Below are 57,671 nucleotides of genomic sequence, written 5' to 3' on the forward strand. Positions count from 1 at the left end.
TGCGGGCCAACGGTGCGTGTGCGTTTGATTTCGTAGAATCCGGGGGTGCTTGCTACCAGGAGGGTGCCGTCATACAGCTTTCCTGCGTCTTCCCCCTTGGGGGCAGGTGTGACGACGGGCCCAAAGAACGCCACGTCACCCACTGCGATCACGGGCGTACCCACGTCTTCACCTACCAGCGAAATTCCTTCGTTATGCGAGGCACGCAGGGCATCGTCGTAGGTGTCCGTGTGCGCGGCCTCCGCCAGTGACTCCGGCAGGCCAACCTCGGCAAGCGACTCCTTGATCACCTGGTCAAAGTCTTTATTACCGCCGAGGTGGATGCGGGTTCCCATGGCCGTGTAGAGATCTGCGATGACCGCGTTTCCATGGTCCTTGGCTGCGGCGATGATGACGCGGACTGGGCCCCACGCCTTGTCCATGAACTCGAGGTACTCCGGATCGAGGTCACGTCCTTCGTTGAGGACGGACAGGCTCATCACGTGGAACTGGACTTCAACGTCGCGCACTTTTTCGACTTCCAACGCCCAGCGCGACGTCATCCATGCCCACGGGCATGTAGGGTCAAACCACATGTGGAGGGTTTCTTTCGCCATTCTGCATCACCTTTCGCGTGTGAGAAGTTCGCGTCAAAAACTGTGTCAGTCCCCCGTGATTGAATGGGAGAACATTGATCTTCTGACGTTAGGAGCCTACGTGTCTCAACTGAACCTCACCCGTGACGATGCTCGCACGCGTGCGCAACTGATCAACGTTGACTCCTATGACATCACTCTAGTTCTTGATGGTCACGGTGACACGTTTAGGACCATCACAACTGTGAGGTTTTCAGCTCAAGACGGCACTGATTCGTTCATTGACGCAATTACGGACACCGTGGCATCTGTGGTTCTCAACGGTGAAGAACTCGATACCTCGCAGGTTGTCTCTGAAGGGCGGATTGCACTCCCTGGCTTGGCAAAAGATAACGTTCTCACCATCGACGCCACGTTCTTTTACATGAACACCGGCGAAGGTCTTCACCGGTTTGTCGACCCTGTTGACAATGAAACGTATCTGTACTCGCAGTTCGAAGTACCGGACTCCCGTCGCGTCTTCCCTGTTTTTGAACAACCCGACATGAAGGCCACGTTTGCGTTCAACGTCATCGCACCCAAACATTGGGAAGTTTTCTCAAACTCACCCACGCCACGTCCGCACGACCTCGGCGAGTTCGCAGACCTTGCCGAGTCGCAAAAGTCAGCCGTGTGGCAGTTCGCTCCCACTCCCCCAATTTCAAGCTACATCACCGCGATTGTGGCCGGTCCCTACACTGGCGTTCGAGACTCGCTTGTGAGCAGTGACGGTGAAACTGTGCCTTTGGGAGTTTTCTGTCGTGCTTCGCTGGCGTCGCATTTGGACGCCGACAACATCATTGAAACGACCAAGGCCGGGTTCGCGTTCTTCGAAGAACAGTTCCAGACGCCGTATCCGTTTGAAAAATACGATCAGATCTTCGTTCCGGAGTTCAATGCCGGTGCCATGGAGAATGCCGGATGCGTGACCTTCGTCGAATCCTATGTCTTCCGTTCGCGTGCAACAGAAGCCACCGTTGAACGTCGCGACGTGACAATTCTCCACGAACTTGCACACATGTGGTTTGGCGACCTGGTGACCATGAAGTGGTGGAACGACCTGTGGCTGAACGAATCGTTTGCTGAGTTCATGTCCACGTTGGCAACGGCCGAAGCAACCCGTTTCGGCGATGCCTGGACCACCTTCGCCACTCTGGAAAAAGCGTGGGCGTACCGACAAGACCAGCTTCCCAGCACGCACCCCATCGAAGCTGATATCGCGGATCTTCACGATGTCGAAGTGAACTTTGACGGCATCACGTACGCGAAAGGCGCCTCTGTGCTCAAGCAGTTGGTTGCGTACGTGGGTCGCGAGAACTTCTTCACTGGTTTGAAAGCCTACTTCGACACCCATGCGTGGAAGAACACTGAACTGCGTGATCTTTTGGTTGAGCTTGAAAAATCGTCGGGACGCGATCTCGACGAATGGGTGCGTGTGTGGTTGCAAGAGTCAGGCGTCAACCTCCTCAAGCCTGAACTGAAGGTTTCAGACGGGGTTCTCACTGAGCTTCTGATTCACCAAGAACCGTGGGTGATTGAAGGGCAGCCAACACCGTCCTTGCGCCCCCACCGGTTGGCTGTAGGTTTGTACTCTTTAAAAGACGACAAGCTTGTGCGTACTGAGCTCATTCACCTTGACGTCAACCAGGCAGTGACAAATGTTCCACTGCCACCTGACACTCCTCAACCGGATCTTGTTTTGGTCAATGACACCGACCTCACGTACGCAAAGATTCGTTTCGACGACGCAAGCCTGGAAACTGCGCTTGCTCACTTGTCAGGCATTGATGACTCACTGGCCCAGCTCTTGGTTCTTTCGACCGTGTGGGACATGGTGCGCGATGCTGAGCTTCCGCTCGAGAGGTACATCGAACTGCTCGAGGCCAATATTGACGCAGTGACCCATTCGACCGGGTTGACCGTTCAAATCCGTCAGCTTACAACCGCAGTTGAGAGCTATACGTCACCGCAGAACCGCGCTGAGCTTTCTGCTCGCGTTGCCGACTTCTTGTGGGAAGCCACGCTCAGGTCCCCGGAAAACAGCGACCAGCAGTTCCAACTGTTTAAGGCTTTTGTCACGCATGCAACTACCCCAGAACAGCTTGATCGTCTCGAGGGTATCCACTCCGGTGATCTTGATGCTCCTGACGGAATCACGATCGACAAGGACCTGGCATGGGGCATCGTGTCGTACTTGGCCCTCCACGATCGAATCAGCGATAAAGACATTGACGCGCTCATGAACGAGGACAACACCGCCTCCGGTATTCGGTTCGCTCACGTAGCACGTAGCGCACGCTGTACCACCAACAGTAAGAAGCGCGCTTACGACCTGGCCACCGGTGACACGTCGCTCCCGAACGCCGTCATCGTTGCTGTGACAAGTGGTTTCTCCATGGGTATTGAGCAGGCTGACGGAACACTCATTGACAGCGGTGACGAAAACAGCTTCGCCGACCTCTTCTACGCACACGTCGAAGACTGGTGGAATACCCGCACACTTGAAATCGCCCAGACGCTCACGCTCCGCTTGCACCCGCCAGCGTCATGCGAGACTGCCTCACGCACTCGCGAATGGCTGGAAACCCACCCCAATGCGCACAAGGGTGCTCGGCGTATCATGCGTGAACTTCTTGATGCTACCGAGCGCTCTCTGAGAGTTCGTGAAACCTCTCAGTCGCACTCGAGGGACGCCTGATTGAAAATCCAGGTTCAGTATCTATGGTTGAACAACGTATGAGTTACTTACTTGCTGCTTCAACACCCCAGCCCACTCCCATTTCCGACACGGTGAATCGTGCTGCCGAAGGTGTCGACAAGTGGTGGACTTTCTTGATCGGAGCGCCCCTCCGCATCGCCATCCTGGTGGTACTTGCCATCGTTGTGACGTTCGTGGTGCGCCTAGTCATCCGGAAGTTTGCGCGCAAGATAGCAGAAGGAACCACGGCTGTTTCTTCGCGTCGCTTTGGTGGCGACGCTCGCGATCGGGTCATCAAGTCCGATGCCACGTCTGTGGCTCGTCGTGCACAGCGCGCGAAAACAGTCGGCTCGTTACTATCCTCGATCGCTGCCATCATCATCTTCGTGATTATGGCACTCATGATCATGCAGGAACTGGGCTACAACCCAGCCCCTATCCTGGCATCGGCAGGTGTCGCTGGTGTCGCAATCGGGTTTGGCGCACAGTCATTAGTCCGCGATTACCTTTCCGGTTTCTTTATCGTTGCCGAGGATCAATACGGAATTGGCGACACCGTGGACCTGGGTGAGGCCGTGGGAGTCGTCGAAGACGTAGGTCTACGCTCCACCAAAGTCCGTGGGATCGACGGGACACTCTGGCACGTTCCTAACGGAGAGATTCTGCGCGTTGGTAACCAATCGCAAGGATGGGCACGCGCAGTTATGGACCTGCCAGTCCCCTACGACGCCGATCAAAAGACTGTCGACAAAGCCATTCACGCAGCAGTCGAATCGATGCGCAACAAACCTGACCTAGCGCCTTCCATTCTGGAAGAACCAGAGATCTGGGGTGTTCAGGAAATCAGCGGAAACGCCGTCACAATCCGTACCGTCATTAAAACTAAGCCCAACGAACAGTGGGGTGTAGCACGCGCGTTTCGGGCAGAGATCCAGCGCGAACTGCGCAAACGTGGAATCACCATCGCGATTCCAGCACAGTCGCTCATAGGAACCATGCCAGGACCTCAGACCAGCACAGCTACAACCACTTCGGACAACGCCGAAAACAAGGACAGTGACTCATGACCACACCGCAACGCCCGGACAGCGTCTTCGCCGCTGTGGGCGGCCACGCCACGTTTACCACGCTTGTAGACGCGTTCTACGCGTCAGTTGCTCAGGACGAATTCCTCATCAGCATGTACCCCGAAGGACATGAACTCGATGGCGCGAAGCACCGGCTTCAGACGTTCCTCGAGCAGTACTTCGGTGGCCCCACCACGTATCAGGAAGAGCGCGGTCACCCACGTTTACGCATGCGCCACAACCCGTACCCGGTTGATTCAAAAGCCAAAGACCACTGGCTCCACCACATGCGCAAGGCACTGGACACGGTCAAACTTCCGCCTATGTACGACCAGCTCATGTGGGACTATTTTGAGCGCGCCGCCACGGCCATGATCAATACGCCAGACCCGCTAGACGGTCGCACCCGTTTGGACATCAGGGCTGGCTCGTCGACCCCACAGGACTACCCGTCCCCGCCTCTACAAGGCCAGCCGGACCCCACTACACACGAGTAAGCACGTGGCCGTGAGGCGCAGACAGACGCAACCACTGAGGTGCTGCGAAAACCTTCACCGGGCGTGAAACCCGCAAGAAACCGCACGCGTCCATCGCAAACGCCAACCCTGCCGGCACAGGCGACTTCACCGCGTCACTGATACCTTCGATCGGTCGCTTCCACACGGCGGTGCGCAGTGCGCTCACGGCGTGAGCGCCTGCACCTTCGGGAACACCCTCTGTAATTTCCTTAACCCCAGCGTCGGCGACGTCGCGCAGCGACTCAGCGTCGACCTCGGCGACGGGAGCCCAACCCGCACGAGGAGGCGCAATACCCGTCCACGACTTTTGCACCCGCTGCGGAGGCACTCGCAACTCCAAAGAGTCAGTCTTCGATGAACGCACCAACCTGTCGACAACAGCACTAGCTGGCACGACCTCGTCGATATTGCCATCTGCGCACGACACAATCGGAATCATACGCATGGCCAGGGCTAGTGGCATGTCATCGCCCAGGCCCACCGGAAACAGCGGCGCAGTGGAAATAACCGCGACCGTTCCGTGAACCGTAATGCGCACTGCCGCGTCTTCGTCGATACGCAAGACCCGCGACAAGTACTGGTTGAGGTCAGCAAGAACCTCGGAACTTGGCAACTCGATGCTCATTTATTTCCGCCTTCGCATAGGTGGTCCAGGATTCACGACCGAGCGCAGGGCCTGCGCGTGCTCCTCTTGCAAACGCTGAGCACGCCCGCTCTCACGGTCGACAAAAACAACATCCGTTTCGGCGACGGTGTACGCCTTCGACCCATCCGGTTCCGCAATCACATACCCAACAGTCATGACGACGGGGGCCACTTTGCTGATCACCGTGTCAATCGCCACCGGGCCTTCCCGATACGGGATAGGCGCACGGTACTCAATCGCGTGGGAAGCCACCAAAATGTCGTGGGTGTGCGCAACCTCAGCAAACACCGGGGGGATCTCGAGCCCCACACACGATGGCACCGTTCCGTGCGGGCCAGGAACAACAGCGGCATCCCTATCAGCTGTCGGGGAACCAAATGCGCGAACTCGAGCTTCTTCCAGAAGGCGCATTTGCGTGACGTTGTTGATGTGCCCATATGCATCCATGTCACCCCAGCGCAACTCAAGAAGAACACGGGTAAACTCGCCCGTCAGCAGTGGGTTTACTAGTTGGAATGCCATAGCACTATCTTGCCACTTGTGTTATGAGAACCACAGCATAAACATTGTTGGACTGCGCACAGTTAGTGTTCGATTCCGCACAGTAACACGAACAATCGCGGCGTCTGTTTCCTGTACAGACCGCTGTGACACTAGGATTCACAGCATGGAGGTTCAAATGGAAGAAAACGTGAGTGAACTTATGCAGGTGCTCAACCTCGAAACGGTCGACGGCCCGGCACCCGGCGGTGAAGCTCACTGTTTCAAAGCGTGGAATCAGAAGAAGCCAGGCGGTCGGCTGTTCGGTGGACAGGTTCTTGCGCAGTGCGTGGCAGCGACGTCTCAAACCATGAGTGAAGACCGGTTCATCCACTCGATTCACGGCTACTTTTTGCGCGCCGGACGCGATGACACGGACTTGTTCCTGGGCGTCGAGAACTTGCGCGACGGAGGATCATTTTCGACTCGTCGCGTGCAGGCCTATCAAAATGGGGTGCCCATTTTCTCGGCGATCGCGTCGTTCCAAACCGAACAGGACGGTCTTGAACACTCAAACGCGTTCCCTGATGACATTCCTGGTCCTCAAGAACTGCAGGATCTGAACGAAATTCTGGGCGAAACCAACAACGCGTTGATCAAGAACTGGATTGCGCGCCGGCCGTTCGACATCCGCCCGGTGGACCCGGAGCTTTACACTGGGTTCTCCGGAGCAAAAACCTCGCACACTCGCTATTGGTTACGGGCTATTGCTCCTCTGAGTACCGATCGCGTTATCAATGCCGCGACCGCAGCGTACGCCAGTGACTACAGCCTGCTGGAATCGATTCTGCGACGCCACGGACTCAGCTGGTCGGATCCGCGTTTGCGCATGGCCAGCCTCGACCACGCCATGTGGTGGCACCGCCCCATTAACCTCAACGAATGGCACCTCATTGACTACCGGTCCCCCGCAGCAGAAGGTGGCCGAGGTCTGGGTATGGGAAGCATCTTCACCCACAGTGGGGATCTGGTTGCCTCCGTTGCCCAGCAGGGCATGGTGCGTGTAAAAGAAAGTCAGTAAATACATGTGTGGCCCTGCTAAAAGCAGGGCCACACATTCTTGATTAGTCGCGAGTGAGGCGACGGTGCGTCACGCGGTGTGGGCGTGCGGCTTCTTCACCCAATCGGTCGACCTTGTTCTTTTCGTACGCTTCGAAGTTACCTTCGAACCAGTACCAGTTGGATGGGTTCTCTTCTGTGCCTTCCCACGCGAGAATGTGGGTGGCCACACGGTCGAGGAACCAGCGGTCGTGGGAAACGACCACAGCACAACCGGGGAACTGAAGAAGAGCGTTTTCCAGTGAGCTCAAAGTTTCCACGTCGAGGTCGTTCGTGGGCTCGTCAAGAAGCAACAAGTTTCCACCCTGTTTGAGGGTGAGCGCCAGGTTCAGGCGGTTGCGTTCACCACCGGACAGAACTCCGGCCTTCTTCTGCTGGTCTGGACCCTTGAAACCGAATGCTGACACGTATGCACGCGACGGCATTTCGACCGCACCCACCTGGATGTAGTCCAGACCATCCGAGACAACTTCCCACAGGGTCTTTTCTGGGTCGATTCCACCACGGGACTGGTCAACGTAGGAAATCTTTACAGTGTCGCCGACCTTGAGGTTTCCGCCATCGAGTGGCTCAAGTCCCACGATGGTCTTAAACAACGTGGTCTTACCGACACCGTTTGGACCAATCACACCGACGATTCCGTTGCGTGGCAGCGAGAAGGACAGTCCGTCGATAAGGGTACGGTCGTCGAATCCCTTGTGAAGGTCTTCAGCTTCGATAACGACGTTACCCAAGCGTGGACCTGGTGGGATCTGGATTTCTTCGAAGTCGAGCTTGCGCATCTTCTCGGCTTCGGCCGCCATCTCTTCATACCGAGCCAAACGCGCCTTTGACTTGGTTTGACGGGCCTTCGCATTCGAACGCACCCATTCGAGTTCTTCTGACAGTCGCTTCTGGAGCTTCGCGTCTTTCTTACCCTGCACTTGGAGGCGTTCTTTCTTCTTCTCCAAGTACGTCGAGTAGTTACCTTCATATGGGTACAGGTGACCGCGGTCAACTTCAGCGATCCATTCGGCCACGTGGTCGAGGAAGTACCTATCGTGGGTGATGGCGATAACGGCGCCTGGGTAGGTGCTCAAGTGCTGCTCGAGCCACAGGACCGATTCTGCGTCGAGGTGGTTAGTAGGCTCGTCGAGGAGCAACAAGTCGGGCTTTTCCAGGAGCAATTTACACAGAGCGACACGACGACGTTCACCACCGGAGAGCACACGAACATCGGCGTCTCCCGGAGGGCAACGCAAAGCGTCCATCGCCTGGTCGAGCTGCGAGTCCAGGTCCCACGCGTCAGCAGCGTCGATTTCTTCCTGCAGCTTGCCCATCTCTTCCATAAGAGCGTCGAAGTCGGCGTCCGGATTCGACATCTCTTCAGAGATTTCGTTGTAGCGGTCCAGCTTCTGCTTGATGCTTCCGACGCCCTCTTCGACGTTCTCACGAACCGTCTTTTCTTCATTGAGTGGCGGCTCCTGCAGGAGGATACCCACCGTGTACCCGGGGCTTAAGCGAGCTTCACCGTTCGAAGGCTGGTCCAGTCCAGCCATGATCTTCAGAATTGTCGATTTACCCGCACCGTTGGGGCCGACCATACCGATCTTTGCCCCTGGGTAGAACGACATTGATACGTCGTCGAGAATAACCTTGTCACCGTGCGCTTTACGCGCCTTATGCATGGTGTAAATGAACTCTGCCATAGTGCTTCAAGGCTACCGTGGGAACTTCGCGAAAAGCTAGTTACCCAATCGAGTTTGCCGATCCACTGTCAGAGCCTTCATCTGTCCCAGATTCGCTTCTATCGTTTGATCCTGAGTCAGACTGTTTTTTCTTCTTCTTTTTCTTTGGCTTAGGAGTCTCTTGCTCTTCCGATGTGTCCTGACCTGAGTCTTCGGACGCGTTGTCGTTTGAACCCTCTGACGATTCGCCGTCCTTGCGTTCGTGCATGTCGTCACCGGGCAGGTGGCCTACTCCGTTGTCTTTATCCGCGTCGGCCCGCTCTTCGCCCTTAGGTGGTTCTACCCCTTCGGGGCGGTCTACATTTCCGTAAAGACACGACTTGTTAGACTCGTTGGGCTCCACGAGGCTACCCGAGACCGAGCCTTGCCTCACTTCACCAATGACGCACCCTTCTTTGACCTTAATGCCGAACATTTTCGAAGGAACGTCGTGGTCCAAGGGCGACCGGTCAATAGTAGCTTCGAGGTCCTCAGCCTTATAACCCGTTTCGAGCATGTGCTCAAAGAACTGTTTACTGGTCGGAACCCCGTCGATCTCGGTCAGTGGCTGAACGTCCTTAAGGACCTTTGTGACAACCGCTTCTTTTTCCTTGGTTTGCTTTTTGGGTGGCCCCGGAGTGGACTCTTTCATGAACAAGCCACATCCGGACAGTGCGGTCACGGTCACCACGCCCACGCACGCGGCCACAAAGCGCTGTCGCACGCGGAAACCTGAAGAAGCTGATTCCTGTTTCACAACACATAAGAATAGCCGGTCGCCGATGCTTCTTCAGGTTTCCCCCGTGCGTGGCTTTTAGAAAGGAGGGTCGTTATTTTCTCCGCTGTTCGCAGGCGTTACATCCACAGATCCACCTTCATCGGCTCCGGCACCCACAAGTGCCGGCTCCTTTCGCGTGATTTCTTCCCACCCGGAAGTCTGGTCCTCAGTGTCACTTTGAACGACCTTCTTGGGGCGCAACGACCGCGCTCCGTGGAACTGAAGGTTGTGTCCAACAGCATCAGCAAGGATCTGCATGGTTGACCCTTGTTGTCCATCATCGGTGGTCCATGTTCGTTCTCGTAGCCGTCCAATCACAATGACCGAGTCGCCACAGTTCACACTGGCGCGCACGTTTGAGGCAAGCGCGCTGTAACACATCACTTCATACCAGTTGGTATCGACGTTCTTGTATTCTCGACTCTCACGGTCATATCTGTCATAGTTCACCGCCACGCGAAAACTTGTCCATGGATTGTTTTCCTGGGTTGTTCCGCTTCGGATTTCCGATCCGATTGTTCCCACAAAATAGTTGAGTTGCTTCATTGCTGTCCTTTCGTAGGTGAATGACCACCGTGACTGAGAAAGGAAGTGCAAAAAAGAGCTACTGCGACGTCTGTGGAAAACGGTTTGCCATCCACAGCGCTCAAGCAACGCTGTCGCCAACTGTTTCCACAGTGCGCTGGCATTAAGTCAGTGCGTCGTAAACCTCTTTGTGCTCACGCAAAACGGAGCTGATTGGTTCCAGGTACGAGCCTTCGGCAGCCTTACGAACTGCGGAAATAAGGTCGTTACGAACTTTATCCGCTTGGGCACGAGCTCCCTTGCGACGGGCCCCTGCGGCTGAACTCGAGGTAATAGCTGAGCCGATGATCCCCACAAGCAACAACCCACCAGGAATTATCCACATCAGAATGCCACCTGGATCAAGCGACATCGCAAGCAGAACCGCGTTCACAATCAGCCACGCGAGCCCCACAACGGTCAGAACAAAGAACAGCGTCTGGAAGAACTTAGCAACCTTCCACCAACCGGGGTTCACCACTTCGATACCTACGCTTGTCACAGCCTCGTCCAAGGTGTGGGTGAGTTCAGCGGTGCTCTGCTTTTCTGCTCGACCAATCGCCTGTCTCCACGCATGAGGCAAGCTGGACGTCGCCTCAGCAACCACCTCGTGAGCGGCAAGGTTCACGCGCGCGTTCTGCGTGCGCGTGGTCTCGGGCCGGGCTGCACGAATCAGGTCGTCGCGGTCCCCGCCGTGCTTAGCACCAAGCGGGTCGGCCTTGTCGCGCTGAGCCCAGGCAAGCAGCGGGTAGCCCGTGGCCCTGTATGCGCGACGCATGTAATCGTCATGAACCGTCTGCGCGACTGCCTCAACACCGGCAGCATCGGTCATTGCGTCCAACAGACGTTCCGTACCGGCCAGCTGATCGGGGCTTTCGACCGGCGTGCCCAATTGCTTTTGAATGCGGTCAGCCATGTGTCGCATGTCGGTGTAGAGACGCTGCACGCTCGCCTGGTTAGACTTGATGACTTTCACCAGTTCTTGGCGCAGTTCAGGAACGCCCTGACGTGTCACCGCCGACACGAGCTTGACTTCTGCGTTCTCTATTCCGTCTGCTTCGAGAAGGCTTTCCAAGTGCTCACCCGTTGCCTTCTGCTGTTCAGGATTCAAGCGGTCAACCTGATTGAGCACTACCAGCATATTGTTCGCGTACTTCGCGAGCTTCCGCAGATACCGTGAGTGGATCGAGAAGTCCGCGTACTTTTGCGGGTCTACGACCCACACAACCATGTCCACCATGCCCACCAGTCGGTCGGCTTCGTGGCGGTGGCTCGCCGCTGTCGAATCGTGGTCGGGAAGGTCAAGAAGAATGAGCCCTCGCAATGGTTCTTCGTCTTTCCCGTCGAGCGCGCTTTCGCGCCACGTGCGGTTGTCGATCGGAACACCGAGCCACGTGAGAAACTCTTCACCACCGTCACCCCACACGCATGCGGTGGGTTTTGACGTGGTGGGACGGCGCACGCCCACCTGCGCAATTTCTAGCCCTGACACCGCGTTGAACAGCGAGGACTTCCCGGATCCAGTTGAACCTGCAAACGCAACAACCGTACGGTCCAACCCGAGGTCTAAGCGGGCTTCCGTTTTCTTCAGCAGCTCTAGCGCATCGGTGATCGTCTGTGTATCGATTCGCCCGGATTCGAGTTCGAGTGCGCGTTTGATCCCATCACGGAGTCGGCTGATTTCTTCTGCGGCTTTCACAGCATTCCTTTCAGTCGCTCGTTGATGGTTCGGAGTTCGGCTGCCTGCTCTGGGTTGACGGCGACGTCTTCTAACGCGGAGTCGAATGGTTCCCTAAAGCTCGTGAGCAGTTCGCCCGTTGCTTCCAAGAGCATCTGGCGGGCTTGGGACGCAAGGTCGCGTGTCACTTGGTCACCGAAAATGGTGTCCAGAAGTTTGCCTGTGACGACTGCTGTTCCGCCTGCGATACCAGCTTCGGCTCCGGTGAGCCCTCCAGTTCCGGCAAATACGGCCAGCATGAGCACTGCACCTACTCCGTTGACACCAAAAGACAGGATGCGTGCGCGTGCTCGCTTCGACTGCCCTACTTCGCGCACCAAGTCGTTAACCTTGTCGGACCAGTCGGAGATCGTCCGCCTGATCGTGGTGTCCATATCGGCCGGCAGTTTCCCTAGTTGGGGATCACCCTCCAGGAGTGTTTTGCCCGAGGTCGTCTCGTGCCACGCGTCGGTCACGCCTCCCAGCGCGGCGACTGCCTGCTCTCGGACGAGCAATGCGGCTGAGGATTCGATGGCTTGTCCCAATGGTTCTGCAGTGTCGCGCTTTCCTGTAACGGCCGCGGTGATGCGGTCACGAATTCGCGCAACGGTCGGTTCTAGACCTCGGAAAAGTTGGCCGGTTCCCACAAAGTCTTGCCAGCGTGCCAGAACTTCACCGCGGAGCACATGCCCGGATACCAGGGCCTCTCCTAAGCGTTGGCGAGCGTGCGCAAACTCGGTATCAACGACCTCGGCGAGCCGTTCATGCGAGTCCACCTGCGCCTGGGCGTGTTCAGCGAGCGCATCCACTTTGCCGGGCACTGCAGCCAGGGCGCCGTGGAGTGTGCGCTGGACGACCGCGTTGCGTGCGCGAGGATTGGACGACAGGTTCGAGATCCACGAGCGCAACGGGAAGATCGCAGATTGCGGAAGGCGACCGTCTTCCAGGGTGAGTTCGGGAACAGTGAAGATCGGGGCAGTCCCCAGGCGCGCTTCTTTGAGAAGGGACGACAGGTGGTGCCGGACTTCCCGGTTGGCATTCGGTGGCACGCGGTCGAGCACCATGGCAACGGCGGTTCCGTTGTCGACGGACTGTTTGAGCAGTTCCCATGGAACGGCGTCAGCGTAGCGGGCAGCTGTGGTGACGAATACCCACAGGTCTGCGGCTGCCAGGAGCTGGCGAGCAAGCTGCCGGTTCGAGTCCATGACCGAGTCAATGTCCGGCGAGTCCAGTACGGCCACTCCTGGGGGAATCGACGGGTGGTCGACGATCCGCACTTGAGGCGCTTGCGTGTCCGTTGCTTCTTGGCTGACACGTTCCAAGCTGGGCAGGATTCGCTTGGATGTGAAGTGCTTACGGTCGGCCGGGTTGCACACCAGGACGGGCCACCGCGTGGTTGGGCGCAACACGCTCGCACTTGACACGTCCTCACCAATGATCGAGTTGATGAGCGTGGATTTTCCGGCCCCTGTGGAGCCTCCGAACACAATGAGCAACGGCGCTTCTGTGTCGGCCACTCGTGGCATGAGGTAGTCAGTGAGCTGGTTGTTCAGCTGGGTTTGCAGGGCTTTACCCGGCGTGGTGGTTTCGACAGTCAACGGGAACTGGACGTTGCCTACGCGCGTGACAAGTTCACCCAGCGTCTGGTGAATGGCTGGGTTAAGAGTGCGGTTACTGTCAGTCACGGTTCCACTTTGTCGATTTTCGGCAGGCTTAGCCACTCACCACGCCGGTGTTCCTGAGAAAACGCCGAGGTCGGCCCACCTATGTGGACCAACCTCGGGTGTGTGCGTGGCAGGTTCGGTTGTGACTGCAGTCGTTACGAGTTAAGTCGTTATGAGTTGATGCCTTCCAGGGCTTCGGGTGTTTCTGGCAAGATCTGGCCTCCGTCGACCACGATGTCTTGGCCGGTGATGTAACGTGCGCCGTCGGATCCCAGGAACGCTACAGCTTCGCCAATATCGGTTGGGTCGCCCAAGAATCCCAAAGGCACTGAGCGGGCCATCTGATCCAGGTAGGTCTGGCCCAGTTCTTTCAGCCCGGGCGTGAGGACGTTACCTGGGAGAACTGCGTTGACCGTGATCTTGTGTGGTGCCAGTTCGATCGCTGCGGAGCGCACGAATCCCATTTGCGCGGCTTTTGTGGCTCCGTAGTGCGACCATCCAGGGAATCCCGTGTAGTTACCGGTGATGGAGCTGGTGACAACGACACGCCCGCGACCAGATTCGGTGAGTGCTGGGATGGCAGCCTGCACGATGTGTACTGTTCCTTTGACGTTGATGTCGAAGATCGTGTCGATGTCTTCATCGGTCATGTCAGTAATGGGGGCCTGTGGGTAGACTCCCGCATTGGATGCCAGAAGTGAGAGTCCGCCGAACTTTTCTACGACCTCGGCGACCACGGAAGAACACGCTTCCCGGTCGCGTACGTCCAGCACGTATGTGTCAAAACCAGCTTCGCGAGCTTGCGCGCATTCTTCTTCTGTCACACCGGTAACGGCAACCTGAGCACCGTGCGCTTTCAAGGTTTGTGCGATACCAAAACCAATTCCTAGAGTTCCGCCTGTCACCAGTGCGGTCCGACCTTCGAGCAGTGCCATGATTCCTCCACATGCGGGCGTGTAACGGTTCCACTCACCACCATATGTTGAAAGGCTCACATCGAGACCCAAACCGGTTAGGATATTTCTGGCGAAAGGACAGGTGTGACACCCAAACAGTCTGCAATCGATGAAGCGCGAGAGATTCTCAAAGCCGCACGTAAAACCAGCGACCCGGAAGAGCACCGCAATCTGATTCGCGAGGCCAGGGTTTTGACCATGATGGAGCAAGCACACCAGTTAACCCGGATAGCAAATAAACTCGAAGAGCAGTAGACTCTGCTCCGAACAATTTGCCCCCATAGCTCAATGGATAGAGCAACGGCCTTCTAATCCGTAGGTTGCAGGTTCGAATCCTGCTGGGGGCGCTTGCGTTTTTTGGCGCCTTAAGGAGTCGAGACTTTAAGGTTCTCACCCGACGGCGAACGTTAAATATACTTTCCGAAAGCCCCTCTACTTTCGGAGCCAGGTTGTCATGGACAAGCCAGTGATCTCTCCATCGCGGTCGAAAGTGCGAAAAGCCGGTAGCACTCTCCGTGATTATGCTGCAGGAAACGCAACTGAAGAGGAACGGGAAGAAGCCCTTCGCGTAATTAAGCTTTATCGAGCGCTGCATAGTAGGCCGATGCTCCTTATTAACAACCAACTTCGCTACCACGCACAGGCAACGCACGTGGATGCGAAAGTGAGCCAGCGTCTCAAGCGAGAAAATACAATTATCGACAAGATTACGAACCGAGAAAGCAAAATTGACCTTTCTCGCATGGTCGACATTGGCGGATTGCGAGTGGTCGTACCGTCTATGGACGACTTGGTGAAGTACCACAAAGCAGTCGCTGTTGCTCTTAATGAACAGATCACTGCGACCAAGGACTATGTCGCGAACCCCCGCCCGTCCGGCTACAGAGCGATACACCTACACCTTAAGCGAGACGGTGTACAGATTGAGGTCCAGTTGCGAACTCAACTTATGCACGCGTGGGCAGAACTTGTTGAAAGTATGTCATCGATAACAAGCACTAACCTCAAACAGGATTCGAGTGCAACTCGCCTACACAGCATTGCCAAAGACCTAGCCGAGGTATACTCTCAGCTAGATCAAGGAGTGCTCCGGCCTGAAGAAGCAGATCAAAAACGGGAATCCGGATTTCAAGAAATGGCCGAAGAAATTCTGAACATGTCGGAAGGAACACACAATGAGTGACATTAAGCATTTCCTTCTCGTTTTCGACCACTCAAAGAACGAACTGATCCTTGAGAAAGACTTCGGCACAGATATCGACTCGGCCACCGACGAATATGCAAGACAAGAGCAGGCTCACCGCGATAGCAACGTCATAGATATCGTTCTCATTGGCTCGGACTCTATTGAAACAGTCAAGGTTACCCACTCCACTTACTTCGAAAAGGGGCACCGAGGCCAACGCCTCAATCGCCTCGATGAACTTAGCAACTACCTCCATACCTTCGCATAACCGATCAGGGCGCGTGCGGTCTTTACACCCTCTTTAAGAGGCTCATTGGCAACCAACAAAAGGACCCCCGAGCAAGCCGGGGGTCCTGACAGGAAGAATGAGAAATGATAGTGGATATCATTTGTCATCCGAATCAAATTTTATCAGTGGGTAAGCGACCGCGACGCTCGCGCTAACTTCCCTCACATCCGCAGGGTGGAAGTGTCAACTAAGTCCTGACGCGGGACACTGCTGGGGGCGCTTGCGTTTTTATATGCTGGAACCATGTTTCAGCGTCGCTTCCGTCTCCAACGCTCGGCCGCTCAACGCCTTCAATCCGCGTATGACGAACTCGCATCCGATCTCCCCCACGATCTCCCTGCACCGGTTCTCGAAGAAACACGGTCAGCAATCGAAGACTTAGCAGACCCCTTTGCGACCGGACGCGACGGCCTGGACACTCCCAAGCAGGACTACACGCACATCCCGTTCGTCACGATTGACCCACCCGGGGCTCGCGATCTTGACCAAGCGATGCACCTGTCCCAGGACTCCGCGGAGACCGGAACGTTCACAGTCATGTACGCAATCGCCGATGTTGGTCGGTTCATCGAACCTGGTGGCCAACTCGATCAGGAAACGCGCACACGTGGTCAAACCATTTACCTTCCAGACCGCAAAATCCCCCTGCACCCAAAGGAACTGAGCGAAGACGCGGCCTCGCTACTTCCGGAACAGACCCGGAGCGCCTATGTCTTCACGGCCCATGTCACCACCGACGGGAAGCTCACCGACTACACGCTGCAACGCGCGGTAGTGCGTTCACGGGCACAACTCGACTACGGCACCGTCCAACACCAATGGGAACAGGGACAGGACCTGCACCCGTCCATCGCACTCCTCCCCCAGATTGGCGAAGCGCTTCTCGCCGATGCTCGTGCCCGTGGCGCAATCGACTTGGCGATCCCAGATCAAGAGGTCACCGACACCTTCACTCTGCAATACCGACCTCGGGGAGGCATTGAAGACTTCAACGCACAAATCAGCCTGCTCGCCGGGCGCATTGCGGCGCAGCTCCAGATCAAAGCCGGGGCAGGCGTCCTCCGCACGCTTAACTTCCCAGACGAAGACACAGTCGAAAAGTTCCACGCAATCGTGCGCACCTTGGGCTTCGAGCCCCGCGACACGTACCAAGAGACCCTGCGGTCCATCGACCACCTCGGGGACGACCCACGCGCGCTCGCAGTCCACTACGCATCCCCCATGCTGTTCCGAGGTGCCGGATACACCCTGGTGGGCACGGACCCGGACCCGGTTCAGGCGGCAGTGGGCGCGCCGTATGCGCACGCCACCGCACCGCTGCGCCGGTTGGTTGACCGCTTTGTTCTGCCCATCGCCGAGGCGGCCGCCCGCAACGCTCCCACCCCCAGTGTCGATGGGTTAGAGGACATCATCTCGATCATGAAATCAACCGGAAGCGTTGCGTCCCGGATCGACAAAGAGGCGATTGAGACAACAGAAGCTGTTCTGTTGTCTGACCGCGTGGGAGACGAGTTCACCGGCGTTGTTGTGGGTCATAAGAAGCGCGACGACTCGCCTGTTCTCAACGTCCACGTCCCTGATCCTGCAGTGGTCGTCGACGTGAAAGGCGAGGCGCCCGTAAGCCAAGAGGTGCGTATCCGGTTGGAATCGGTTCAGGACAACACGCCTGTCTTCACGATTGCAGAACACGACGCATAAAGACGCATAAAACAGCCACGCAGATAAGACACGTGAAAGGTCTTAGCTGCGTGGCTGCTTGTAAACTCGGGATACTCTTACGACTCGTCGATCGCCTTCTCCAGGCGCTCCAACTTACCGTCGAGCTCCCCAGTACGGCCGTCTCGAATATCGGCTTTCAGCACCAACGAAACACGCGGACCGAACCGGGCCACCGCCTCGGTCGCCTCTTTTACTACCGCAAACACCTCGTCCCATTCACCCTCAATAGTGGTGAACATGGCGTCCGTGCGATGTGGGAGCCCAGAAGCCCGGACAACCTTTACGGCCTCGGCAACAGCGTCGTGTACTCCCCCATCGCCGTCCGGATCAGGACCCCCGGACGGCGCAACAGAAAACGCAACAAGCATTAGTCGCCGACCTTCACGATCAGCGCGTCACCCTGACCACCACCACCGCACAGAGCAGCGACACCCAGGCCACCACCTCGGCGCTGGAGCTCCAAAGCCAAGGTCAGGACAATGCGCGCACCGGAAGCCCCAATTGGGTGACCCAGGGACACCGCACCACCGTTGACGTTGACCTTTGAGTCATCAATTCCCAGGTCCTTCATGCTGGCCAAGGAAACGGCAGCGAATGCCTCGTTAATTTCGTACAGGTCGAAGGAGTCAGCCGCCACGCCTTCGCGCTCAGCTGCCGCCTTGATGGCCTGCGAAGGCTGATGCTGCAGAGTCGAGTCGGGGCCGGCCGTCCATGCGTGGGAACGGATTTCAGCCAGGATTGGTAGTCCAGCTTCAACGGCCTTGTCCTTGTTCATGACGACAACGGCTGCCGCGCCGTCAGAAATCTGCGAAGCGTTTCCAGCAGTGATAGCGCCATCCTTGCGGAATGCCGGACGCAGCTTCGACAGGGACTCAGCAGTTGAGTCGCCACGCACACCTTCATCCGCGTCAACGACCGTGTCGCCCTTGCGACTGCTGATGGTGATGGGCGCGATTTCCTCGGCGAGCTTGTCCTTTGCCGCAGCTGCACGCTGGTGCGACTGTGCTGCGAAAGCGTCCTGCTCCTCACGGCTAAATTCCGTGTCACCTTCGTTGGCCGATTCGGTCAGTCCACCCATCGCCTGGTCGGTAAACGCGTCCCACAAACCGTCGTAGTCCATGTGGTCGCGCACGGTCACATTGCCGTACTTGTAGCCGGCACGGGACTTCTCAAGCATGTGCGGAGCGTTAGTCATCGACTCCTGCCCACCGGCGACCACCACGTCGTACTCACCGGAACGCACCAGCATGGCCGCGTGCGTAATGGTGTTGATACCCGACAAGCACAGCTTGTTCAGCGTCACTGCAGGCACGGTCATGGGGATTCCAGCCTTCACCGCCGCCTGACGTGCGGCACCCTGGCCAACGCCTGCCTGAAGGACCTGACCCATCAGAACGTATTCGACTTTCTCAGGTGCAACACCGGCACGCTCAAGAGCGGCTTTGATCGCGTGACCTCCCAAGTCCACTGAGCTCAAGGATGCGAGCGATCCAGACATCTTGCCTAGTGGCGTACGGGCACCTGCAACGATTACGGCTTCAGCCATTTTTCCTCCTGTTACCAACGTGGTCTTCATCACAAGGTTAGACCAGGTGGCGGGCTCCCCGCACACCGGGCCCGAGGTGGTACTTCCCGAGGTGGTTGACGCACCGCGTTCGACTGTCAGCTGGCTTCCAGCAGAGAAGCATTAGAGTAGGAGGGAGCACCATTGACCAGATTCAAAGGAGATTGAGACGTGACGCCTCCTGAAGAGTTCCGCACAGCCATGCGTGGCTTTGAAAAGAGCGAAGTTGAAGCGCGCATTCGCCAGCTGAAGAGCGAAATTGACTCTCTGCGTAAGGCCCTGCAAGACGCCCGGAGCCAAGTCATTACAGCGGACCGAGCGAAACTGCAGATTGCGGGCGAACTCTCCGAGGTGAAGGAACAGCTCAAGAAAGCCACCGACGATCAGTCGCAGGCTCAGACTGCGCCTGGTAGCCGAATCGACCACCTCTTGAAAATCGCGGAATCACAGGCGCGCGAAACCTTGGCACAGGCAACCGCTGACGCTGAAACAATCCGGAACAAAGCACGCGCCGACGCGGCGAGCCAGCGCGCACGTATGCACACGGAATCCAATGACACGCTGTCTAACGCTCGATCTGAAGCCGACTCAATCATGCAGGCGGCGGAACTCCGCGCAAGCGAAACCGTCGAGGCGGCCGAGAAGCGCGCGCAGGAGCTCACGCAAACCGCACAGCGCGAAGCCGACACTATTCAGGGTGACGCACAGGCCGCTGCGAACGATCAGCGCGAGTCGCTCAAGCACGAAATTTCGACCGGACGCGCCGACGCACAAAAAGAAGCGGCCAGCACGCTGGACGCCGCAAAGAAGGAAGCCCACAAGCTGGTAGCCGACGCACGCCAGTCAGCTGAGAAGCTCCTCAGCGAAGCGCGCACAGAAGCGCAGGCGGTTCGCGCTGAAGCGCAGAAGCTCAAGGACGAGGCCAAGAAGTCGTCGGATGACTTGAAACTTGAGCTCGCTAACCAGCGTCAGAAGCACGAACAAGACCAGAAGGCCCTGTTTGAAAAGACCCAGGCCGACAGCAAGAAGACGCTCGAAGAAGCGCAAGCTCGCGCCAAGAAAGCCGACACGGAAGCCCGTGAGGCGGCAGAACGTGCTGAGGCCACTCGGAAAGAGGCAATTGAAAAGGCCGACAAGATCATCGCTGACGGCCGTCAGCGTGCCCAGTCGCTCATCTCTGAGGCTCGGCAGACCGCTGAAGCGACAATCGAGGAGTCGGCTGCAGAAGCCAAGCGCAACGTGTCAGCTGCACAGTCCCAGGTGGACCTGCTCACCAAGCAGCGTCGCACCATTACGGCACAACTCCAGCAGTTGCAGTCCATGTTCGCAGCACCTGGTCTTTTCGACGGACTTGACCTGAGCGACGACAAGTCGGACAAAGTGAAAGCCGCCGCCGCTCCTACCGAAAAGATCGGTTCGGAGGAAGAACTTGAGGAACTTCGCAAGAGCGTAGCTACCAAGAAACCTGAGGACACCTCGGCGAACACTGCGGAGGCTGGCAAGCAGGCAGACAAACCAGGCGACAAGCAGGACAGCAAGTCCGCCGACAAACCTGAAGGCGAACACGGCAACAAACCAAACCTCAAACTGGGTAGCAGTTCCGCTGACAAGCAGGGAACCAAGCCGGGGAACACCTCGGGCACGGAAAAACCAGGCGGAAATACCCCGTCGAACGCCCCGAACCCACCTGACACCAAGAATTAGGTTCACGGGAACAACTTCACAGGTTCAGCGAAGCATCGCCGTCGCAGCTAGCGGCGGCGATGTCGCGTATTGAAGCAGGACGTGTGCCAATGCCGGCGAGTTTCGACTCCCACACCAATGCCAAATTCGTCATCGGTTCGCCACGCAACCGTGTGAGCAAGAGACGCAGGCAGATCCTGCGAACACCCCGGGCACACATAGGTCTTCCCGGACGTATTTCCTTGCGTGTGCTGCACAATCCACGTGCCATCCGGACCTGTCTGGGTAGTGCGCACAGTGCTGGAAGCAGACAGCTCCCTAAAGGGCCGTTGCCACTTGTTACTGCGTCGAGAAGAGTTACTACGTGGCATGGTGCAATTGTGTCACGTAAAGTAATTGCGTGCGATTAGTAATAGCGACGTGCAGTGTGAACTATGCAGGACGCCTGACAGCCCACCTGCCCATGGCCCAACGGCTCCTCATGCTCAAGGCCGACGGTTCCGTTCTGGTCCACTCCGACGACGGTTCCTATAAGCCGCTCAACTGGATGACTCCCCCGGCCGCCTTCACGGTCGACGAGCCCAGCGACGAACAAGCTCAAGCTGGTATCACCGAAGTGTGGAACGTTAACCAGACCAAGACGGGAGACCGCTTAGAAATCGCGATTCAAACAATCCACCGCGACATCGAACACGACTTGGGCGAAGACCCGGGACTCCTCAAAGACGGTGTCGAAGCGCACTTGCAAGAGTTACTCGCCGAACACATCGACACCCTGGGCGACGGCTATACCACGGTGCGCCGCGAGTACCAAACGCCTATCGGCCCTGTCGACATTCTGGCCCGCGACGAAAACGGCGCCTCCGTGGCAGTGGAAATTAAGCGCCGAGGTGGTGTCGACGGCGTCGAACAACTCACGCGTTACCTAGAGCTCCTCAACCGGGACCCACTCATTGCACCCGTCAAAGGGGTGTTTGCGGCCCAAGAAATCCGGCCACAGGCACGTACCCTGGCAACCGACCGGGGAATCCGCTGTGTCACCCTCGACTACGACGCGCTTCGGGGCATGGACGACCCAGAAAGCCGACTCTTCTAGGCCCAGCTTAAGGCGCGCCACTACAGCTCAACGTCGTCGCGCTCGATGCGCTCAATCTGCGCACCCAAAGACCGCAACTTCTCCTCGAAGTGCTCATACCCACGGTCAATGTGGGACACGCCAGCCACCTCGGTAACACCCTCTGCTACCAAGCCGGCCAACACTGCCCCGGCGCCGGCGCGAATGTCACTTGCTTCCACCTCGGCACCGGAAAGGGACTCGACACCGTTGATAAGCGCGTGGTTACCGTCCAACTCGACCTGAGCACCCAAACGCGCCAACTCGCGCACAAATCGCCAGCGAGCTTCAAACAGGTTTTCGGTCAACAGCCCCTGGCCATCAGAGATCGCGTTTAGCGTGATGGCAAACGGCTGAAGGTCGGTGGGAAACCCGGGGAACGGAAGGGTTGAAATTCGTACCGGCCGAGGTCGTTCCGGCCCCACGACGCGCATGCCACCGTCGAATTCGGTCACCTGGGCGCCAGCGGAACGAAGCTTGTCGAGGACGACGGGCAGAAGATCCCCGTTCACGCCTTTAACCTCGATATCTCCCCCGGTAATGGCGGCTGCGAACGCCCATGTGCCAGCCACAATGCGGTCACCAACACACACATGGCGAACAGGCTGAAGGGACGAAACTCCCGTCACCGTCAAGGTCGAAGTTCCGATACCTTCAATGTTTGCGCCCATCTCGACAAGCATGGAGCAAATGTCGACGATTTCAGGTTCCCGGGCAGCATTATCGATCGTGGTCACGCCGTTAGCAAGGGTGGCAGCCATGACCAGGTTCTCCGTTGCGCCAACCGACGGGAACGCTAGGCGGATGTCTGCACCGTGGAGTCCTTGAGGAGCACGCGCAATGAAGTATCCGTGATCCAGACTGACCTGGGCTCCCATGGCGCGAAGACCGGCTTCGTGCAGGTCGAGGCCACGCGAACCAATGGCGTCTCCGCCCGGAAGTGCCACGTGTGCTTCGTTCACTCGTCCCATCAATGAGCCCAAAACTGAAATGGACGCACGCATGGCACGGACAAGCTTGTAATCTGCACGCACTGAGGGCTTTTCTGGAACGGTAATGGTCACAACGCCAGCGTCTGAGTCGTAATCGACTGAGCACCCCAGGGACATGAGGAGCTTCACCATGATCTTGACGTCCAGAATGGCAGGAACGTTCTCAATGACTGAGGTTCCGGGCGCTAAAAGAGTTGCGGCCATGAGTTTGAGGACGCTGTTCTTTGCGCCACGCACATCTACCGTTCCGCGTAATGTACACGGACCATGAACACGCAAAACTTCCATTACGTAAACCGTCCCACAGAATGATTAGCGCCGGGTGGTGGAGATTCCAACCACGATGAAAATGCGGCAAGAGCTTCGTCATCCATAGCCAACCGCGCCTCGCCCGGACGGTTGGTGTACTGACCGTACTGACACACAACAACCTTCGCATCGGGCAAAAGTGCGTACTGTTCATCCCCGCTGGGTGTCAGTCGTTCACCGATCGTCATGTCGGTCCGAGGGTACTGTTTGACTGGGCGCCATCCAACACCAAAGACCGGGTACCAGTCGAGACTTCGGACAGTCAGAACTGCGAGCCCTAAACGCCAACGTGGGCGACGTGCAGATACGTCGCCCACGAGGATAGAGCAATCAAACGCGCCGGTCAGTCGCGAAATCGCGCGACGGCGAGCAAGAATCAAGGTCACCGTGACAACAGCCAGCCCTACTAACGAGAGCAGAATAATCAGCAGGGTCGATGGGTTCACGGTGTCATTCTAAGTGATCGCTTAGACAAGCTTTGCCTGGTCGGCAACGACGTGTACAACGTCGTCAGCAACTGACAAGAAGCCTCCATCGGCCGAAACATTGATCGTCTCACCCGATGTCGGGATGATGCGGACATTCCCGCCGGCCACGATTGCCAAAACAGGTTCGTGACCGGTGAGAATTCCGATTTCACCTTCCACAGTCCGCGCAACCACACGTTCGGCATCGCCGGACCACACAGAGCGGTCGGCGGCCACAACGGTGACGTTGAGACTCATGGATTAGTTCTCCTTCTGGAGTTCGTCGTAGTTGCGCAGAACATCCTCGATGGGACCAACGTTGAAGAAGGCCTGCTCTGGGATGTGGTCGAACTCACCGTCGCAAATGCCCTTGAAGCCCTCGATGGTGTCCTTGATGGAAACGGTCGAACCTTCAACACCGGTGAACTGGAGCGCGGTGTAGGTGTTCTGCGACAGGAACTGCTCGATACGACGTGCACGGTGAACCGTAAGCTTGTCTTCTTCGGACAGTTCGTCGACACCCAGAATCGCGATGATGTCCTGGAGTTCCTTGTTCTTCTGCAGGATCTGCTTCACGCGTACTGCGGTGTCGTAGTGGTCCTGGCCCACGTACAGCGGGTCAAGAATACGTGACGACGAAGCCAGCGGGTCAACGGCTGGGTACAGACCACGTGACGCAATGTCACGCGAGAGTTCCGTCGTTGCGTCCAAGTGCGCGAAGGTCGTTGCAGGAGCAGGGTCGGTATAGTCGTCAGCTGGCACGTAAATTGCCTGCATCGACGTAATCGAGTGACCACGGGTCGAGGTAATACGTTCCTGCAGAACACCCATTTCGTCAGCCAGGGTTGGCTGGTAACCAACGGCCGAAGGCATACGCCCAAGAAGGGTTGAAACCTCGGAACCTGCCTGGGTGAAACGGAAGATGTTGTCGATGAACAGAAGCACGTCCTGGTTCTGAACGTCACGGAAGTATTCAGCCATGGTCAGTCCAGTCAGTGCAATACGCAGACGCGTGCCTGGAGGCTCGTCCATCTGACCGAACACAAGAGCGGTCTTGTCGAGAACTCCAGATTCATCCATTTCGTGGATCAGGTCGTTACCTTCACGGGTACGCTCACCCACACCCGCGAACACGGACACACCACCGTGGTCCTGTGCAACACGGGTAATCATTTCCTGGATCAGAACGGTCTTACCAACACCAGCACCACCGAACAGACCAATCTTTCCACCCAGAACGTATGGGGTGAGAAGGTCGATCACCTTGATACCGGTTTCGAACATCTGAGTCTTGGACTCGAGCTGGTCGAAGTTAGGAGCGGTGCGGTGAATTGGCCAGCGCTCGGTGATTTCGTATGGCTCGTCAATCATGGAGTCGTTGAGAACGTCACCGGTAACGTTGAAAACTTTACCCTTGGTGACGTCACCAACTGGCACGGAAATTGGTGCGCCAGTGTCAATGACTTCCTGTCCGCGAACCAGGCCGTCGGTAGGTTGCATCGAAACCGCACGAACGATTCCGTTACCCAGCTGCAGTTCAACCTCGAAAGTGATCTTACGGGTACCTTCGGACAGCTCAACCGTAGTGGTCAATGCGTTGTAAATAGCGGGAACAGCATCGAGTGGGAACTCAATGTCGACCACGGGGCCAATGACACGTGAGATCCGACCGACGGTCCCTTGGACCTGTGGTGTATCCGTAGCTGTGCTCATGTTTTCTTTCTCTTCTGCTCTCTATCCGTCAGTCGTTGCCGCCGGCACCGGCAAGTGCGTCTGCACCACCGACGATTTCTGAAATTTCCTGCGTAATTTCTGCCTGACGCGCCGAGTTGGCAAGGCGCGTGTAGGTTCGAATCAAATCGTCGGCATTGTCAGTAGCGGTCTTCATTGCCTGCTGACGTGCCGCCTGTTCGCTAGCGGATGCGTTTAACAACGCCGCAAGAATACGCGACTCAATGTACTTGGGAAGAAGCGCGTCAAGAACTGCTTCTTCACTCGGTTCGAATTCGTACAGCGGGTACACTGCGTCCTTAGCCGAGGCGACATTGGCTGGCGCGTCGACCGGAACCTCATCGGCTTCGATCACTTCCAGCGGAATGAGTCGTCGGTATTCAGGTGTTTGCGTCACGCTGTTGACGAACTTCGTGTAGACCAAGAAGATCTCGTCAATCCCACCAGCTTCGTAGTCAGTGTGGAACGAAGACACCAAAGCGTCTCCAATTTCCCGGGCTGCTTCAACTGTTGGGCTTTCGGAGATTCCAGTCCAGGCACGTTGGATCGCGCGTTCACGGAACGTGTAATAAGTTTCGGGCTTCCGGCCGACCACGTACAGGTCAACCTCTTTGCCGTCCTCCTTCAGCATCGTGATGAGCTCTTCTGCTTCACGAATGACGTTGGAGGAATATGCACCGGCAAAACCGCGGTCCGGACCCATCACCACGACAGCTGCGCGACGAATGTTGTCCGGCTCCGTTGTCAGTGTGTGTTCAACGTCTGCATACGTTGCCACTGCGGACACTGCCCGAGTGATGGCGTTAGCGTATGGGCTCGCCGCCTTCACTCGACCAATGGCCTTCTGAATCCGGGAAGCCGCAATAAGCTCCATGGCCTTGAAGATCTTCCTCAAGGACTTGGTGGAGTTGATCTTCGCTTTGAAGACCCTCTGCTGCGCTCCCATCAGTACTTCCTTTCGTTACCAGCGGTCAGTCTCAGCGCTTAGCCTTGACGATCTGTTCCTGCGAGACCTCTTCGGCCTCAGCGGAGTCGAAGGATTCAGTACCGACGTGAACGCCGTCTTCGGTGGTCTGGAAACCAGCCTTGAAGTCCGCAATTGCGGTTTCAAGCTGCTCCAGGATTTCACCCTTGAGCTTGTCCTTCATACCAGCGATCGTTTCCAGGATGTCGGTCTTACGCTCGAGGTATGCGTGGAACTCAGATTCGAAGCGCAGAACGTCGCTCACTGGAACCTCATCCAGGTAGCCTTCCGAACCTGCCCAGATCGAAACAGTCTGCTTTTCGGCGCTCATTGGCTCGAACTGACCTTGCTTGAGAAGCTCGGTCAATCGTGCACCACGGTCTAGCTGACGCTTGGTTGCAGCATCGAGGTCTGAAGCGAACATTGCGAATGCTTCGAGTGAACGGTACTGAGCCAAGGAAATCTTCAGCGTACCGGAGACACCGCGGAGTGGCTTCGTCTGTGCGGAACCACCCACACGCGAAACAGAAATACCTACGTCAACAGCTGGACGCTGGTTCGCGTTGAACAGGTCGGACTGCAAGAAGATCTGTCCGTCGGTAATCGAAATAACGTTCGTAGGAATGAACGCACCCACGTCGTTTGCCTTGGTCTCGATGATAGGAAGACCAGTCATCGAACCTCCGCCGAGCTCATCGGAAAGCTTGGCGCAACGTTCGAGCAGACGCGAGTGGAGGTAGAACACGTCACCTGGGTATGCTTCACGACCCGGTGGGCGACGCAGAAGCAACGAAATCGCACGGTAGGCTTCGGCCTGCTTCGACAGGTCATCAAACACAATAAGAACGTGCTTGCCCTGGTACATCCAGTGCTGTCCGATCGCCGATCCGGCATACGGAGCCAAGTACTTAAAGCCAGCAGGGTCAGAAGCAGGTGACGAAACGATTGTGGTGTATTCGAGGGCACCGTTTTCTTCGAGCGAACGACGCACCGAAGCAATCGTCGAACCCTTCTGACCACAAGCGACGTAGATGCAGCGGACCTGCTTCTTGGGGTCACCAGACTCCCAGTTAGCGCGCTGGTTAATGATGGTGTCCAGAGCCAAGGCCGTCTTACCGGTCTTACGGTCACCAATGATGAGCTGACGCTGACCACGACCGATTGGGATCATAGCGTCAATAGCCTTCAGACCAGTCTGGAGTGGTTCTTTCACTTCCTTACGGTCCATAACACCGGCGGCCTGGAGCTCGAGCTCACGGCGTCCGTCGGACTCGATCTCGCCCAGTCCGTCGACTGGGTTACCCAGAGGGTCGACGACACGTCCGAGGTATCCGTCACCGACGGGGATCGAAAGAACTTCGCCCGTGCGGTACACGCTCTGCTCTTCGGCAATTCCTGCAAACTCACCCAGGATAACGACACCGATCTCGCGTTCGTCGAGGTTCTGGGCCAATCCCAGGGTTCCGTCTTCGAAACGCAAGAGTTCGTTTGCCATGGTTCCAGGGAGGCCTGAAACCTGCGCAATGCCGTCACCGGCGGTGACAACCTTACCTACTTCTGTCTTGTCTGCACTGCCAGGAGTGTAGGACTCTACGAACTTCCCCAGTGCTTCCCGGATTTCGTCCGGGCGAATTGTCAGTTCCGCCATCGCGGTTTCCCTGCTTCCTTCACTTCCTATGCGACCCGTACGGACCGCGAGTCTTCAGTGCCCGTGTATGGGCGAATCAGCTTGCCAACCGACGACGAACGTCGGCAATACGATCAGCAATCGTTGAGCTCGTGACTTCGTCGCCCACCTGAACACGGACGCCACCTACCACGTTGGGATCGATGTGAACGTTGAGAACGAGTTCACGACCGTAGCTAGCGGACAGTGCACGCGCCAAACGCTCTTCCTGCTCCTGTGTCAGGGGGTGCGCTACCGTGACATCGGCAACTGCACGCTGCTGGCGGAATGCCAACACCTGAGAGAAGTTTTCAAGCGTTTCGCTCACCCTCTTGCCGCGAGGGTGGCTCACAGCGTAGTGAATGAGAGTGAGGGTGTATTCCGACACCCGCGAAGCCAGAAGCGTCGAAACAAGTTCGCGCTTCGCCGTTGTGGGTGCGGGGGATTCGAAGGCTCCATCAAGTTCGTGGTCTGAGACGAGCAGGCGAGTGAAACGGAAAATTTCCTCCTCTACCTGTCCCAAAGTGCCTTCGGCCTGGGCGGCAGCAGCGATAGCCGTGACACCAGCTGTTTCAACGGCAGTGACGAAGTCCTGAGCACGAGCAAAGCGACGGTTCGCTGCTCGAACTACAATCTGCAACGCCGCGTCGTCCACGCGGGTTCCAAAGACTGCGTTCAGCGTTGACTGTTTGGTTTCTGGGGCGACCGCCACGTCGACAAGCGTCTTCCGCAAGTTGACGTTTTCGGCGAGCACTCCCGAGACGCCCAACAGGCCGTCACCGATAACTTTTGGGCTAGCGGTGTTGAGAGTGTTATTCACATCCTCGAGAACGAGGGCCAGTGAGTTCCTGCTCGACTGCAGCATCACGATTCCTTGACGGTCTGTGCCGGTGTCTGGGATTCCAGATCGGCAATAAAGCGGTCAACAACAGACGCAGAACGAGCGTCGTCCTGAAGCGATTCGCCCACGATGCGCGAGGCGAGGTCGGTTGCAAGAGAACCAACTTCCGTGCGCAGCGAGTTCATCGCTTGCTGGCGTTCAGCTTCGATCTGTGCCTTAGCGGCGCTGATGATCCGATCGGCCTCTTCAGTGGCGCGCTGTTTGGTTTCAGCCAAAATCTGCGCACCTTCTTCTTGAGCTTCGGCACGCAGTCGTGCTGCTTCAGCGCGACCGTCTGCGAGCTGCTTCTGATATTCGGCCAATGCGGCGTCTGCTTCCGCCTGAACCTTTTCAGCCTTTTCAATTCCGCCCTGGATACGTTCTGCACGCTCGTCAAGAGTCTTCTTGAACTTGGGCAGAATCTTCGTCCAGAAAACGACCAGGATGATGATGAAGCAGACCGCCGACCAGACAATGTCATATACGGCAGGAATAAGAGGGTTGTTCCCTCCAGCTGCCAGAACGTTAATCGGGGTCAAGAGTATTCACTCGCTTCCGGATTAGGCACCGAAGATGAAGTATGCTGCAATTCCCAAGAATGCAAGGAGCTCGACGAATGCAATACCAAGGAACATGGTGGTTTGCAGACGGCCGGCTACTTCTGGCTGGCGCGCAGTACCTTCAACGGTCTTACCCACAAGAATACCGATACCAATACCTGGACCGATAGCGGACAGACCGTAACCGACGGTTGCGATGTTGCCGGAGACTTCAGCAAGAATGGAGGTGTCCACGTGCAATATTTCCTTCCGATGTATTGAGCCAGTCGTTTAACTGGCTTTTTCCTTGTCTTTTTATGACAGGTCTATTGGGTGCGAACTATCAGTGATCGTGGGAAACGCTCAGCTGAATGTACGCGGCGGTTAGCAGAGCAAAGACGTAAGCCTGAAGAACTGCTACCAAAATCTCAAAGAGGGTAAACACGAATCCTCCGACCAGCGTGAGGCCACCGATACCGAATAGGGCGACTGAACCACTGGTGAAGAAGAACTGGGTGGCTGCGAAGCACAGCACTAGGAGAAGGTGACCAACGATCATGTTGAAGGTCAGACGCAAGGTGAGTGAAACCGGGCGAGCGATAAAGGTCGAAACGATTTCGATAGGCGTCACGATGATATACATCAGCGGGGGAACGCCAGCAGGGAAGAGCTGGCTCTTGAGGTAGCGCGCTCCCCCTTGAGCTTTGATTCCGGCCCCGATCATGAACACGTAGGTCACGAGGGCCATAAACAGTGGCATTCCGATGTTGGAGTTAGGCGAAATGTTCAGGAACGGAATGATACCTGTAATGTTCATCGCGAAGACCGTCAGGAAGATGGTCGCAATGAGTGGGAAGAAACGTTCGCCGTCCTTTTTACCCAACATGTCGTGGGCGATACCGGTGCGGCAGAAATCGAGAACGATCTCAGCAATCGACTGCGCGCGAGTAGGAACCAGGCGACCACCACGGAGCATCAGCCAGAATGCGAGTACCAGGACAACCGTGACACCCAAGCGAATGAGCATGATGCGGTTGAGCTCAAACGGAGTACCTGCGAAAAGAATTGCTGGAGGCTTGAATTCTTCAAGACCCGGTGCGTGGAATTCCGCTCCCCCGCCTGCGGCAAGGAGCACTGTCGTCGACAAAGCGGAGGGAGTAAACAGGGCAAACTCCTGACAGCTCGGGGCTGGCACGCGCGCACGCGTGTAGCCGGTATGGATTGTCTATCTGTGTCCATGTGCTTATGCACGACACGTGAAATATTTGAGACCCTTGTCGCTCTCACGACTTTTGCACAGGGTTCTCGAATGATTCCTAAATTACTTTATCAACTGTAGAGACCCGAACAAAACTCCGGTACTACTGTTTGGTGTGCGTGTTGTCGTCAGAAGCGTGCGTATACGGGATTCGAGCACCCCTCACCGCAACAACATCGATGGCAAGTGAGACAACCGCTCCCACGACCAACGTGAGGAAGAGCGTCAGACGATCGTAAAACTCTTTATCGCCTAACAACGCGATGACGCCTAAGAACCCAGCGATCTTGATAAGAAATCCTCCAAGTACACCGGCGGCCATCACGGTCGGGTCAAGGTCGGCAGTAAAAAGAAGCACCAGTGCGGTGATCGAAAAGAACGTGAAGGACACGGCTGCACCAATCAGGGCGGCGTATAACCCCGGTGTCCCCACTGCGAAGTAACCAACCGCTCCCGCAACTACTGCAAGCACAACTGATGCGATCAACCCCCACACAATGATGCGAAGCATCAGGTTGCGAATGGGCGAGTTTTTCATGTCAGTTCCTTTCGAGCAGACAGACGCGAGTAGAGCGGGTAGAACGTTAAGATCAGTGTCACTGCTACAGCAACAGCAAGCACCGACAAAACCAACAACGTGTCGAATTTCAAGAGTGCAACTGTGCCAAACGCGAAAATTGCTGTCCACATGTACAGCAGCAGAACGGCGCGCGCGTGAGAGTGGCCGAGGGCAAGCATACGGTGATGTAAGTGCTTTGCATCGGCAGAAAATGGCGACTTTCCGGCGGCCATTCTACGAACAACCGCGAGCATGAGGTCCACAAGAGGCAACACCATCACCGCTATCGGCAAAAGAATCGGAAGGTACGTGGACAATACGCGTTCGGTAGACAAAAGAGCAGGATCGACCTGGCCGGTCACTCGAATTGTGCTCGCAGCCAGCAAAAGCCCTATCAACATTGACCCCGAGTCCCCCATGAAGATCCGGGCCGGGTTGAAGTTGTGAGGCAGGAACCCCAAGCACGCACCCACCAGAAGGGACGTAATGAGCGATGCAAGGTTTGCGTAGCTGGTAGGAGACGTGTCGATCGCCAGTTGATACGTGTATACAAAAAACGCCACACCACCAATCGTGACGACTCCTGCAGCCAGGCCATCAAGCCCGTCGACAAAGTTCACAGCGTTAATCGTCACCAAAACAACCAACACCGTCAGAATGAGCGACAGGCGTTGAGAACCAATGATCACGGTGTCAAAAGGAATCGACAAGAGCGCTACACCCTTAAGCGCCATAAAACCCGCCGCAAGTGTTTGACCTGCAAGTTTGGCCACCCAGTTGATATCCCACACATCGTCGATGACACCCAGCAGACACAGAATCGTCCCCGCTCCCAAGATCCCAATCACGGGATCAGGCTGTTGGAACAGATCTTTCAAGAACGGCGTGTTGTACGCGCACACTACACCGGCGAGCACTCCGCTAAACATCGCCACTCCCCCAAGCCTTGGAGTGGGCACTGAGTGAACGTCACGAGCACGCAGTGGTGAGAAGATTCGACCGCGTTCGGCTATTCGTCGGACCATGGGCGTGACCAAGTACGCGACGACCGCCGCTACGACCATGACAAACAGATAAGCGCGCACGCGTTATGCCTCCGGCGCTAGCGGTTCCAGGCCGTCAACCACCTGAGCGAGTTCATCAAAACTGATAGGGCCTTCCCTCAGGAGGCGCGGGACCGAACCGCTCATATCGATAATCGTGGACGACTGGCCGCCAGGCGCTTCGCCACCGTCGAGGAAAATATCAATGCGGTCGCCCAGCATGTTTGCAGCCTGCTCGACGGTCACCGCCGCAGGTTCGCCAGATAGGTTGGCACTCGACACCGCCAACGGCCCAACTTTGGACAACAGGGCCAAGGTATCTTCGTGGTCGGGCATGCGTAGACCCACGGTTCCATGCGTGTCCCCTAAGTCCCAATGCAGGCTCGGTTGGGCGTTACAGATGATCGTGAGCGGACCCGGCCAAAAGCGCGCGGTGAGTTCCATGACTGTGCTGTCGACCGCCTCGGCGAGCCCCATCACCGTTTCCGCACGTGGCACCAATACCGGCGGTGGCATGTTGCGCCCGCGTCCTTTCGCCTTGAGAAGTTTGGCAACTCCGTTGGGCGAAAAAGCGTCAGCCGCGATGCCGTACACGGTGTCCGTGGGAATGACCAGGAGACCGTCGTCGCGGACCACTCGAGTACATTCCTCCAAAATGAGGTCCCGCACCTGTTCATTGGCAAGATCAAATGTGCGAGACACAATCATCCTCTCCTGAATGTGCAGAACATCCACGTGTAAATCGGTCTCTGCCAGTGTAGTCGCCCACGGTCTCAACTGATGTGAAACCCGCCCGGTGGAATGCGTTCTCAATGGTGTACGCGTTGTATTCGGCGTGTTCGCAGATGAGCAGGCCGCCGGGTGCCAAGATTCTGGGCGCGTGGGCGATGATTTTTTGCGGAAGTTCCGAGCCGTCCGCTCCCCCGCCATAGAGCGCAAGGTCCGGGTCACTGGCAACTTCGGGCGCGTGTTCGACTGTGCGTGCCACGTAGGGCGGGTTGCAGGTGATGACCTGGGCCGAGGTCGTTCCCAGAAACTCTGTCGCGTCGCCTATGTGCAGGGTTACTGCACTTCCGTGGGCTTCGAAAGCGGGCCGGTACCGGTCGATGTTGTGTTCGGTATAGCTGGCAGCTTCGGGACTGAGTTCAACCGCATGGACGTGTGTTCTGGGTACTTCGGTTGCAAGTGCAATGGCTATCGCGCCTGAGCCTGTACACAGATCGACTGCCGTGTGGCTGTCCCCAGGAAGACCGGCCAAGTACTCAACCACGTGCGAGACCATGAGTTCGGTTTCAGGCCGTGGAATGAACACCCCGGGCCCCACATGCAGTTCCTGGTACCGAAACGGCGCAACACCGGTGATGTGTTGCAGGGGTTCACGCGCACTACGGCGCTCGCAGGCTTGGGCATACCGCGCGCTGACCTCGCAGGGCACGTCGGTTCCGCGCAAAACGTGGCTTCCCAGTTCGGACACGGAAATGTCCCACGCCCACGCGAAGAGTGTTTTCGCGTCGGCTGTGGGACTTTCGACTCCTGCGTGGGCCAGCTGTTGGATGGCCTGGCGCAACAGTTGGTCGGCGTTAGCCAATGTCGTCGAGGCGGGCTGCCCGGTCAGCGGCACGAGCAGACTCTACGACATCGTCGAGGCGTCCGTCCAGGACTTGGTCCAGGTTGTAGGCCTTGAAGCCAGTCCGGTGGTCCACGATGCGGTTTTCTGGGAAGTTGTACGTGCGGATACGTTCCGAACGGTCAACCGTTCGCACCTGCGACCGGCGCATGTCGTTGGCTTCTGCGGCAGCTTCTTCAGCTTGCTTGGCCAGAATTCGAGCGCGCAACATACGCAGCGCGGCTTCCTTGTTCTGAAGCTGCGACTTTTCGTTCTGACAGCTGGCAACGATTCCGGTAGGCAAGTGCGTAATGCGAACCGCCGAGTCGGTGGTGTTCACCGACTGACCACCGGGTCCAGACGACCGGTAGACGTCGATTTTGAGGTCGTTGTCGTCAAGGTGGATTTCTTCTGGCTCGTCGACTTCTGGGAAAACCAACACTCCCGCCGCCGAGGTGTGAATCCGCCCCTGCGATTCCGTCACCGGAACGCGTTGTACGCGGTGGACTCCACCTTCGAACTTGAGCCAACCGTAGACGCCACCTTCACGCGATTTAATTGCAATGGTGATGTCTTTGTAACCGCCCAGGTTCGCTTCGGTTGAGTCGAGGACTTCAGTGGTCCACCCGCGGTCGTCTGCCCAGCGCTGGTACATACGCACCAGGTCACCGGCGAACAGTGCGGACTCGTCTCCTCCTTCACCCGCTTTGACTTCCACGATCGCGTCGCGTGCGTCATCGGGGTCTTTAGGAATGAGGAGCTCACGGAGCTTGTCCTGCAACACTTCGATGCGGTTTTCCAGGTTCTTGGCCTCTTCAGCGAAAGCCGGATCTTCACTTGCCAACTCTTTTGCATCCTCAACATCGCTGAGGCACTGGTTGAGTTCGCGGTACGTTTTGGCGATCTGGTCCAGTTCTGAGTAGCGACGCGTGAGCTTGCGGGCCAACCCAGCGTTCGCGTGGACGTCCGGGTTAGCGAGTTCAGCCTCAATCCGTTCGTGTTCGTCTAAGAGAGAGCGAACGCTGGCTTCAACAGATGAAAGATCTGTGTCCATTAAGCGTCATCCGCAGCTGACTTGGGCAGAGGTGTGGTCTTTTGAACCTGAAGCAAGAACTCTGCGTTGGAACCGGTTTCCTTGAGCTTGGAAATGAGCAGCTCGATTGCCTGCTGTTGTTCAAGACCGGCGAGCACGCGACGCAGACGCCACATGACCTTAGTCTCTTCTGGGTTCATGAGGTTGTCCTCACGGCGGGTTCCAGAGGCGTTGACGTCAACAGCTGGGTAGATGCGCTTGTCGGCCAGTTGACGGCTCAAGCGCAGTTCCATGTTTCCGGTTCCCTTGAACTCTTCGAAGATCACTTCGTCCATCTTGGAGCCGGTTTCTACCAGTGCTGTAGCCAGGATGGTCAGCGAACCGCCGCCTTCGATGTTGCGAGCTGCACCGAAGAACTTCTTGGGTGGGTACAGTGCGTTTGCGTCGACACCACCGGACAGAATACGTCCAGAGGCTGGCTGTGCCAGGTTGTACGCGCGTCCCAGACGGGTGATGTTGTCAAGCAACACAACGACGTCCATACCCATTTCGACCAAGCGCTTTGCACGTTCGATCGCAAGTTCAGAAATGGTGGTGTGGTCGTCTGCAGGGCGGTCGAACGTCGACGCGATCACTTCACCCTTGACTGCCCGCTGCATGTCGGTGACTTCTTCAGGACGTTCGTCGACCAGCACAACCATGAGGTGAACGTCGGGGTTGTTGGTGTGGATCGCGTTGGCGATCTGCTGCATGATTGTGGTTTTACCGGCCTTGGGCGGTGCCACAATCAGACCACGCTGGCCCTTACCAATGGGCGAAACCAGGTCGATGATGCGCGTGGAGATCTGCTTCGCTTCGGTCTCGAGACGCAATCGTTCCTGCGGGTAGAGAGGCGTGAGCTTTGAGAACTCAACGCGACGCTTGGCATCTTCAACGGACAGGCCGTTGACCGTGTCCAACTTGACCAGAGCGTCAAACTTTTCGCGCTTGTTGGGGCGCTCACCTTCACGCTGCTGGCGGATAGCGCCGGTCACGGCGTCACCCTTGCGCAGGCCATTGCGCTTGACCATGTTTGCTGACACGTATACGTCGTTTGGCCCAGGCAAGTAGCCCGAGGTGCGCAAGAAGGCGTAGTTGTCGTGGACGTCCAAAATACCGCCCACGGGGATCAGCACGTCGTCGGGACGGAGGTCCTGCTCGTCGTCGCGACCGCGACGTTTCCGGTCCCGACCGCGCCCTCGGTTGCGGTTTCCGCGACGACCGTGGTTGTCGTCATCGCCGTCCCGGTTCTGACCGTTGTTATCCCGGCCGCCGTCGTTGTTTCCGTCGCGACCGTTCTTGTCGTCGTTCTTCTTGTCTCGGCCACCGTCACGACCGCCATCGTTGCGGTCGTCGTCTTTCTTGTCACGGTTGTTTTCGCGGTGGTTATCACGACCGTTCTTGTCACGGTTTCCGTCGCGACCGTTCTTGTCGCGACCACCATCACGGCGACCATTCCTGGACCGACCGTTGTTTTCATTGTCCTGGTTGTTGTCACCGGCGTTGTTGTCATTGCTCTGCGAGTCGGATGAAGCCGCGTTTGAGTCATCGCGACGGTGACGACGACGAGTACGTCCTTCACCCTGAGAGCTCTTCTCTTCTACATTTTCCGACGCCTGCTTAGCCGCGGGTTCTTGTGTGGTCTTAGGGGCGGAGTTGCCCGACTGCGCGGACTGAATAGCATCAATAAGCTCGCTTTTGCGCAAACGTCGGTACCCTTTTATTCCCAGTCCCGCCGCCATTTCCTGAAGTTGTGGAAGTCGCAGGGCGGTGAGGCTTCCCGAACGTACTGGTTCGGTTTGTGTGGTTTCTGACACGAAGGTTCCTTCTCCCTCGTTTGGCTGGCGCGAAGACATATGGTGATTCGCCCAGCAACGGACTGCGCACCAGGGGGTGCTACTGCAAGAGAGTATCGAAATGATACGAGAATGTTCCTTGACAACTCGGCGTAATAACCCGAGCGGAACGCTTTCACCCTACCTAACACTCAGCTGGAACACAAAACTGGCGCCCGCCGCGTCTCACACAGCACTCGTGGGCACGACGACTGCCACACCTTAAACAAGTACAAAAACCCACTCAGCGAGGTGTTGACGTGACAACAACTCCGGAGTCGGCAATCGATGCCGCGATCATCCGAGACTCGTCACCGGACAAAATGTCCTCACACCGCGCAAGCAAATCCACCTCGGTCCCCAACACCGCGACCGTGGGTCCGGCACCTGAGACCACCGCGGCTAGACCAGCGTCACGTAAGGCATCAACGCGGGCCAGTGACTCTGGCATCGCGCTACGCCTGTATTCCTGGTGCAACCGATCCACAGTTGCTTCAAACAACAGCGATGGGTCATTTCCGATCGCATGAACCAAAAGCCCCGCACACGCTGAGTTAGCGGCCGCATCTGCGTGAGGAACGACCTCGGGAAGCAAATCCCGTGCAACCTGCGTATCCAAACGCGTATCCGGCACGATCAACACGGCGGTGATCGACGGATGGACGGGTAAGGACGCCGAAACCGGTTGCCCATCGCCATCCACCCAACTCACGGACACGCCTCCGAAAAGGGCAGGCGCCGCATTGTCGGGGTGACCCTCAAAATGGATCGCCCACCGCAACTTGTCTTGTGCAGACGGCTTGGGCTGCTCGAAGTGTTCAGAGATCACGTCCGCAATCGAAATTCCCGCGACCACCGATGCCGCTGACGACCCCATCCCCCGCGACTGAGGAATCGCGTTGACACAGTCGAGCGTGAGCCGGTCCCCCACGTCAATTCCGCGGTCTCGCAGAATCGTCGTGGTGACGCGGTGAATGAGGTGGTCCGAGGTGGTAGGCAGTTGCCCTTCTCCCTCGCCTGAAACCTTCACGCAGTTATTCAGATCTACGGGCTCGTCGTGGAGGACAGCGGTAATGCTGTCCGACAGGTCGAGTGCCATCCCAAAGCTGTCGTATCCGGGCCCCAGGTTGGCCGAGGTCGCGGGCGCCGAAACTTCGATCGTGAGCACGTTATGCTTCCAAACCGAGCGCAGAAGCTGCCGAAACAACATCGGCAGACACCTTGACCGGCTCGATCGAGTCCCCACCGGCCGCTTTGAGTGCCCACTGCGGGTCTTTCAACCCGTGACCGGTCACAGTACACACGATCGTGGATTCTGCTTGGATGTGCCCGGCTTGAGCCATTTTGAGAAGGCCAGCAATCGAGGCAGCCGATCCTGGTTCTACGAACACACCTTCAGTCGAGCTGAGCACCCGGTGCGCTTCGAGGATCTGTTCGTCGGTAACGGAGTCGATGAGCCCGCCGGATTCGTCTCGCGCCGCTTCGGCCTGCTTCCACGACGCCGGGTTACCAATTCGGATCGCCGTCGCGATGGTTTCCGGGTTGTCGACCGGGTGGCCTGCGACCAGAGGAGCTGCCCCGGCTGCCTGGAATCCCCACATATGCGGCAGAGTCTGGGCTTTACCAGCTGCTTGGTATTCTTTGTAGCCCTTCCAGTACGCCGTGATGTTTCCAGCATTTCCAACCGGCAGGATGTGTACGTCCGGGGCCTTGCCTAACGCATCCACGATCTCGAACGACGCTGTTTTCTGTCCTTCGATGCGGTCCGGATTCACCGAATTCACCAAGTGAACCGGGTACGCTTCCGACAGCTTGCGACACAGGGTGAGGCAGTCGTCGAAGTTTCCGTCGACCTCGACCAGGGTTGCGCCATGTGCGATCGCCTGGCTCATTTTGCCCATGGCGATCTTCCCGGCTGGCACCAAAACAGCGCACGTGAGTCCTGCCTTGGTTGCGTATGCGGCAGCGGACGCCGAGGTGTTCCCGGTGGAGGCGCAAATGACCGCTTGCGCTCCTTGCGCTCGGGCTTTGGTGATTGCCATGGTCATTCCGCGGTCTTTGAACGACCCCGTAGGGTTCATTCCTTCGAACTTCACGTACACGTTTGCACCTGCACGGTCCGAAAGGTGTTCAGCGAAAATCAGAGGCGTTCCGCCTTCGCCCAGACTGACCACAGGAGTGTCTGCGTCAATGTCGAGGTATTCGCGGTATTCGTTGATAACTCCCTGCCACTGGTGTGCCATGAGTGCTTCTCCTTATTGGCCTTCGATGCGCAGAACTGACTGGATTTCGCGCACTACGTCGAGCTCGTTGAGGTGCTTCACCGTTTGGGCTAACGCACTGTCAGTTGCTGAGTGTGTTGCAATGACAAGTTTGGCGCGTGAGTCGCCGTCACCCTGGTCATCGTACTGAGTCTGCTGTACCAGTTCGATAGAGACGTCCTGGTTAGCGAATACTTCAGTCACAGCTTGCAACACACCCGACCGGTCAATCACGTCCAAGGTGATTTGATAACGCGTAGTGATTTCGCCCAGTGACGCAACCGGCAACGTGGTACGTGTACGACGTTCGTACTGTCCGCGTCCGCCCAGAACTTTGCGACGAGCAACGGAAACAATGTCCCCCAAAACAGCCGATGCTGTTGGGGCACCTCCTGCCCCCTGCCCGTAGAACATGAGTTCACCTGCCGCTTCAGCTTCAACGAACACCGCGTTGAATGCACCACCCACTGACGCCAGCGGGTGTGAGTTCGGTAGAAGCGCTGGGTAGACACGAGCTGAAACCTTGCCCACGTCATCAAGTTTTTCGCAGATGCCCAGAAGTTTGATCGTGAAACCTTGTGAACGCGCGGTCTCCACCATTTCGGCGGTCACGGATGTAATTCCTTCAACGTACACGTCATCAATGGTGACCGGAGTGTGGAAGGCAAGCGAAGCTAAAATGGCAACCTTGGCTGCTGCGTCAAGACCCTCAACGTCTGCGGTTGGGTCGGCTTCCGCGTATCCCAGTTCCTGGGCCGTCTTCAACGCTTCGTCAAAGCTCCACCCTTCAGTCTCCATCTTGTCCAAGATGTAGTTGGTGGTTCCGTTCATGATTCCCATGACACGGGTGATGCGGTCACCAGCAAGTGAATCACCTACAGGTCGAATGATCGGGATCGCACCTGCTACGGCAGCTTCGTGTTCCAGACGTACTTGAGCGCGGTCAGCGGCTTCGAACAATTCTGCAAAGTGCTTAGCCAAAAGTGCTTTGTTTGCCGTGACCACTGAGGCACCAGAGTTGAGGGCACTCAGGATCAGTTCGTGGGCTGGGTCGATCCCGCCCATGAGTTCAACGACGATGTCCGCGCCTTGAATCGCATCGTTCGCGTTCGTGGTAATCAGGTCTGCTGGGATACCTGGGCGTTCCTTTGATGTGTCGCGAACGACGACGCCGGTCAGCTCCAGGTCGTCACCAATCCGATCGCGGAGTTCATCTGGACGTTCCAGAATGCGACGAGCGACTTCCACACCAACGGTGCCCGCGCCCAACAGTGCGACCTTGAGGGTCATGAGTCTCCTTTGAGTAGAGCTGGATCGAATCCAGGATCGGTTGCAAATAAATCGGAGTAGGTTTCCGGCTCCACGATCCAGTACGGATCGCGACCTTTTTCTACGGCTAAAACACCGGGCCGTGGAACCAGGTTGTAGTTCGACGAGAGCGGTTTGCAGTACGCGCCCGTATCGGGAACAGCAATCAAGTCACCCGTCGTGACATCGGACGGGAGGTACTCGTCGCGCACCACGATGTCACCGGATTCGCAGTGTTTTCCAACCACACGCACCACGGTGGGTTCAGCCTCAGAGTGCCGGGAAGCCAAAGTACACGAATAGTCTGCGTCGTACAGTGCGGTCCGCGCGTTGTCGCTCATTCCACCGTCGACAGACACATACGTGCGCACGCCCTGATCCGTGTACACGGGCTTGGTGGTACCCACCTTGTACAACGTAAAGGCCGAGGGCCCCACGATTGCACGCCCAGGTTCAAAGGACACATGCGGAGGATCCGTATCCTTGTCTTCACACGCACGGACAACAGCGCGCGCAAGTTTGCGAGCCATGTCAGCAAAAGAACTCGGAGTGTCCTGCGACGTATACCGGATACCAAAACCGCCACCCAGATCCACCTCGGCGACAGGAGCCCCAAAATCCCGCTGCAAGGCGGCACGCAAGCGAAGCACGCGCGTTGCCGCCAAGATGAAGCCCTCAACATCAAAAATCTGCGAACCGATGTGTGAGTGCAAGCCAACAAGGTCCAGGTGGGGGCTCTTCAGTACTTTCTTGCACGCTTCTAACGCTTGGCCACTGGACAGGGACAGGCCAAATTTCTGGTCTTCGTGCGCCGTAGCGATGAAATCGTGCGTGTGAGCTTCGACGCCCACAGTCACTCGCACCATGACAGGCGCTGTCACGCCAAATCGTTCCGCGACACGTTCAATTCGGGGGATCTCGTCCAACGAGTCCACTACGATCCGTCCGATCCCCCACGACACTGCCATTTCCAGTTCAGCGTCCGATTTGTTGTTTCCGTGGAGACCAACTTTTTGTGGGTCGACACCCGCCGCGCGTGCAGTCAGCAGCTCCCCTAACGTGCATGTGTCTACGCCCAGTCCGGCCTCATCCGCCCAGCGGGCTACGGCGGTACACAGGAACGCTTTTCCTGCGTAGTATCCGCTTGCAGTCATCCCGTTCGCGGCGAATTCCTGGGCAAACGACTGGGCAAAATCACGTGCCCGAGTTTGGAAGTCGTCCACGTCAAACACGAACATGGGCGATCCCCACGTGCGCGCCAGGTCCATAACTGAATGGCCACACACTGTGAGAACACCGTCTTTCTTAACCGTGTTCTTCGACCACAGCGACGGCATGAGTTCATTGACGTCGTCTGGTTCGGGCAACCAGACAGGAGACGGACCGGCGTGTAGCACACCGGAGGGGTGAGCAGGCATTACATCCTTTCAGGTGCGGAAACACCCATGAGGTCAAGACCGTTGGACAGGACGGTTGCGGTCGCTCGATCCAACATGAGGCGAGATGCGTGAACGGGCTCAACCGGGTCATCGCCCAGAGGGGTTACGCGACATGCGTCGTACCACTTGTGGAACAGTCCCGCCAGCGACTCCAAGTACCGGGCCACGCGGTGAGGCTCCCGCAACTGCGCGGCCTGAGCCACGACGCGCGGGTAGTCTGCGAGCGCAGACAAAAGTGCTGCTTCGGTGGGGTCTTGCAGGGTCGCCGGGTCGAAGGAGTCTGTGGATACTCCCGCCGAGGTGGCTTTCCGCTCTACGCTCTTTGCTCGAGCGTGCGCGTACTGGACGTAGTAGACGGGGTTGTCGTTGCTGGCAGACTTGAGTACTTCAGGATCAAGTGCCAGTGGCGAGTCGGCTGGGGTGCGCGCCAGTGAGTAGCGGACTGCGTCCGATCCGAGCCATTCCACCAAGTCGCGGAGCTCAATAATGTTGCCGGCACGCTTTGAAAGGCGTGCGCCGTTCACGGAAATGAGCTGTCCGATGAGAATTTCGATGTTGTGGTTCGGGTCATCACCAGCGGTTGCGGCCAGAGCCTTGAGGCGACCCACATATCCATGGTGGTCGGCTCCTAAGAGATAAATCTTTTCGTCGAAGCCACGGTCGCGCTTGTTGAGGTAGTACGCGGCGTCAGCGGCGAAGTAGGTAGGCACCCCGTCGGACCGCACCAGAACACGGTCCTTGTCATCACCAAAGTCTGTAGTCCGCAACCAAATGGCACCCTCGTTTTCGAAAACGTGACCCTGTTCGCGCAGACGTTCTACCGCCTCGGTAATGGCGCCGGTGTCGTGCAATGTGCGTTCGGAGAACCACGTGTCGAAATGCACACCAAAGGACTCCAGAGTGTCCGAAATGTCTTTCAGTTGCACTTTGTACGCTTCGTCTTTGACCTGGTCAAAGATCTCGTCGTCTTTTGCGTCGTTCCACTCCGGGTGGCGGCTGAGTAGTTCACGGGCGATGTCGGCGATGTACTGGCCGGGATACCCGCCTTCGGGTACATCCTTTCCACGCATGCGGGCCAGCACTGAATTGGCGAACGTGTCCATCTGGGAACCGGCGTCGTTGATGTAGTACTCGGTGGTCACCGTGGCACCGGCGGCCTTGAGAACGCGACCAATTGCGTCTCCGAGTGCTGCCCAACGTGTGTGTCCAATGTGCAGCGGGCCTGTTGGGTTAGCCGACACGAATTCCAAGTTGATGGTGGAGTCTTTGAGTGATTCCCCGCGGCCATACTCGCGACCAGCCGAAACGATGTCGGCGGCAAGCTTCCCGGCTGCATCCGCAGCCAAGGTGATGTTCAAGAAGCCAGGGCCGGCGACCTCGGCCTTGTCAATCCCGTCCACTCCACTCAAGATCTGAGCCAGGTCGGTTGCCAGTTCACGTGGCTGCAGTCCAGCCTTCTTTGCCGTCTGCAGAGCCACATTGGTTGCCCAGTCACCGTGGTCGCGACTCTTGGGGCGCTCCACGACAAGTTTGGCGGGCACCTCCACGTTCGTTCCGTGCGTTTCGTTGTACGCGGAGATGGCCTGTTCAATAGCGAGTTTGAGTTCTTCGGGTGTCACATCCCCTAGCCTAATCGGTGGATGTCACGCGCATGCAACTGGATGCCGTTTTATGAACAAGGTTTGCACTCAGCGGCACCGGTCAGGGCTCACGGGTTGCACGGCTCCCGAGTTAAATGCATGAACGACGAGCTCTAAGCGCGAACGCAGAATAGCGAGGGGCTACGCTTTTCCGCCTAATGGTTTCGACGTAGTGGTTATAGTCGAATCATGCCTCACTCACCACACCGCCCCATTGGCAGTCTCCAAGGCGCAGACGCGCAATGGGCATGGGCTGTTGTTCACCGGCTCAATCACAACGAAGTGAATCATGCCACCGTAAACCGGACGGTGGACCATCTTCACCGTGTCGTGGCAGCCCACGGGCAGGGATCTTTGCCACACACTTTGGGCGACCCCTACCACTTTGCCGACATAGTGACGAGAAATCCTGAGGCCGTCTTTGCCGCCCAGGAGGCTCAGGCACGCAAGAATGAGTCGGTCATTTCCTTAGGTAAACGCATTGGCGATCCCGTACATATTGGTGGAATAGCGCTGGTGTTCGTACTCTTCTTGAGTTTCTGGAGCGGCGCTCTCACCGGGCTGATGTTCCGCAACGGAACAGAGTCAACACCACTGACCACCGGTTCTTTGTTCACCATAGTCGCGTGCGTTGCGTTCTTCGCCGTCATCCTTGCAGCGCCAGCAAGCTGGACCCTTCGGCACCCCATCGTCAGTATTTTTGCGTGGGTGTTGTACTTCATCATCGTGATTCTGGTGGGCATACTGTGGGCACAACCCATTGTGATGTTGCCACGCACGCTAATCGCACTTGCAGCTGTTGTGTTGTCCGTAGGAGGGGCTATCACCGCCTGGATCCTCGCTGCTCAAGCAAAACGCGGTGGAACCCACGGAAAACACATCGTTGGGCACCTGCGTTTTCTGGGCTTCCTTACCTTGATAGGCACGTGGGCAATGGCTCTCATCATGTACTTCGACATCGACTTATCAAAGTACAACTAGTGCCTGCCACACGATCAACGTACGTGAATTCAATGGTGCCCGCGACAGGATTCGAACCTACGACCTTCTGCTCCGGAGGCAGACGCTCTATCCACTGAGCTACGCGGGCGGGAACCTCGACAAGTGTACCACTGGAGGTTCAAACACCGAGAGTCATACACGCTTGGAACCGCGCAATGCCCCTACCCCGCCACAAATAGTGCTTATGCGTCGTCAATCACCAGGCGCACAACTGCGTTACCGTCGACCTCAGCTTCCTCATTACGCACGGTTTTGCCCACCAATTGCGCAACTTTCTGTACGTCATCAAGGTCACCGCTGAACTCAAGCGTAATGCGGTTTCCAGCTTCTTCAAGCTTCTCAGGGTCAGTGATGAAGTCAGATACGTGTACGAAGAACTTGTCAAGCAGGTCTTCGAGCGGGTACTGGCCCTCACCTTCCTCCGTAGTGAAAGTCAGGGCAACAGAATATTCATCCTGAGACAGGTTTCGGTAGATACCAGGTTCAACAGGTTCGTACGCGTCCGTATTTGCGTGCTTCTCAAGCGTTTCGACGACAAAATCTTTCACTGTTACGCCCCTCGTTAAACCGAACGATTCAGCTCAGTAGCCTTTAACGTCCTTACGCCCAGGCACATATTCCCAGTGCCATGGTTCGTACTTCGACGACTTAGCCCAGTCTGGGTTTTCCCAGCCGTATTCGTGACCGTGCTTTACCAGCCAATCGTACAACGGTCCGCTCGCCTGAGCAGCGCCACCACCAAAGTCGATTGCCAGCCCCATACCGTGGAGGGACGTTCCGGGCTTAGCGGCCAAACCTGGCTTGCGACCCGCAACGCTCACCTGTGAATCCAGAGTGCGGTATGTGTCAGTGAGTTCGAAGTCTTTTCCAGTTTCAGCCTTGTAGGCTGCGTTCATCTTTGCAAACGCAACAGCGGCGTCCTGGCGCAACTTGTGGTCACCGATACCCAAGTTGCACAACCACTCTTCCGGCAACTGCCCGTTAGACGCTTCGCCTTCTGGAACCTTACCTTCACAGCCAGGCAGAGCCGTGCGCTTCACCGACAGCGAGGATGCGTGTGGATCTCCCTTTGCGTCGGCTTTAACACCGCCGACCGCACCGTTCTGTCCGGCCAAAACGTCTTTTTCACCGTTCGATCCACCAGAAACGCTTTCGCTTGACGCTGCACGCGAGCTTGCGGAAACGTCTGTGGATACCTCGCCGGTGGAGCTCGCACCTACACCTGAAAGGAGCGTTGCGGTCATGGCCGCACCTGCAACTGCAAAAGTTCCAACTGCGGAAAGAGTCACGTTGCGCTTGCGACGCAGTGCTCGCAAAGCTGCACCGTTCGACCCGCGCACTGCTGGGGCCGCCGAGGTGGTTTGAGGCGTAGCGGAACGAGAAGTGAGTTTGGCAAAGGTGGGGAACTTGCGAGACTGCGCTTTGCGTGCCCGGCGAAGATCCCGTCGCCGTACAGCAGGTTGCGTGGTTTCGTTTTCCACCAACTTCTCCTCACGTCTTGACTACACATGTGGCGTTCCGCCCATGTCACAACATAGTAACGAAATGTAACGATAAGTCATAACTTTGTGACATTCAAGCTTCAGTTATTGTGCCACACCTCACAGGTGCATTCAAAAATGCAGGTCAGGACCGAAATCCGAACGTTTACACATTCGACACGCGTGTTACACATCGCAATTTAACGCGTCGCTCGAGGCTGATTTCGTTGCATCGCGTCATGCACTTCACCCACCAGCTCCTCCAGGACGTCCTCCAAGAACAGCACGCCGACGACCTTTCCTTGCCCATCGACCACACGACCCACGTGGTGGCCTGCGTGCTGCATGGTGGCGAGCGCTTCTTCAATTTCGTCTGTAACAGCAACTGTCACCATTGAACGGAAGCGTTTGGATGGAACTGGTTCCGTGTAGGTCTCTGGAGTATCTGCGTACAGCACATCCTTAACGTGGATGTAACTGTCGGGCCTTCCGTCACTGTCGATGAGGATGTAACGCGAATACCCCGTGCGTCCCACTAAGTGCTCAATGTATTCGGGAGTGACATCGGCATCGATCGTCACGACGGAGCTCAGAGCCACCATGACATCGCCTACAGTCTTGTCGGAAAACTCGAGCGCACCCTTCAACAGGTCGGTTTCGTCGTTGAGCAATCCCTCACGCTTCGACTCGGCAACAATCTGTTGCACTTCTTCGACCGTATACGCGGCGTTCACGTCGTTACGTGGCGTCACACCCACCAACCGCAACAAGAAGTTGGCAAACCAGTTCAGAGGGCGAATAACAAAACCAAAGATCTTGGCCAAGAACACTAGCGGTGGTGCGAGCAGCAGCGCAGCCGTGCGTGAGGTCGCCAAGGCAATGTTCTTAGGAATCATTTCGCCAACCACCACGTGGAGGTACGTCACGATCCCCAGCGCAAGCACAAAACTAATGACCCCCGAGGCCTCTGCCGGGATCGACAGATAGTGCAACGGCCCTGCAAGCAGGTGGTGGATCGCCGGTTCCGAAATGTTACCGATAAGCAGGGAGCACACCGTAATACCCAACTGACAGATCGCCAGCATCGCAGACACGTGCTCCATCGCGTACAGCGTGGTTTTGGCCGATTTACGACCTTCTTCAGCCAGTGGTTCAATCTGAGCACGCTTTGCTGACACGACAGCGAACTCCGCTGCAACGAAGAACGCATTGCCGCCTAAGAGGAATACCAGCCAGATCAGACCCATCCAGTCGTTCACGCGACACCTCCCAGGTAATCGGGAACCAACCGGAGGCGTTCGATCCGGTGACCGTGCATCCGTTCAACCACCAGTGAAGCATCTTTCACGCGCACCGAATCCCCTACGTCTGGGATCTTGCCTAAAGCAAACATGACAAAGCCAGCCATTGTTTCGTAGTCCACGTCTTCGGGAATCTCGATCCCTGACGCCTCGGTCACCTTGTCAGGACGCAAACTCCCGGGAACCAGCCATGTCCCATCGCGAGCGGGCCGTACCTGCACGCTCAAACGGTCGTGTTCGTCGACCACTTCACCCACAAGCTCTTCAACGACGTCTTCAAGCGTCGCTACGCCAGCCGTTCCACCGTACTCATCGATCACTAGCACCATCTGGTTCCCGCGACTGCGCAACACCACCAGAAGGTGGTCGACAGGCATGGTTTCGGGCACCTCGGAGACGTCCGTCATCAGCCCCGCTGCGAATGCATCCTCACGGTTGGCCAGCGGAACCGCGACGGCCTGCTTGACGTGTACGACCCCCACGATGTCATCCCGCGAGTCCCCCACCACGGGGAATCGGGAGTAACCGGTCTGGCGGGACAGTTCAGTGATCTCGGCCGCTGTGGTATCCCGTTCCACTGTGGCCATCCGCGTCCGAGGTGTCATGACGTCTTCCGCTGTCCGCTCAGAAATGCTGAGGGTACGGGCCAAGAGGTCGGCAGTTTGAACGTCCATGGTTCCTTCGTCTGCCGAGTGTCGGACGAGGCTTGTCAGCTCATCTGCCGACCGGCCTGCCGAGCTTTCCTCCTGCGGTTCGATTCCCATGGCTACGAGGGCTTTGTTGGCGGTTCCGTTGAGGAGCGCAATGACCGGGCGGAATACCACGGAAAACATGTACTGCAGAGGAACCGCAACACTTCCGGCTTTCATTGGCGCAGAAATTGCGAGGTTCTTCGGAACAAGCTCGCCCACAACCATGGACAAAAATGTCGAGACGATAAGCGCAACGACCAAGGACACAGCACGCGAGACGGTTTCGCTAGCGCCCAACTGTTCCACTAATGGAATCAGGAGCGCACCGAGCGACGGCTGCATGAGATAACCCGTGAGCAGAGTCGTAATGGTGATCCCCACTTGCGCAGCAGAAAGCTGTGTCGATAGGTGGTGGAGACCTTTTTCTAAGTACTTCGACCCGGGTTCACCGTTACGGACCGCTTCTTCAACTGTGTGTTTGTCAAGCGTCAGAAGCGAAAACTCAGCAGCAACAAAAACTCCTGTGCCTGCGATCAGGAGAAGCGCTAAGGCAAGATAGAGCCACTCCATTTACTGCACAGATCCGGGTTGGAGAAAGGAAAACTGGGCGATACGCCTAAATACTGGGATGCCGGCCTCACGCCGGCCGAGACTGTCACTCGTCATAAACCCAGAGTTTACCAGCTCTGTAAGCGAGGCCGACCCTCGTCGTATCCCGCCGCTGACTGGATGCCCACGACTGCACGTTCAGCAAACTCGGTAAGCGTGCGCGCGCCAGCGTACGTACACGAAGAACGCACACCCGATGTGATCGAGTCAATCAGGTCTTCGACCCCAGGGTTCTGCGGGTCCACGAACATGCGCCCGGAAGAGATTCCTTCTTCAAACAGGGCTTTGCGCGCACGGTCAAACGGCGACTCATCGCGAGTGCGGTTGGCAACTGCTCGCGCTGACGCCATCCCAAAGCTTTCTTTATAACGGTGTCCCTTTTCGTCTACGAGCATGTCGCCTGGGCTTTCGTGAGTGCCAGCGAACCACGAACCAATCATGACTTGGCTCGCCCCAGCGGCTAGAGCCAGGGCCACGTCGCGTGGGTACTTCACGCCGCCGTCGGCCCACACATGCTTTCCCAATTCGGTGGCAACCTGAGCGCATTCCAGCACGGCAGAGAACTGTGGGCGCCCCACTGCTGTCATCATGCGGGTCGTACACATGGCTCCCGGTCCAACACCCACCTTCACGATGTCGGCCCCAGCTTCAATAAGGTCCCTCGCACCGTTACCGGTCACCACGTTTCCAGCGACTAGTGGAAGCCCTAAGTCCAAAGCCTTAACGGCTTGCAATGCCTCGATCATTTTTTCTTGATGCCCGTGCGCCGTGTCCAGGACGAGCACATCGGCGCCGGCCTCAGCGAGCGCTTGCGCGCGAGCGACAACGTCGCCGTTGACACCCAACGCCGCACCTACGCGCAACCTTCCGTCCGCGTCTACGGCAGGCGAATAGATGGTGGACCGCAGAATTGACGCGCGCGTCACGCAGCCAACGACCTCGGCACCCGAAAGCACCGGAGCGTAGTCCAATCTTGCATCAACAAGCTTGTCGAAGAGCGCACGACGGTTGGTCGCGTCTTCGAATTCCGAAATATCAAACGTCACCTGGGGCTGTTCCATGACGTCCGCGAGCGAGGTGAACTGGTCAACCCCTTGGAGACTTTCCTGCGACACGATCCCTGCGAACTTGCCATCCTCAAGTAACACTGCACAACCGTGAACACGCCTGGGCATGAGGTGGATTGCCTGCAAAACCGTGTCAGTCACAGAAAGTTTCAGCGGAGTCTCAACAACAGGATGGCGATCTTTGACCCATTCGATCGTCTGTGCCATGACTGGAACCGGGATGTCTTGAGGGAGAATTGCCATGCCACCACGACGTGCGAGGGTTTCTGCCATTCGACGCCCCGAAACGGCCGTCATGTTCGAAGCGATAACCGGAATTGTCGTATCTGTTCCATCTACTGAACGTAAGTCAACATCGAACCGAGACGCGACAGCCGAGCGGTTCGGCACCATAAAAACGTCGGAGTATGTTAAATCGTGAGACTCGGGTTCAGAAATGAAGCGCATGTGACCATTGTCTACAAGGTATCCTCAAACAACAAAGAGGTTTGCCGTGTAGGCTTAAAATTGCTCTGATTGAACATTGCTACGAGTTGAGGAAGAGGGCGATTCGCGCCGTGTCCGAAACAACACCTACTGATCTCGCTGGGGATTTTGGTTCCAACGAATGGTTGGTTGAAGAACTGTACGAAAAGTACAAGAACGATAAAAACTCAGTTGACAAGGAATGGTGGCCCTTCTTTGAGAAGTACGAGGGCGCACCGGTGAACAGCTCTACGAATTCCACCTCGAAGCCGGCTTCTCAGACCTCTGCAGACAAGAAGGCCGACAAGAACGCCGACTCGGAGTCAAAGCCGAAGGCCGAAGCGAAAACCAAGGGCGTTGAACCATCGGTCAACGAAGCTGAAACTACCAAGGCCGAATCGAAGGTTGCTTCTCAGAAGAAGTCCTCCCCCACCCAGTCAGCGCCTAAGGCCAGCGACGACACCGCCGAGGACGTTGTCACCAAACTGCGCGGGCCAGCTAAGCTCATCGCGGAAAACATGGACGCCTCCCTCGAAGTGCCTACCGCCACCTCGGTACGTTCGCTTCCTGCCAAGGCACTCATTGACAACCGTATTGTCATCAACTCCCACCTGCGCCGCACACGCGGTGGAAAGGTGTCGTTCACTCACCTCATCGGATTCGCAGTTATCCGTGCGCTCAAGGCTTTCCCAAGCCAGAACGTGTACTACGAAATCCGTGACGGCAAGCCAGTCATGGTGCAGCCAGCGCACGTGAACTTTGGTCTAGCCATTGACATTCCTAAGAAGGACGGCACTCGCTCCCTCCTGGTGCCAAACGTCAAGAAGGCTGAAACTCTGACATTCAAGCAGTTCGTCGACGCATACGACGACCTGGTGAACCGTGCACGCTCGGGCAAACTCACCGCCGACGATTTCGCCGGCACCACGATTTCGCTGACCAACCCAGGCGGAATTGGAACCGTTCACTCGGTCCCACGTCTGACCAAGGGACAGGGTTGCATCATTGGTGTTGGTGCCATGACGTACCCAGCAGAATTCCAGGGTGCGAGCCAAGAAACCATCGACCGTTTGGGTGTTTCCAAGGTCATGCACCTAACGTCCACCTACGACCACCGCGTCATCCAGGGTGCTGGTTCCGGTGAGTTCCTCAAGCTCGTACACGAATACCTATTGGGAGCCGACGGCTTCTACGACGAAGTATTCGAGTCACTTCGCCTGCCTTACGAACCAGTTCGCTGGCAGCCTGACGTTCACACGGGCGACCAGGACGATGTATCGAAGGCTTCACGCGTCATCGAACTCATCGACGCTTACCGGACCCGCGGTCACCTCATGGCAAACACCGACCCACTGGTGTACCGCCAGCGCAGCCACCCAGACCTCGACATCAACAACCACGGCCTGACCCTGTGGGACCTCGAACGCAAGTTCTCCACTGGCGGTCTGGGCGACGGTTCGCAGCTGCGTCTGCGTGACATTCTGGGTATCCTGCGTGACTCGTACTGCCGTACCACCGGTTACGAATACATGCACATCGCTGACCCCGAACAGCGTCGCTGGTTCCAATCGAGGCTCGAAGTTCCATTGCAGGAACTCAGCCGCGCTGAGCAGGGACACATTCTGGGTCGCCTCAACGCTTCAGAAGCGTTCGAAACGTTCCTGCAAACCAAGTACATCGGTCAGAAGCGCTTCTCGCTCGAAGGTGGAGAATCCACCATCGTGCTACTTGACGAGGTTCTGAACCGTGCAGCCGACTCCGGCATGCAAGAAGTCACGATCGGTATGGCCCACCGTGGTCGTCTGAACGTGCTGACCAACATCGCTGGTAAGAGCTACACGCAGATCTTCCGCGAATTCGACGGAACCCAGTCACCTGACTCCTTCCAGGGCTCCGGTGACGTGAAGTACCACCTCGGTATGGAAGGTTCCTTCACCTCGCCAGACGGCAACACCACCAAGGTGTCGGTTGCCGCTAACCCAAGCCACCTCGAGACCGTCAACCCGGTTCTTGAAGGAATCACCCGCGCTAAGCAGGACGTGGCTTCTGGTGACACTCAGGACTTCTCGATCCTGCCTGTGCTGGTTCACGGTGACGCCGCATTTGCAGGTCAGGGTGTTGTGTACGAAACCCTGAACCTGTCCGAACTGCGCGGATACTCCACGGGCGGAACCATCCACGTGGTTATCAACAACCAAGTTGGATTCACCACGCCCCCAGCTTCGTCACGTTCGTCGTACTACTGCACCGACGTTGCCAAGGCGATTTCGGCACCTGTCATCCACGTCAACGGTGATGACCCTGAAGCGGTTTACCACGCGGCACAGCTCGCGTTCGACTACCGTCAGGAATTCAACCGCGACATCGTGATCGACCTCGTGTGCTACCGTCGCCGCGGTCACAACGAAGGTGACGACCCATCGATGACGCAGCCAGTCATGTACTCGCTCATCGAAAAGAAGATGTCGGTACGTAAGCTTTACACCGACTCGCTGGTGGGTCGTGGCTGCATCTCCAAGGAAGAAGCCGCCGAGGTCGTTAAGGACTACCAGAACAAGCTCGAGGCAGCGTTCGCCGAGACCAAGGACGCAGAGAAGGAAAGCTCCGAGAACCTCGGCGTCACCAAACCGTGGGAACGCCCAGATGACCTCGAATCCGACTCCAAGTTCGACACCGCTGTTCCAGCGTCAGTGATTGAACGCATCGGTGACGTTCACACTGAAATTCCTGAAGGCTTCAACGTTCACAAGAAGCTGCGTAGCCTGCTGGAAAAGCGCAAGGAAATGTCACGTTCGGGTGGCATCGACTGGGGCTTTGCAGAACTGCTGGCATTCGGTTCGTTGCTCATGGAAGATGTTCCGGTTCGTTTGGCTGGTCAGGACTCCCGTCGCGGAACCTTTACCCAGCGTCAGTCGGTTCTTATCGACCACGAAAACGACAACGAGTGGACCCCGCTGGCTAACCTCACCGACAACCAGGCCAAGTTCTGGGTGTTCAACTCGCTCCTGTCCGAATACGCAGCCATGGGCTTCGAATACGGATACGCTGTGGAACGCACTGATGCTCTGGTCCTGTGGGAAGGACAGTTCGGTGACTTTGCGCAGGGTGCGCAGTCGGTCATTGACGAGTTCGTTTCAAGCTCCGAACAGAAGTGGGGACAAAACTCGGGTATTGTCCTGCTGCTCCCCCACGGTTTCGAAGGCCAGGGACCTGACCACTCGTCGGCCCGCATTGAGCGCTACTTGCAGCTGTGCGCTGAAGCCAACATGACGGTGGCCTACCCATCAAACGGTGCGTCCTACTTCCACCTGTTGCGTCGCCACGCACACGCGGAAGTCAAGCGTCCGCTTGTTGTGTTCACACCTAAGTCGATGCTGCGCCTCAAGGCTGCGGCCACCGATGTTGAGCAGTTCACCTCCGGTAGCTTCGAACCAATGATTCCGGACACCTCGGTTGATGCGAAGAACGTCAAGCGCGTCGTGCTGGTCGCTGGAAAGCTGTACTGGGATCTGCTGGCACAGCGCCAGAAGCTGGACGACAACACCACTGCTCTGGTCCGCGTCGAACAGCTGTACCCACTTGAGGTTGACACGCTCAACGAGGTGCTGGGTATGTACCCTGAAGACACCCAGCTGGTGTGGGCTCAGGAAGAGCCTGAGAACCAGGGGGCATGGCCGTTCATGCACTACAAGTTCTCGCAGCTGCTGCCAGACCGCAAGGTCGACGTTGTGTGCCGTAGCGCATCTGCATCGCCTGCAACTGGTCTGAAGAAGCAACACGACGTTGAACAGGCTGAAGTCATCGAACGGGTTTTCGAGTAAGTGACACTGAAGAAAACTACTATTGTCGTGGCCGGTGACGAACTTGTCGCTGGCCACGGCGATGCTCGGAGTCTAGGATGGGCCGGACGCGTCGCTGTGCGCACGCACCCGTCCTTGGCCAATGCGGAGTTCTACACGCTGTCGGTTCCGCAAGAAGACACGGGCGCCTTCGCCCAGCGTGCGTTTGCTGAGGCTCAGCTTCGATTTAGTGACAGCGGGATCAATCGTTTGGTCTTAGCCCCTGGTTCACGTGATGTGGATGCAGGGCTGTCGACGGCCCGGTCGCGCTTGAATCTTGCCAATGTGCTAGATGAGGCTCTTGCCGCCGAGGTGTCCACGTTCGTCGTAGGTCCCACCCCTGGCCGCAGTGAGACCCGGAATGAAAAGGTTGCCCAGTTGTCGGCGGGTTTCGCTGATGTCGCGCATCGTCGCGCAGTTCCGTACGTGGACTGTTTTTCGCCATTGAAGTCCCACCCCGTGTGGCAACGCGATCTTGCGTCCAGTTCACGCGAGCAACCGGCGCAAGAAGGTTACGGTCTCATCGCGTGGCTTGTCCTCAACCGCGGCTGGTACGACTGGCTGGGTGTACAAAACGTAATGGAAGGCTAGCCCACACAACCGACCCCCACCCTGCACTGTTGAAGTGGTGTGCCCACTATGGAAAAATAGGGTGGTCTAGTTAAAGGAGAGATAGATGAGCAAGCGTGCACGCAAGCGTCGCGACCGTAAGCGCAACAAGGCGAACCACGGCAAGCGTCCAAACGCATAAGCAAAAGAAGCGGGGCAGGTGATCACCTGCCCCGCTTCTTTTTGTCTAAGCGCGTTCGCTGGTCACTCGCGGTAGTACGTGATGCGCGTGTGTTCAACTGTGATACGCGCACGAATCCGTTCGACAAGCCCCTGTGGTGCTTGGTCGTGGCAACATGAGCGACGCACAAGCTCTTTCATGAGTGCCTCGATCTTGTATTCGTGTTCGCATTCGGGACAACACTGCAGGTGTTCTTCAATGGCACGAATCGCATCGTCATTCGCCTCGCCATCGAGAAACGCGTAGATCCGTTCGAGTGACTCTAGCCTGCTTTGCGACCAGGACGTTCCGTCTGTCATGAACTTGCCCCCTCTACAAATCCTCGTTCGGCAGCGTAGTCAGCCAACATTTCCCGCAACTGGCGACGACCTCGGTGCAGGCGCGACATCACGGTTCCCATGGGCGTGTCCATAATTTGCGAGATCTCCTTGTACGGGAGACCTTCGACGTCTGCGTAGTACACGACCATGCGGAAGTCGTCGGGAAGTGCTTGCAAAGCTTTTTTGATGTCAGAGTCTGGGATCCGCTCAAGTGCTTCGATCTCCGCTGATTTTCCGTCGGACGACGTGTGGTTGGCGGCACGGGCAATCTGCCAGTCTTCGATTGTGTCGCCACCCGTTTCTTGTGGCTGGCGCTGTTTCTTGCGATACGAATTGATGAAGGTATTCGTCAGAATGCGGTAGAGCCATGCCTTGAGATTTGTTCCCGGCTGGTACTGATGAAACGCGGCATACGCCTTGAGATACGCTTCCTGCACTAGATCTTCAGCATCTGCTGGGTTGCGCGTCATGCGCAAAGCGGCCGCGTACAGCTGATTGACGTACTCGAGTGCTTCGTTTTCAAAACGCGCACGACGTTCGTCGTCCGTTTCTGTACTCAGATCTATGTCGTGGTCGCTGGGAGCGGTTGCAGTATTTTTCTCCATCAGCTCCCAGTCTACTAACGTCGCCGTCACTTTCACCTCGCTTGGGTACTCCCCGCATGGGGTTGTCCGACGCTCTGTGCGTGTCAGTTACAACCGTTTTGCCACCTCGGTTATTCCCCGCGCTATGCTGAAACTAGCGAATCCAATCGGAAAGGTTGTTTCTGTGTCACTTGTAAGGTTGATTGCTCGCCCAATGCTGGCTTCCGCATACATCGCTAACGGAGTTGTCCGCGTCAAGAACCCTGACGTTGCCGCAAGTTCCGTTGAGCCCATTTCGAAGATGGCAAAGAAAAAGTTCGACGTCGAGATTGACCCCGCGCTCATTGCTCGCGCGACTGGAGTCGCACAGGTGACCGCAGGTTCTCTTCTCGCTATTGGCAAGATGCCTCGCCTCTCCTCGAGCATTCTGGTCACCACGTACCTGCTTGAGGTCGTAGGCCAGCAGTTGAACAAAGAAACTCGTTCCACCGACGGCCTATTGGCAAAGACCGCGATCCTTGGCGGTGCGCTCCTCGCATCGGTCGACACCGCAGGTAAGCCTGGTCTCGCATGGCGCGCACAGCACGCGGCGGAAGACCTGTGGCGCGAAGTCGAACGCACCTCGGCGAAGGCTGTCGACGCAGTTTCCCCTAACTGATAGCGGTGGTAAACCGCACTCACTGGCCCGTTCCGCGTGCAACTGCACCGGTGCGGGCCACCTGCGATGTACCTGGGTCCAAGTCGCTGACGAACCGTTACTTTGTGCTTGCGGCCCTTGCTGATGCTCCGTCGATTGTGCGCTCACCGCTGGTTTCGCGTGACACCGAACTCATGATGCGCGCGCTTGACGCGCTGGGAGCGACGTTCACACCTCATGGCAATGACATGAGCGTTGACCCCATCATGTGCTCTGATACGAATGGCGCCGAGGTGGCTATCGACTGCGGTCTTGCAGGTACCGTCATGCGTTTTGTACCTCCGGTTGCGTTGGCAACGGGTGCCCGCGCTCATTTTGATGGCGATCCTCAAGCGCGCGTGCGCCCCATGCAGACGATCCTCGACGCGCTCTCCGATCTGGGTGCCAAGGTGGAATCCGAAAACGGTTACCTTCCGTTTTCTATTACGACCGGTGAGCATGTGGGCCATACCGTCACGATTGACGCGTCCCAGTCTTCCCAGTTCGTCTCCGGGCTGTTGCTTTCCGCGGCAAGGTTCCCGCTAGGACTTACGGTGAAACACCTCGGCGAGACTGTCCCTTCCAAGCCGCACATTGACATGACCATCGCCACGCTCAAGCAGTACGGCGTAGAGGTCACACAGCCGGACCCCACAACGTGGGCGGTCAAGCCCGGCCCTGTTCACGCGATCGATGTCACGGTCGAACCAGACCTGTCGAATGCGTCGACGTTCCTGGGCGTGCCACTCATTGCCGGCGGTTCTGTCACGGTTCCGCACTGGCCCACACACACTGACCAGGCCGGACACGCGTTCGTGGACATTGCGCGCGCGTTTGGCGGAACAGCCGAACTGACTCCAGCGGGCCTCACGGTCACAGGTACCGGCACAGTAAAGCCGGTTGATCTTGACCTTTCCCAGGTGGGTGAACTTACCCCCGTGGTCGCAGCCATCGCTGCACATGCGCGCGGCACGTCGCACCTGCGTGGAATCGGGCACCTGCGCGGGCACGAAACCGACCGCCTCACAGCCCTAGCTACCGAACTCGCCAAGGCCGGAGCTCAGGTTGAAGAAGGCGCGGACTACCTCACTATCAGCTCGCCGGTATCCACGGGATGTACATGGAACAGTTACGCCGACCACCGCATGGTCATGGCAGGAGCACTGGTAGGGCTGACTCAGGATGTCACGATTG

Annotated in this window: 56 protein-coding genes and 2 tRNA genes (2 of these 58 running past the window's edge); 17 read left to right on the top strand and 41 right to left on the bottom strand. The window is 57.1% G+C overall.

Going from position 1 to position 57,671, the window contains the following annotated elements; all coding sequences use genetic code 11:
* A protein-coding gene (locus tag JOE56_RS01095; RefSeq protein WP_204514451.1) for a mycothiol-dependent nitroreductase Rv2466c family protein crosses the window boundary here: on the bottom strand, positions 1–596 show its 5' portion. Its footprint begins 10 nt before the window's first position; the window shows 596 of its 606 coding nt (coding positions 1–596); it begins with the start codon at positions 594–596; the stop codon falls past the left edge of the window.
* 100 nt (positions 597–696) lie between these two features.
* On the opposite strand from JOE56_RS01095, the gene pepN reads away from it, so the two are divergent.
* From pepN to JOE56_RS01110, 3 genes are read left to right on the top strand one after another with little or no spacing between them, the layout of a single operon-like run.
* Positions 697–3,312, top strand: a complete 2,616-nt coding sequence (pepN, locus tag JOE56_RS01100) for an aminopeptidase N (protein ID WP_338028596.1) — start codon at positions 697–699, stop codon at positions 3,310–3,312.
* Positions 3,313–3,350: 38 nt separating this feature from the next.
* Complete coding sequence (locus tag JOE56_RS01105; protein ID WP_239530321.1) at positions 3,351–4,379, top strand: mechanosensitive ion channel family protein; 1,029 nt, start codon at positions 3,351–3,353, stop codon at positions 4,377–4,379.
* Positions 4,376–4,876, top strand: coding sequence for a globin (locus JOE56_RS01110; RefSeq protein ID WP_239530325.1), 501 nt, complete (start codon positions 4,376–4,378; stop codon positions 4,874–4,876). Before JOE56_RS01105 ends, JOE56_RS01110 begins: the two co-directional genes overlap by 4 nt.
* Here the strand turns inward: JOE56_RS01110 and JOE56_RS01115 are convergent.
* A complete protein-coding gene (locus JOE56_RS01115) occupies positions 4,863–5,522 on the bottom strand; it encodes a DUF8185 domain-containing protein (RefSeq protein WP_204514454.1) in 660 nt (219 codons plus the stop codon). The genes JOE56_RS01110 and JOE56_RS01115 overlap by 14 nt on opposite strands.
* Entirely contained in the window at positions 5,523–6,065 is a 543-nt protein-coding gene (locus tag JOE56_RS01120; protein ID WP_204514455.1) for an acyl-CoA thioesterase, read from the bottom strand.
* Positions 6,066–6,210: 145 nt separating this feature from the next.
* Between JOE56_RS01120 and JOE56_RS01125 the strand changes: the two genes are divergently transcribed.
* Positions 6,211–7,104, top strand: coding sequence for an acyl-CoA thioesterase (locus JOE56_RS01125; protein ID WP_204514456.1), 894 nt, complete (start codon positions 6,211–6,213; stop codon positions 7,102–7,104).
* A 43-nt stretch (positions 7,105–7,147) separates the two neighbouring features.
* On the opposite strand, the gene ettA is transcribed toward JOE56_RS01125, so the two are convergent.
* From ettA to fabG, 6 genes are all read right to left on the bottom strand, one after another.
* Positions 7,148–8,830: an energy-dependent translational throttle protein EttA gene (gene ettA, locus JOE56_RS01130; protein WP_204514457.1), complete on the bottom strand. Its 1,683-nt coding sequence runs from the start codon at positions 8,828–8,830 to the stop codon at positions 7,148–7,150.
* 40 nt (positions 8,831–8,870) lie between these two features.
* Complete coding sequence (locus tag JOE56_RS01135; protein ID WP_204514458.1) at positions 8,871–9,605, bottom strand: DUF6993 domain-containing protein; 735 nt, start codon at positions 9,603–9,605, stop codon at positions 8,871–8,873.
* Between the two features lie 57 nt (positions 9,606–9,662).
* On the bottom strand, positions 9,663–10,172 hold the full coding sequence (locus tag JOE56_RS01140; RefSeq protein WP_204514459.1) for a single-stranded DNA-binding protein: 510 nt from the start codon (positions 10,170–10,172) through the stop codon (positions 9,663–9,665).
* A gap of 142 nt (positions 10,173–10,314) precedes the next feature.
* Complete coding sequence (locus tag JOE56_RS01145; RefSeq protein WP_204514460.1) at positions 10,315–11,889, bottom strand: GTPase; 1,575 nt, start codon at positions 11,887–11,889, stop codon at positions 10,315–10,317.
* Complete coding sequence (locus JOE56_RS01150) at positions 11,886–13,592, bottom strand: dynamin family protein (RefSeq protein ID WP_204514461.1); 1,707 nt, start codon at positions 13,590–13,592, stop codon at positions 11,886–11,888. The genes JOE56_RS01145 and JOE56_RS01150 overlap by 4 nt, the downstream gene beginning before the upstream one ends.
* Before the next feature lie 149 nt (positions 13,593–13,741).
* The gene (gene fabG, locus JOE56_RS01155) at positions 13,742–14,506 is read right to left on the bottom strand and encodes a 3-oxoacyl-ACP reductase FabG (protein ID WP_204514462.1); all 765 of its coding nucleotides are present in this window, start codon (positions 14,504–14,506) and stop codon (positions 13,742–13,744) included.
* 105 nt (positions 14,507–14,611) lie between these two features.
* Between fabG and JOE56_RS01160 the strand changes: the two genes are divergently transcribed.
* The 5 genes from JOE56_RS01160 to JOE56_RS01180 all read left to right on the top strand — a co-directional run bounded on the left by JOE56_RS01160 (position 14,612) and on the right by JOE56_RS01180 (position 17,700).
* On the top strand, positions 14,612–14,782 hold the full coding sequence (locus tag JOE56_RS01160; protein WP_204514463.1) for a hypothetical protein: 171 nt from the start codon (positions 14,612–14,614) through the stop codon (positions 14,780–14,782).
* 19 nt (positions 14,783–14,801) lie between these two features.
* Positions 14,802–14,874: transfer RNA gene (locus JOE56_RS01165), tRNA-Arg, on the top strand.
* Between the two features lie 107 nt (positions 14,875–14,981).
* Positions 14,982–15,710, top strand: a complete 729-nt coding sequence (locus JOE56_RS01170) for a RelA/SpoT domain-containing protein (protein ID WP_102237797.1) — start codon at positions 14,982–14,984, stop codon at positions 15,708–15,710.
* Positions 15,703–15,981 (top strand): hypothetical protein, encoded by a 279-nt coding sequence (locus JOE56_RS01175; protein ID WP_204514464.1) that lies wholly within the window; start codon positions 15,703–15,705, stop codon positions 15,979–15,981. The genes JOE56_RS01170 and JOE56_RS01175 overlap by 8 nt, the downstream gene beginning before the upstream one ends.
* A gap of 264 nt (positions 15,982–16,245) precedes the next feature.
* Complete coding sequence (locus JOE56_RS01180) at positions 16,246–17,700, top strand: ribonuclease catalytic domain-containing protein (RefSeq protein WP_204514465.1); 1,455 nt, start codon at positions 16,246–16,248, stop codon at positions 17,698–17,700.
* Positions 17,701–17,777: 77 nt separating this feature from the next.
* Here JOE56_RS01180 and JOE56_RS01185 read toward each other — a convergent pair whose 3' ends face one another.
* Both JOE56_RS01185 and JOE56_RS01190 read right to left on the bottom strand, forming a co-directional pair.
* The gene (locus tag JOE56_RS01185) at positions 17,778–18,089 is read right to left on the bottom strand and encodes a thiamine-binding protein (protein ID WP_204514466.1); all 312 of its coding nucleotides are present in this window, start codon (positions 18,087–18,089) and stop codon (positions 17,778–17,780) included.
* Positions 18,089–19,267 carry an acetyl-CoA C-acetyltransferase gene (locus tag JOE56_RS01190; RefSeq protein ID WP_204514467.1) on the bottom strand — a complete coding sequence of 393 codons (1,179 nt, stop codon included), beginning with the start codon at positions 19,265–19,267 and terminating at the stop codon, positions 18,089–18,091. The genes JOE56_RS01185 and JOE56_RS01190 overlap by 1 nt, the downstream gene beginning before the upstream one ends.
* 189 nt (positions 19,268–19,456) lie before the next feature.
* Between JOE56_RS01190 and JOE56_RS01195 the strand changes: the two genes are divergently transcribed.
* Positions 19,457–20,989 carry a coiled-coil domain-containing protein gene (locus JOE56_RS01195; RefSeq protein WP_204514468.1) on the top strand — a complete coding sequence of 511 codons (1,533 nt, stop codon included), beginning with the start codon at positions 19,457–19,459 and terminating at the stop codon, positions 20,987–20,989.
* A gap of 47 nt (positions 20,990–21,036) precedes the next feature.
* Here JOE56_RS01195 and JOE56_RS01200 read toward each other — a convergent pair whose 3' ends face one another.
* Positions 21,037–21,339 (bottom strand): hypothetical protein, encoded by a 303-nt coding sequence (locus tag JOE56_RS01200; RefSeq protein ID WP_239530327.1) that lies wholly within the window; start codon positions 21,337–21,339, stop codon positions 21,037–21,039.
* Positions 21,340–21,368: 29 nt separating this feature from the next.
* Here JOE56_RS01200 and nucS point away from each other — a divergent pair, with 29 nt between their 5' ends.
* Entirely contained in the window at positions 21,369–22,064 is a 696-nt protein-coding gene (gene nucS, locus JOE56_RS01205; RefSeq protein WP_204514469.1) for an endonuclease NucS, read from the top strand.
* A 20-nt stretch (positions 22,065–22,084) separates the two neighbouring features.
* Here the strand turns inward: nucS and murA are convergent, their stop codons facing one another.
* From murA to argS, 21 genes are all read right to left on the bottom strand, one after another.
* On the bottom strand, positions 22,085–23,362 hold the full coding sequence (murA, locus tag JOE56_RS01210) for a UDP-N-acetylglucosamine 1-carboxyvinyltransferase (protein ID WP_204514470.1): 1,278 nt from the start codon (positions 23,360–23,362) through the stop codon (positions 22,085–22,087).
* A complete protein-coding gene (locus JOE56_RS01215; protein ID WP_204514471.1) occupies positions 23,362–23,829 on the bottom strand; it encodes a DUF2550 family protein in 468 nt (155 codons plus the stop codon). The genes murA and JOE56_RS01215 overlap by 1 nt, the downstream gene beginning before the upstream one ends.
* 21 nt (positions 23,830–23,850) lie before the next feature.
* Positions 23,851–24,108, bottom strand: coding sequence for a F0F1 ATP synthase subunit epsilon (locus tag JOE56_RS01220; protein WP_204514472.1), 258 nt, complete (start codon positions 24,106–24,108; stop codon positions 23,851–23,853).
* Positions 24,109–24,111: 3 nt separating this feature from the next.
* On the bottom strand, positions 24,112–25,563 hold the full coding sequence (gene atpD / locus JOE56_RS01225; RefSeq protein ID WP_102237784.1) for a F0F1 ATP synthase subunit beta: 1,452 nt from the start codon (positions 25,561–25,563) through the stop codon (positions 24,112–24,114).
* A gap of 28 nt (positions 25,564–25,591) precedes the next feature.
* A complete protein-coding gene (locus JOE56_RS01230) occupies positions 25,592–26,527 on the bottom strand; it encodes a F0F1 ATP synthase subunit gamma (RefSeq protein ID WP_204514473.1) in 936 nt (311 codons plus the stop codon).
* A gap of 31 nt (positions 26,528–26,558) precedes the next feature.
* A complete protein-coding gene (atpA, locus tag JOE56_RS01235) occupies positions 26,559–28,193 on the bottom strand; it encodes a F0F1 ATP synthase subunit alpha (protein ID WP_102237782.1) in 1,635 nt (544 codons plus the stop codon).
* A gap of 76 nt (positions 28,194–28,269) precedes the next feature.
* On the bottom strand, positions 28,270–29,076 hold the full coding sequence (locus tag JOE56_RS01240; RefSeq protein ID WP_102237781.1) for a F0F1 ATP synthase subunit delta: 807 nt from the start codon (positions 29,074–29,076) through the stop codon (positions 28,270–28,272).
* Positions 29,076–29,630 (bottom strand): F0F1 ATP synthase subunit B, encoded by a 555-nt coding sequence (locus JOE56_RS01245; RefSeq protein WP_204514474.1) that lies wholly within the window; start codon positions 29,628–29,630, stop codon positions 29,076–29,078. The genes JOE56_RS01240 and JOE56_RS01245 overlap by 1 nt, the downstream gene beginning before the upstream one ends.
* A 21-nt stretch (positions 29,631–29,651) precedes the next feature.
* Positions 29,652–29,885, bottom strand: coding sequence for an ATP synthase F0 subunit C (gene atpE / locus JOE56_RS01250; RefSeq protein ID WP_102237779.1), 234 nt, complete (start codon positions 29,883–29,885; stop codon positions 29,652–29,654).
* A gap of 88 nt (positions 29,886–29,973) precedes the next feature.
* Complete coding sequence (gene atpB / locus JOE56_RS01255; protein WP_239530334.1) at positions 29,974–30,777, bottom strand: F0F1 ATP synthase subunit A; 804 nt, start codon at positions 30,775–30,777, stop codon at positions 29,974–29,976.
* Between the two features lie 214 nt (positions 30,778–30,991).
* Positions 30,992–31,426: a Cg1360 family ATP-synthase-associated protein gene (locus tag JOE56_RS01260; RefSeq protein WP_204514475.1), complete on the bottom strand. Its 435-nt coding sequence runs from the start codon at positions 31,424–31,426 to the stop codon at positions 30,992–30,994.
* Positions 31,423–32,532: an MraY family glycosyltransferase gene (locus JOE56_RS01265; RefSeq protein WP_204514476.1), complete on the bottom strand. Its 1,110-nt coding sequence runs from the start codon at positions 32,530–32,532 to the stop codon at positions 31,423–31,425. The genes JOE56_RS01260 and JOE56_RS01265 overlap by 4 nt, the downstream gene beginning before the upstream one ends.
* A gap of 3 nt (positions 32,533–32,535) precedes the next feature.
* Positions 32,536–33,198, bottom strand: coding sequence for an L-threonylcarbamoyladenylate synthase (locus JOE56_RS01270; protein ID WP_204514477.1), 663 nt, complete (start codon positions 33,196–33,198; stop codon positions 32,536–32,538).
* Positions 33,176–34,111 (bottom strand): peptide chain release factor N(5)-glutamine methyltransferase, encoded by a 936-nt coding sequence (gene prmC, locus JOE56_RS01275; protein WP_204514478.1) that lies wholly within the window; start codon positions 34,109–34,111, stop codon positions 33,176–33,178. The genes JOE56_RS01270 and prmC overlap by 23 nt, the downstream gene beginning before the upstream one ends.
* A complete protein-coding gene (gene prfA, locus JOE56_RS01280; RefSeq protein ID WP_204514479.1) occupies positions 34,071–35,150 on the bottom strand; it encodes a peptide chain release factor 1 in 1,080 nt (359 codons plus the stop codon). Before prfA ends, prmC begins: the two co-directional genes overlap by 41 nt.
* Positions 35,150–36,985, bottom strand: a complete 1,836-nt coding sequence (gene rho, locus JOE56_RS01285; protein WP_102237775.1) for a transcription termination factor Rho — start codon at positions 36,983–36,985, stop codon at positions 35,150–35,152. The genes prfA and rho overlap by 1 nt, the downstream gene beginning before the upstream one ends.
* A gap of 262 nt (positions 36,986–37,247) precedes the next feature.
* Positions 37,248–38,213 carry a homoserine kinase gene (thrB, locus tag JOE56_RS01290; RefSeq protein WP_239530336.1) on the bottom strand — a complete coding sequence of 322 codons (966 nt, stop codon included), beginning with the start codon at positions 38,211–38,213 and terminating at the stop codon, positions 37,248–37,250.
* The gene (gene thrC / locus JOE56_RS01295; protein WP_204514481.1) at positions 38,173–39,246 is read right to left on the bottom strand and encodes a threonine synthase; all 1,074 of its coding nucleotides are present in this window, start codon (positions 39,244–39,246) and stop codon (positions 38,173–38,175) included. Before thrC ends, thrB begins: the two co-directional genes overlap by 41 nt.
* 12 nt (positions 39,247–39,258) lie before the next feature.
* Positions 39,259–40,554, bottom strand: coding sequence for a homoserine dehydrogenase (locus tag JOE56_RS01300; RefSeq protein ID WP_204514482.1), 1,296 nt, complete (start codon positions 40,552–40,554; stop codon positions 39,259–39,261).
* Positions 40,551–41,990 (bottom strand): diaminopimelate decarboxylase, encoded by a 1,440-nt coding sequence (lysA, locus tag JOE56_RS01305; RefSeq protein ID WP_204514483.1) that lies wholly within the window; start codon positions 41,988–41,990, stop codon positions 40,551–40,553. The genes JOE56_RS01300 and lysA overlap by 4 nt, the downstream gene beginning before the upstream one ends.
* Positions 41,990–43,630, bottom strand: a complete 1,641-nt coding sequence (argS, locus tag JOE56_RS01310; RefSeq protein WP_204514484.1) for an arginine--tRNA ligase — start codon at positions 43,628–43,630, stop codon at positions 41,990–41,992. Before argS ends, lysA begins: the two co-directional genes overlap by 1 nt.
* Positions 43,631–43,840: 210 nt before the next feature.
* Between argS and JOE56_RS01315 the strand changes: the two genes are divergently transcribed.
* Positions 43,841–44,632 (top strand): hypothetical protein, encoded by a 792-nt coding sequence (locus JOE56_RS01315; protein ID WP_204514485.1) that lies wholly within the window; start codon positions 43,841–43,843, stop codon positions 44,630–44,632.
* A gap of 33 nt (positions 44,633–44,665) precedes the next feature.
* On the opposite strand, the gene JOE56_RS01320 is transcribed toward JOE56_RS01315, so the two are convergent.
* The 6 genes from JOE56_RS01320 to guaB1 all read right to left on the bottom strand — a co-directional run bounded on the left by JOE56_RS01320 (position 44,666) and on the right by guaB1 (position 50,250).
* A tRNA-Arg gene (locus JOE56_RS01320) sits at positions 44,666–44,741 on the bottom strand.
* A gap of 94 nt (positions 44,742–44,835) precedes the next feature.
* Positions 44,836–45,201, bottom strand: coding sequence for a hypothetical protein (locus JOE56_RS01325; protein WP_204514486.1), 366 nt, complete (start codon positions 45,199–45,201; stop codon positions 44,836–44,838).
* Between the two features lie 33 nt (positions 45,202–45,234).
* On the bottom strand, positions 45,235–46,134 hold the full coding sequence (locus JOE56_RS01330) for a M15 family metallopeptidase (RefSeq protein ID WP_204514487.1): 900 nt from the start codon (positions 46,132–46,134) through the stop codon (positions 45,235–45,237).
* A gap of 200 nt (positions 46,135–46,334) precedes the next feature.
* Complete coding sequence (locus JOE56_RS01335) at positions 46,335–47,393, bottom strand: hemolysin family protein (protein WP_239271887.1); 1,059 nt, start codon at positions 47,391–47,393, stop codon at positions 46,335–46,337.
* Positions 47,390–48,697, bottom strand: coding sequence for a hemolysin family protein (locus JOE56_RS01340; protein ID WP_204514488.1), 1,308 nt, complete (start codon positions 48,695–48,697; stop codon positions 47,390–47,392). The genes JOE56_RS01335 and JOE56_RS01340 overlap by 4 nt, the downstream gene beginning before the upstream one ends.
* 107 nt (positions 48,698–48,804) lie before the next feature.
* Positions 48,805–50,250, bottom strand: coding sequence for a GMP reductase (gene guaB1, locus JOE56_RS01345; protein ID WP_204514489.1), 1,446 nt, complete (start codon positions 50,248–50,250; stop codon positions 48,805–48,807).
* Positions 50,251–50,360: 110 nt separating this feature from the next.
* Between guaB1 and JOE56_RS01350 the strand changes: the two genes are divergently transcribed.
* From JOE56_RS01350 to JOE56_RS11715, 3 genes are all read left to right on the top strand, one after another.
* A complete protein-coding gene (locus tag JOE56_RS01350) occupies positions 50,361–54,089 on the top strand; it encodes a multifunctional oxoglutarate decarboxylase/oxoglutarate dehydrogenase thiamine pyrophosphate-binding subunit/dihydrolipoyllysine-residue succinyltransferase subunit (protein ID WP_204514490.1) in 3,729 nt (1,242 codons plus the stop codon).
* A complete protein-coding gene (locus tag JOE56_RS01355; RefSeq protein WP_204514491.1) occupies positions 54,090–54,698 on the top strand; it encodes a GDSL-type esterase/lipase family protein in 609 nt (202 codons plus the stop codon).
* Positions 54,699–54,783: 85 nt separating this feature from the next.
* The gene (locus tag JOE56_RS11715; RefSeq protein ID WP_102238326.1) at positions 54,784–54,858 is read left to right on the top strand and encodes a 50S ribosomal protein bL37; all 75 of its coding nucleotides are present in this window, start codon (positions 54,784–54,786) and stop codon (positions 54,856–54,858) included.
* 62 nt (positions 54,859–54,920) lie between these two features.
* Here the strand turns inward: JOE56_RS11715 and rsrA are convergent, their stop codons facing one another.
* Together rsrA and JOE56_RS01365 are read right to left on the bottom strand one after the other, a co-directional pair.
* Positions 54,921–55,196 carry a mycothiol system anti-sigma-R factor gene (gene rsrA, locus JOE56_RS01360; protein WP_204514492.1) on the bottom strand — a complete coding sequence of 92 codons (276 nt, stop codon included), beginning with the start codon at positions 55,194–55,196 and terminating at the stop codon, positions 54,921–54,923.
* Entirely contained in the window at positions 55,193–55,822 is a 630-nt protein-coding gene (locus tag JOE56_RS01365; protein ID WP_204514493.1) for a sigma-70 family RNA polymerase sigma factor, read from the bottom strand. Before JOE56_RS01365 ends, rsrA begins: the two co-directional genes overlap by 4 nt.
* Before the next feature lie 163 nt (positions 55,823–55,985).
* Here JOE56_RS01365 and JOE56_RS01370 point away from each other — a divergent pair, with 163 nt between their 5' ends.
* Together JOE56_RS01370 and aroA are read left to right on the top strand one after the other, a co-directional pair.
* Positions 55,986–56,459 carry a DoxX family protein gene (locus JOE56_RS01370; protein ID WP_102238325.1) on the top strand — a complete coding sequence of 158 codons (474 nt, stop codon included), beginning with the start codon at positions 55,986–55,988 and terminating at the stop codon, positions 56,457–56,459.
* 5 nt (positions 56,460–56,464) lie between these two features.
* Positions 56,465–57,671 carry the 5' portion of a 3-phosphoshikimate 1-carboxyvinyltransferase gene (gene aroA / locus JOE56_RS01375; RefSeq protein WP_204514494.1) on the top strand. It continues 71 nt past the right edge of the window, so only the first 1,207 of its 1,278 coding nucleotides appear in the window; it begins with the start codon at positions 56,465–56,467; its stop codon lies beyond the right edge, outside the window.

This window comes from Brevibacterium paucivorans (assembly GCF_016907735.1).
GTDB lineage: Bacteria > Actinomycetota > Actinomycetes > Actinomycetales > Brevibacteriaceae > Brevibacterium > Brevibacterium paucivorans.

Bases quoted from the DNA above. Each gene is read 5' to 3' on its own strand.
- JOE56_RS01105 (WP_239530321.1), top strand. From the start codon at position 3,351: ATGAGTTACTTACTTGCTGCTTCAACACCCCAGCCCACTCCCATTTCC.
- JOE56_RS01110 (WP_239530325.1), top strand. From the start codon at position 4,376: ATGACCACACCGCAACGCCCGGACAGCGTCTTCGCCGCTGTGGGCGGC.
- JOE56_RS01115 (WP_204514454.1), bottom strand. From the start codon at position 5,522: ATGAGCATCGAGTTGCCAAGTTCCGAGGTTCTTGCTGACCTCAACCAG.
- JOE56_RS01120 (WP_204514455.1), bottom strand. From the start codon at position 6,065: ATGGCATTCCAACTAGTAAACCCACTGCTGACGGGCGAGTTTACCCGT.
- JOE56_RS01125 (WP_204514456.1), top strand. From the start codon at position 6,211: ATGGAGGTTCAAATGGAAGAAAACGTGAGTGAACTTATGCAGGTGCTC.
- ettA (WP_204514457.1), bottom strand. From the start codon at position 8,830: ATGGCAGAGTTCATTTACACCATGCATAAGGCGCGTAAAGCGCACGGT.
- JOE56_RS01140 (WP_204514459.1), bottom strand. From the start codon at position 10,172: ATGAAGCAACTCAACTATTTTGTGGGAACAATCGGATCGGAAATCCGA.
- fabG (WP_204514462.1), bottom strand. From the start codon at position 14,506: ATGGCACTGCTCGAAGGTCGGACCGCACTGGTGACAGGCGGAACTCTA.
- JOE56_RS01170 (WP_102237797.1), top strand. From the start codon at position 14,982: ATGGACAAGCCAGTGATCTCTCCATCGCGGTCGAAAGTGCGAAAAGCC.
- JOE56_RS01175 (WP_204514464.1), top strand. From the start codon at position 15,703: ATGAGTGACATTAAGCATTTCCTTCTCGTTTTCGACCACTCAAAGAAC.
- JOE56_RS01180 (WP_204514465.1), top strand. From the start codon at position 16,246: ATGTTTCAGCGTCGCTTCCGTCTCCAACGCTCGGCCGCTCAACGCCTT.
- JOE56_RS01185 (WP_204514466.1), bottom strand. From the start codon at position 18,089: ATGCTTGTTGCGTTTTCTGTTGCGCCGTCCGGGGGTCCTGATCCGGAC.
- JOE56_RS01190 (WP_204514467.1), bottom strand. From the start codon at position 19,267: ATGGCTGAAGCCGTAATCGTTGCAGGTGCCCGTACGCCACTAGGCAAG.
- JOE56_RS01200 (WP_239530327.1), bottom strand. From the start codon at position 21,339: ATGCCACGTAGTAACTCTTCTCGACGCAGTAACAAGTGGCAACGGCCC.
- murA (WP_204514470.1), bottom strand. From the start codon at position 23,362: ATGGAAGTTTTGCGTGTTCATGGTCCGTGTACATTACGCGGAACGGTA.
- JOE56_RS01220 (WP_204514472.1), bottom strand. From the start codon at position 24,108: ATGAGTCTCAACGTCACCGTTGTGGCCGCCGACCGCTCTGTGTGGTCC.
- atpD (WP_102237784.1), bottom strand. From the start codon at position 25,563: ATGAGCACAGCTACGGATACACCACAGGTCCAAGGGACCGTCGGTCGG.
- JOE56_RS01230 (WP_204514473.1), bottom strand. From the start codon at position 26,527: ATGGGAGCGCAGCAGAGGGTCTTCAAAGCGAAGATCAACTCCACCAAG.
- atpA (WP_102237782.1), bottom strand. From the start codon at position 28,193: ATGGCGGAACTGACAATTCGCCCGGACGAAATCCGGGAAGCACTGGGG.
- JOE56_RS01240 (WP_102237781.1), bottom strand. From the start codon at position 29,076: ATGCTGCAGTCGAGCAGGAACTCACTGGCCCTCGTTCTCGAGGATGTG.
- JOE56_RS01260 (WP_204514475.1), bottom strand. From the start codon at position 31,426: ATGAAAAACTCGCCCATTCGCAACCTGATGCTTCGCATCATTGTGTGG.
- JOE56_RS01270 (WP_204514477.1), bottom strand. From the start codon at position 33,198: ATGATTGTGTCTCGCACATTTGATCTTGCCAATGAACAGGTGCGGGAC.
- prfA (WP_204514479.1), bottom strand. From the start codon at position 35,150: ATGGACACAGATCTTTCATCTGTTGAAGCCAGCGTTCGCTCTCTCTTA.
- thrB (WP_239530336.1), bottom strand. From the start codon at position 38,213: ATGTTGTTTCGGCAGCTTCTGCGCTCGGTTTGGAAGCATAACGTGCTC.
- thrC (WP_204514481.1), bottom strand. From the start codon at position 39,246: ATGGCACACCAGTGGCAGGGAGTTATCAACGAATACCGCGAATACCTC.
- JOE56_RS01300 (WP_204514482.1), bottom strand. From the start codon at position 40,554: ATGACCCTCAAGGTCGCACTGTTGGGCGCGGGCACCGTTGGTGTGGAA.
- lysA (WP_204514483.1), bottom strand. From the start codon at position 41,990: ATGCCTGCTCACCCCTCCGGTGTGCTACACGCCGGTCCGTCTCCTGTC.
- JOE56_RS01315 (WP_204514485.1), top strand. From the start codon at position 43,841: ATGCCTCACTCACCACACCGCCCCATTGGCAGTCTCCAAGGCGCAGAC.
- JOE56_RS01340 (WP_204514488.1), bottom strand. From the start codon at position 48,697: ATGGAGTGGCTCTATCTTGCCTTAGCGCTTCTCCTGATCGCAGGCACA.
- guaB1 (WP_204514489.1), bottom strand. From the start codon at position 50,250: ATGCGCTTCATTTCTGAACCCGAGTCTCACGATTTAACATACTCCGAC.
- rsrA (WP_204514492.1), bottom strand. From the start codon at position 55,196: ATGACAGACGGAACGTCCTGGTCGCAAAGCAGGCTAGAGTCACTCGAA.
- JOE56_RS01365 (WP_204514493.1), bottom strand. From the start codon at position 55,822: ATGGAGAAAAATACTGCAACCGCTCCCAGCGACCACGACATAGATCTG.